This window comes from Acetonema longum DSM 6540, assembly GCF_000219125.1.
Taxonomy (GTDB): Bacteria; Bacillota; Negativicutes; order Sporomusales; family Acetonemataceae; genus Acetonema; species Acetonema longum.
In genome coordinates this window covers 1-53,616 of record NZ_AFGF01000019.1, presented here as the reverse complement: position 1 = coordinate 53,616, position 53,616 = coordinate 1, and the positions used below count along the sequence as shown (strand labels likewise).

At 51.7% G+C, this 53,616-nt stretch carries 65 protein-coding genes and 1 pseudogene; 61 read left to right on the top strand and 5 right to left on the bottom strand.

Annotation, left to right across the window (positions count from 1 at the left end; translation table 11 throughout):
• Positions 1-208: 208 nt before the first annotated feature.
• The 38 genes and pseudogenes from rpsJ to ALO_RS03280 all read left to right on the top strand — a co-directional run bounded on the left by rpsJ (position 209) and on the right by ALO_RS03280 (position 21,144).
• Positions 209-520, top strand: coding sequence for a 30S ribosomal protein S10 (gene rpsJ / locus ALO_RS03465; RefSeq protein WP_004092901.1), 312 nt, complete (start codon positions 209-211; stop codon positions 518-520).
• 14 nt (positions 521-534) lie between these two features.
• Positions 535-1,176: a 50S ribosomal protein L3 gene (rplC, locus tag ALO_RS03460; protein ID WP_004092899.1), complete on the top strand. Its 642-nt coding sequence runs from the start codon at positions 535-537 to the stop codon at positions 1,174-1,176.
• A 32-nt stretch (positions 1,177-1,208) separates the two neighbouring features.
• Positions 1,209-1,835: a 50S ribosomal protein L4 gene (rplD, locus tag ALO_RS03455; RefSeq protein WP_004092897.1), complete on the top strand. Its 627-nt coding sequence runs from the start codon at positions 1,209-1,211 to the stop codon at positions 1,833-1,835.
• Positions 1,835-2,122 carry a 50S ribosomal protein L23 gene (rplW, locus tag ALO_RS03450; protein WP_004092895.1) on the top strand — a complete coding sequence of 96 codons (288 nt, stop codon included), beginning with the start codon at positions 1,835-1,837 and terminating at the stop codon, positions 2,120-2,122. Before rplD ends, rplW begins: the two co-directional genes overlap by 1 nt.
• Before the next feature lie 46 nt (positions 2,123-2,168).
• Positions 2,169-2,993, top strand: a complete 825-nt coding sequence (gene rplB / locus ALO_RS03445; protein WP_004092893.1) for a 50S ribosomal protein L2 — start codon at positions 2,169-2,171, stop codon at positions 2,991-2,993.
• A gap of 37 nt (positions 2,994-3,030) precedes the next feature.
• Positions 3,031-3,315 (top strand): 30S ribosomal protein S19, encoded by a 285-nt coding sequence (rpsS, locus tag ALO_RS03440; protein WP_004092891.1) that lies wholly within the window; start codon positions 3,031-3,033, stop codon positions 3,313-3,315.
• A 52-nt stretch (positions 3,316-3,367) separates the two neighbouring features.
• On the top strand, positions 3,368-3,700 hold the full coding sequence (gene rplV / locus ALO_RS03435; RefSeq protein WP_004092889.1) for a 50S ribosomal protein L22: 333 nt from the start codon (positions 3,368-3,370) through the stop codon (positions 3,698-3,700).
• A 21-nt stretch (positions 3,701-3,721) separates the two neighbouring features.
• A pseudogene (gene rpsC, locus ALO_RS03430) lies at positions 3,722-4,403 on the top strand (30S ribosomal protein S3).
• A complete protein-coding gene (gene rplP / locus ALO_RS03425) occupies positions 4,403-4,852 on the top strand; it encodes a 50S ribosomal protein L16 (protein ID WP_004092887.1) in 450 nt (149 codons plus the stop codon). Before rpsC ends, rplP begins: the two are co-directional and overlap by 1 nt.
• Positions 4,842-5,045 (top strand): 50S ribosomal protein L29, encoded by a 204-nt coding sequence (gene rpmC / locus ALO_RS03420; protein ID WP_004092885.1) that lies wholly within the window; start codon positions 4,842-4,844, stop codon positions 5,043-5,045. Before rplP ends, rpmC begins: the two co-directional genes overlap by 11 nt.
• Before the next feature lie 52 nt (positions 5,046-5,097).
• Complete coding sequence (rpsQ, locus tag ALO_RS03415; protein ID WP_004092883.1) at positions 5,098-5,355, top strand: 30S ribosomal protein S17; 258 nt, start codon at positions 5,098-5,100, stop codon at positions 5,353-5,355.
• A 59-nt stretch (positions 5,356-5,414) separates the two neighbouring features.
• Complete coding sequence (gene rplN, locus ALO_RS03410) at positions 5,415-5,783, top strand: 50S ribosomal protein L14 (protein WP_004092881.1); 369 nt, start codon at positions 5,415-5,417, stop codon at positions 5,781-5,783.
• 87 nt (positions 5,784-5,870) lie between these two features.
• On the top strand, positions 5,871-6,209 hold the full coding sequence (gene rplX, locus ALO_RS03405; protein ID WP_004092879.1) for a 50S ribosomal protein L24: 339 nt from the start codon (positions 5,871-5,873) through the stop codon (positions 6,207-6,209).
• A 22-nt stretch (positions 6,210-6,231) separates the two neighbouring features.
• On the top strand, positions 6,232-6,771 hold the full coding sequence (gene rplE / locus ALO_RS03400; protein ID WP_004092877.1) for a 50S ribosomal protein L5: 540 nt from the start codon (positions 6,232-6,234) through the stop codon (positions 6,769-6,771).
• A gap of 28 nt (positions 6,772-6,799) precedes the next feature.
• Positions 6,800-6,985: a type Z 30S ribosomal protein S14 gene (locus ALO_RS03395; RefSeq protein ID WP_004092876.1), complete on the top strand. Its 186-nt coding sequence runs from the start codon at positions 6,800-6,802 to the stop codon at positions 6,983-6,985.
• 45 nt (positions 6,986-7,030) lie between these two features.
• Positions 7,031-7,429 carry a 30S ribosomal protein S8 gene (gene rpsH, locus ALO_RS03390; protein ID WP_004092875.1) on the top strand — a complete coding sequence of 133 codons (399 nt, stop codon included), beginning with the start codon at positions 7,031-7,033 and terminating at the stop codon, positions 7,427-7,429.
• Positions 7,430-7,485: 56 nt separating this feature from the next.
• Positions 7,486-8,037: a 50S ribosomal protein L6 gene (gene rplF / locus ALO_RS03385; RefSeq protein ID WP_004092874.1), complete on the top strand. Its 552-nt coding sequence runs from the start codon at positions 7,486-7,488 to the stop codon at positions 8,035-8,037.
• A gap of 44 nt (positions 8,038-8,081) precedes the next feature.
• Entirely contained in the window at positions 8,082-8,450 is a 369-nt protein-coding gene (gene rplR / locus ALO_RS03380; protein ID WP_004092873.1) for a 50S ribosomal protein L18, read from the top strand.
• Between the two features lie 28 nt (positions 8,451-8,478).
• Complete coding sequence (gene rpsE, locus ALO_RS03375; protein ID WP_004092871.1) at positions 8,479-8,979, top strand: 30S ribosomal protein S5; 501 nt, start codon at positions 8,479-8,481, stop codon at positions 8,977-8,979.
• Positions 8,980-8,991: 12 nt separating this feature from the next.
• The gene (gene rpmD, locus ALO_RS03370; protein ID WP_004092869.1) at positions 8,992-9,177 is read left to right on the top strand and encodes a 50S ribosomal protein L30; all 186 of its coding nucleotides are present in this window, start codon (positions 8,992-8,994) and stop codon (positions 9,175-9,177) included.
• Between the two features lie 19 nt (positions 9,178-9,196).
• Positions 9,197-9,637: a 50S ribosomal protein L15 gene (gene rplO / locus ALO_RS03365; protein ID WP_004092867.1), complete on the top strand. Its 441-nt coding sequence runs from the start codon at positions 9,197-9,199 to the stop codon at positions 9,635-9,637.
• Positions 9,638-10,894 (top strand): preprotein translocase subunit SecY, encoded by a 1,257-nt coding sequence (secY, locus tag ALO_RS03360; RefSeq protein ID WP_004092865.1) that lies wholly within the window; start codon positions 9,638-9,640, stop codon positions 10,892-10,894. It abuts the gene before it with no gap.
• An 11-nt stretch (positions 10,895-10,905) separates the two neighbouring features.
• On the top strand, positions 10,906-11,559 hold the full coding sequence (locus ALO_RS03355; RefSeq protein ID WP_004092863.1) for an adenylate kinase: 654 nt from the start codon (positions 10,906-10,908) through the stop codon (positions 11,557-11,559).
• Positions 11,556-12,302: a type I methionyl aminopeptidase gene (gene map, locus ALO_RS03350; protein WP_004092861.1), complete on the top strand. Its 747-nt coding sequence runs from the start codon at positions 11,556-11,558 to the stop codon at positions 12,300-12,302. The genes ALO_RS03355 and map overlap by 4 nt, the downstream gene beginning before the upstream one ends.
• Positions 12,303-12,400: 98 nt before the next feature.
• On the top strand, positions 12,401-12,619 hold the full coding sequence (infA, locus tag ALO_RS03345; RefSeq protein ID WP_004092860.1) for a translation initiation factor IF-1: 219 nt from the start codon (positions 12,401-12,403) through the stop codon (positions 12,617-12,619).
• Between the two features lie 55 nt (positions 12,620-12,674).
• Positions 12,675-12,788 (top strand): 50S ribosomal protein L36, encoded by a 114-nt coding sequence (rpmJ, locus tag ALO_RS03340; RefSeq protein ID WP_004092858.1) that lies wholly within the window; start codon positions 12,675-12,677, stop codon positions 12,786-12,788.
• 14 nt (positions 12,789-12,802) lie between these two features.
• Positions 12,803-13,174: a 30S ribosomal protein S13 gene (gene rpsM / locus ALO_RS03335; RefSeq protein ID WP_004092851.1), complete on the top strand. Its 372-nt coding sequence runs from the start codon at positions 12,803-12,805 to the stop codon at positions 13,172-13,174.
• A 33-nt stretch (positions 13,175-13,207) separates the two neighbouring features.
• Complete coding sequence (rpsK, locus tag ALO_RS03330; protein WP_004092849.1) at positions 13,208-13,600, top strand: 30S ribosomal protein S11; 393 nt, start codon at positions 13,208-13,210, stop codon at positions 13,598-13,600.
• Positions 13,601-13,623: 23 nt separating this feature from the next.
• Positions 13,624-14,253 (top strand): 30S ribosomal protein S4, encoded by a 630-nt coding sequence (gene rpsD / locus ALO_RS03325; RefSeq protein ID WP_004092848.1) that lies wholly within the window; start codon positions 13,624-13,626, stop codon positions 14,251-14,253.
• 78 nt (positions 14,254-14,331) lie between these two features.
• Positions 14,332-15,300, top strand: coding sequence for a DNA-directed RNA polymerase subunit alpha (locus ALO_RS03320; RefSeq protein ID WP_004092846.1), 969 nt, complete (start codon positions 14,332-14,334; stop codon positions 15,298-15,300).
• Positions 15,301-15,322: 22 nt separating this feature from the next.
• Positions 15,323-15,661, top strand: a complete 339-nt coding sequence (gene rplQ / locus ALO_RS03315) for a 50S ribosomal protein L17 (protein ID WP_004092845.1) — start codon at positions 15,323-15,325, stop codon at positions 15,659-15,661.
• Between the two features lie 360 nt (positions 15,662-16,021).
• Entirely contained in the window at positions 16,022-16,870 is an 849-nt protein-coding gene (locus tag ALO_RS03310; RefSeq protein ID WP_004092840.1) for an energy-coupling factor transporter ATPase, read from the top strand.
• Entirely contained in the window at positions 16,855-17,721 is an 867-nt protein-coding gene (locus ALO_RS03305; protein ID WP_004092838.1) for an energy-coupling factor transporter ATPase, read from the top strand. The genes ALO_RS03310 and ALO_RS03305 overlap by 16 nt, the downstream gene beginning before the upstream one ends.
• Complete coding sequence (locus ALO_RS03300) at positions 17,711-18,514, top strand: energy-coupling factor transporter transmembrane component T family protein (protein WP_004092837.1); 804 nt, start codon at positions 17,711-17,713, stop codon at positions 18,512-18,514. Before ALO_RS03305 ends, ALO_RS03300 begins: the two co-directional genes overlap by 11 nt.
• Before the next feature lie 7 nt (positions 18,515-18,521).
• Positions 18,522-19,259 (top strand): tRNA pseudouridine(38-40) synthase TruA, encoded by a 738-nt coding sequence (gene truA, locus ALO_RS03295; RefSeq protein ID WP_004092836.1) that lies wholly within the window; start codon positions 18,522-18,524, stop codon positions 19,257-19,259.
• Between the two features lie 164 nt (positions 19,260-19,423).
• Entirely contained in the window at positions 19,424-19,864 is a 441-nt protein-coding gene (gene rplM / locus ALO_RS03290) for a 50S ribosomal protein L13 (protein WP_085944922.1), read from the top strand.
• Positions 19,865-19,887: 23 nt separating this feature from the next.
• A complete protein-coding gene (rpsI, locus tag ALO_RS03285) occupies positions 19,888-20,280 on the top strand; it encodes a 30S ribosomal protein S9 (RefSeq protein WP_004092833.1) in 393 nt (130 codons plus the stop codon).
• Between the two features lie 207 nt (positions 20,281-20,487).
• Positions 20,488-21,144 (top strand): hypothetical protein, encoded by a 657-nt coding sequence (locus ALO_RS03280; RefSeq protein WP_004092832.1) that lies wholly within the window; start codon positions 20,488-20,490, stop codon positions 21,142-21,144.
• Between the two features lie 68 nt (positions 21,145-21,212).
• Here ALO_RS03280 and ALO_RS03275 read toward each other — a convergent pair whose 3' ends face one another.
• On the bottom strand, positions 21,213-21,992 hold the full coding sequence (locus ALO_RS03275) for a transglycosylase domain-containing protein (protein ID WP_004092831.1): 780 nt from the start codon (positions 21,990-21,992) through the stop codon (positions 21,213-21,215).
• Between the two features lie 161 nt (positions 21,993-22,153).
• Here ALO_RS03275 and ALO_RS03270 point away from each other — a divergent pair, with 161 nt between their 5' ends.
• From ALO_RS03270 to ALO_RS03180, 18 genes are all read left to right on the top strand, one after another.
• Positions 22,154-22,876 carry an N-acetylmuramoyl-L-alanine amidase gene (locus tag ALO_RS03270; RefSeq protein ID WP_004092830.1) on the top strand — a complete coding sequence of 241 codons (723 nt, stop codon included), beginning with the start codon at positions 22,154-22,156 and terminating at the stop codon, positions 22,874-22,876.
• Between the two features lie 44 nt (positions 22,877-22,920).
• Positions 22,921-23,772, top strand: coding sequence for an AmmeMemoRadiSam system protein B (amrB, locus tag ALO_RS03265; RefSeq protein ID WP_004092829.1), 852 nt, complete (start codon positions 22,921-22,923; stop codon positions 23,770-23,772).
• A 107-nt stretch (positions 23,773-23,879) separates the two neighbouring features.
• Positions 23,880-24,368, top strand: coding sequence for an AmmeMemoRadiSam system protein A (amrA, locus tag ALO_RS03260; protein ID WP_004092828.1), 489 nt, complete (start codon positions 23,880-23,882; stop codon positions 24,366-24,368).
• Between the two features lie 61 nt (positions 24,369-24,429).
• Positions 24,430-25,368, top strand: a complete 939-nt coding sequence (amrS, locus tag ALO_RS03255) for an AmmeMemoRadiSam system radical SAM enzyme (RefSeq protein ID WP_004092827.1) — start codon at positions 24,430-24,432, stop codon at positions 25,366-25,368.
• Positions 25,369-25,527: 159 nt separating this feature from the next.
• Positions 25,528-26,562 carry an N-acetyl-gamma-glutamyl-phosphate reductase gene (gene argC, locus ALO_RS03250; protein ID WP_004092826.1) on the top strand — a complete coding sequence of 345 codons (1,035 nt, stop codon included), beginning with the start codon at positions 25,528-25,530 and terminating at the stop codon, positions 26,560-26,562.
• Positions 26,563-26,614: 52 nt separating this feature from the next.
• Positions 26,615-27,820, top strand: a complete 1,206-nt coding sequence (gene argJ, locus ALO_RS03245; protein WP_004092825.1) for a bifunctional glutamate N-acetyltransferase/amino-acid acetyltransferase ArgJ — start codon at positions 26,615-26,617, stop codon at positions 27,818-27,820.
• 26 nt (positions 27,821-27,846) lie between these two features.
• Positions 27,847-28,743: an acetylglutamate kinase gene (gene argB / locus ALO_RS03240; RefSeq protein ID WP_004092823.1), complete on the top strand. Its 897-nt coding sequence runs from the start codon at positions 27,847-27,849 to the stop codon at positions 28,741-28,743.
• Between the two features lies 1 nt (position 28,744).
• Positions 28,745-29,935 (top strand): acetylornithine transaminase, encoded by a 1,191-nt coding sequence (locus ALO_RS03235; RefSeq protein WP_004092821.1) that lies wholly within the window; start codon positions 28,745-28,747, stop codon positions 29,933-29,935.
• A gap of 24 nt (positions 29,936-29,959) precedes the next feature.
• Positions 29,960-30,895 carry an ornithine carbamoyltransferase gene (gene argF, locus ALO_RS03230; protein ID WP_004092820.1) on the top strand — a complete coding sequence of 312 codons (936 nt, stop codon included), beginning with the start codon at positions 29,960-29,962 and terminating at the stop codon, positions 30,893-30,895.
• A gap of 16 nt (positions 30,896-30,911) precedes the next feature.
• A complete protein-coding gene (locus ALO_RS03225; RefSeq protein WP_004092819.1) occupies positions 30,912-32,138 on the top strand; it encodes an argininosuccinate synthase in 1,227 nt (408 codons plus the stop codon).
• Positions 32,131-33,534 (top strand): argininosuccinate lyase, encoded by a 1,404-nt coding sequence (gene argH, locus ALO_RS03220; RefSeq protein WP_004092818.1) that lies wholly within the window; start codon positions 32,131-32,133, stop codon positions 33,532-33,534. The genes ALO_RS03225 and argH overlap by 8 nt, the downstream gene beginning before the upstream one ends.
• A gap of 159 nt (positions 33,535-33,693) precedes the next feature.
• On the top strand, positions 33,694-34,767 hold the full coding sequence (locus ALO_RS03215; RefSeq protein WP_004092817.1) for a branched-chain amino acid aminotransferase: 1,074 nt from the start codon (positions 33,694-33,696) through the stop codon (positions 34,765-34,767).
• A 167-nt stretch (positions 34,768-34,934) separates the two neighbouring features.
• The gene (gene cdaA, locus ALO_RS03210) at positions 34,935-35,753 is read left to right on the top strand and encodes a diadenylate cyclase CdaA (protein ID WP_040292629.1); all 819 of its coding nucleotides are present in this window, start codon (positions 34,935-34,937) and stop codon (positions 35,751-35,753) included.
• Positions 35,750-36,688: a CdaR family protein gene (locus tag ALO_RS03205; RefSeq protein ID WP_004092815.1), complete on the top strand. Its 939-nt coding sequence runs from the start codon at positions 35,750-35,752 to the stop codon at positions 36,686-36,688. The genes cdaA and ALO_RS03205 overlap by 4 nt, the downstream gene beginning before the upstream one ends.
• A gap of 155 nt (positions 36,689-36,843) precedes the next feature.
• Positions 36,844-38,451, top strand: coding sequence for an NAD(P)/FAD-dependent oxidoreductase (locus ALO_RS03200; protein WP_004092813.1), 1,608 nt, complete (start codon positions 36,844-36,846; stop codon positions 38,449-38,451).
• Positions 38,452-38,755: 304 nt separating this feature from the next.
• The gene (glmM, locus tag ALO_RS03195; RefSeq protein ID WP_004092812.1) at positions 38,756-40,096 is read left to right on the top strand and encodes a phosphoglucosamine mutase; all 1,341 of its coding nucleotides are present in this window, start codon (positions 38,756-38,758) and stop codon (positions 40,094-40,096) included.
• Positions 40,097-40,609: 513 nt separating this feature from the next.
• Entirely contained in the window at positions 40,610-42,439 is a 1,830-nt protein-coding gene (glmS, locus tag ALO_RS03185; protein WP_004092810.1) for a glutamine--fructose-6-phosphate transaminase (isomerizing), read from the top strand.
• Between the two features lie 282 nt (positions 42,440-42,721).
• Positions 42,722-43,810: a response regulator gene (locus tag ALO_RS03180; protein WP_004092808.1), complete on the top strand. Its 1,089-nt coding sequence runs from the start codon at positions 42,722-42,724 to the stop codon at positions 43,808-43,810.
• Positions 43,811-43,895: 85 nt separating this feature from the next.
• On the opposite strand, the gene ALO_RS03175 is transcribed toward ALO_RS03180, so the two are convergent.
• Both ALO_RS03175 and ALO_RS03170 read right to left on the bottom strand, forming a co-directional pair.
• Entirely contained in the window at positions 43,896-44,519 is a 624-nt protein-coding gene (locus ALO_RS03175) for an HD-GYP domain-containing protein (RefSeq protein ID WP_004092807.1), read from the bottom strand.
• A 272-nt stretch (positions 44,520-44,791) separates the two neighbouring features.
• Positions 44,792-46,201, bottom strand: coding sequence for a lipase family protein (locus ALO_RS03170; protein ID WP_004092806.1), 1,410 nt, complete (start codon positions 46,199-46,201; stop codon positions 44,792-44,794).
• A 154-nt stretch (positions 46,202-46,355) separates the two neighbouring features.
• Between ALO_RS03170 and ALO_RS03165 the strand changes: the two genes are divergently transcribed.
• Complete coding sequence (locus ALO_RS03165) at positions 46,356-46,700, top strand: 2Fe-2S iron-sulfur cluster-binding protein (RefSeq protein WP_004092805.1); 345 nt, start codon at positions 46,356-46,358, stop codon at positions 46,698-46,700.
• Positions 46,701-46,984: 284 nt separating this feature from the next.
• Positions 46,985-48,667, top strand: a complete 1,683-nt coding sequence (locus ALO_RS03155; protein ID WP_004092802.1) for an FAD-binding protein — start codon at positions 46,985-46,987, stop codon at positions 48,665-48,667.
• A gap of 223 nt (positions 48,668-48,890) precedes the next feature.
• Here the strand turns inward: ALO_RS03155 and ALO_RS03150 are convergent, their stop codons facing one another.
• Positions 48,891-49,751 carry a serine hydrolase gene (locus tag ALO_RS03150; protein ID WP_004092800.1) on the bottom strand — a complete coding sequence of 287 codons (861 nt, stop codon included), beginning with the start codon at positions 49,749-49,751 and terminating at the stop codon, positions 48,891-48,893.
• A gap of 169 nt (positions 49,752-49,920) precedes the next feature.
• Here ALO_RS03150 and ALO_RS03145 point away from each other — a divergent pair, with 169 nt between their 5' ends.
• Together ALO_RS03145 and ALO_RS03140 are read left to right on the top strand one after the other, a co-directional pair.
• Positions 49,921-50,643 (top strand): AzlC family ABC transporter permease, encoded by a 723-nt coding sequence (locus tag ALO_RS03145; RefSeq protein WP_004092798.1) that lies wholly within the window; start codon positions 49,921-49,923, stop codon positions 50,641-50,643.
• Entirely contained in the window at positions 50,633-50,947 is a 315-nt protein-coding gene (locus tag ALO_RS03140; RefSeq protein ID WP_004092796.1) for an AzlD domain-containing protein, read from the top strand. Before ALO_RS03145 ends, ALO_RS03140 begins: the two co-directional genes overlap by 11 nt.
• 109 nt (positions 50,948-51,056) lie before the next feature.
• Here the strand turns inward: ALO_RS03140 and ALO_RS03135 are convergent, their stop codons facing one another.
• The gene (locus ALO_RS03135) at positions 51,057-51,794 is read right to left on the bottom strand and encodes a hypothetical protein (protein ID WP_004092795.1); all 738 of its coding nucleotides are present in this window, start codon (positions 51,792-51,794) and stop codon (positions 51,057-51,059) included.
• 217 nt (positions 51,795-52,011) lie between these two features.
• Between ALO_RS03135 and ALO_RS03130 the strand changes: the two genes are divergently transcribed.
• A partial coding sequence (locus tag ALO_RS03130) for a ShlB/FhaC/HecB family hemolysin secretion/activation protein (protein WP_004092794.1) occupies positions 52,012-53,616 on the top strand: 1,605 nt, incomplete at its 3' end.

Here is a 53,616-nt window from a genome sequence, read left to right as displayed (position 1 = left end):
GTTTATAATAAGCTCTTAACTGGGAAGTGAGGGGCGACATGCCCCTTCTTTCCATATGAATTTTAAAAATAAGCTGATAGATAGTGGATGTACAACCCGCGATGACGCGGAAGGTTGCCTGACGGGCCGGTAAGGTCTGACGAAAGGGAAATTTCCGCCGAGTATGTCCGTTCATGAAACTGGGCGATAAGGAGGATAAAGGACTTATATGGCAAAACAACAAAAAATTCGTATTCGCTTAAAAGCATATGATCACAAAGCGCTGGATCAGAGTGCGGTGAGAATTGTCGAAACCGCTAAACGTACTGGCGCTATGGTGTCCGGCCCGATTCCGCTTCCTACGGAAAAAAATATCTTCACCATCCTGCGCTCGCCGCACGTAAATAAAGACTCGCGTGAGCAGTTTGAAATGCGTACGCACAAGCGCCTGATCGACATCATCGAGCCGACGCCGAAAACCGTAGATGCTCTGATGCGTCTGGATCTGCCGGCTGGCGTGGATATTGAAATCAAGCTGTAGAGGAGGTGGCTAGAATGGCTAAAGGTATTTTAGGAAAAAAGCTGGGTATGACGCAAATTTTCACACCGGAAGGTTCCGTGCTTCCTGTCACTGTAATTGAGGCTAACCCCAGCGTCGTACTGCAGACCAAAACGGTTGAGAGTGATGGTTATAACGCAGTGCAGTTAGGGTTCGGCACTGTTAAAGATAAACACGTTACGAAACCCATGAAAGGGCATTTTGCTAAGGCTGGCGTTAAACCGGTCAAGTTTATTCGCGAATTTCGTCTGGCAGATGCGCCGGAATACACTGTCGGTGATTCCGTTAAAGTGGATGTTTTTGCTCAGGGTGACCTGGTAGATGTGACTGGCACCGGTAAAGGCAAAGGATTTGCCGGCGGCATTAAACGTCATAACTTCAGACGCGGACCTATGGGCCACGGTTCCAAATCTCATCGCGAGCCAGGATCGATGGGCCCTCGGATGAGCGGCGGCGGCGGCAAAGTATTCAAGGGGAAAAAATTGCCCGGACGTATGGGCGGTCACAAGGTGACTGTACAGCGGCTCACGGTGGCACGGGTGGATGCAGATCGCAACCTGCTGTTGATCAAAGGCGCTGTCCCTGGCCCCAAAGGTAGTTTCCTCGTGATTAAAAACACCGTAAAACCGGGGAAATAAGCCCCGTTTGGTAGGAAAGGAGGATGCGCTATATGCCAAAAGTAGCAGTATATAATGTCGCCGGGCAAAAAACCGGTGAAATGGAATTAAATGAGAATGTGTTTGGCATTCAATTCAATGAAGCTGTGGTTCATCAGGCATTGGTGATGCAGTTGGCCAGCCGGCGTCAAGGTACGGCAGCCACAAAAACCAGAGCCCAGGTCCGCGGCGGCGGCAAAAAACCCTGGAAGCAAAAAGGCACCGGCCGGGCTCGCGCCGGCAGTATCCGTTCTCCCCTATGGGTCGGCGGTGGTACTGTATTCGGACCTCAGCCCCGGAGCTATTCCTTCCGTATGCCCCGCAAGGTGCGCCGTTTGGCTATTAAATCGGCATTGTCGGCAAAAGTGGCTGAAGGCGAGTTGCTGGTAGTAGACGGGATTGGTTTCGATCAACCCAAAACCAAGCAGGTTATCGATCTGCTGAAAAATTTCAATGCAGCGGATAACAAGGCGCTGATCATCACTGCAGAGGAAAACGAAAACGTGGAAAAATCCTCGCGCAATATCGAAGGGGTTAAGGCCATCACCTCGATGGGACTGAATGTGTTTGATCTCTTGCATCACGATAAGATCCTGATCACGAAAGACGCAGTTACCCGTATAGAGGAGGTGCTGGCGTAATGGAAAATCCGCGCGACGTACTGATTCGGCCTCTGGTTACGGAAAAAACCACCGCAATGATGCAGGACAACAAATATACCTTTGTTGTGCCGCTCAAAGCCAACAAAGTGGAGATCCGCCAGGCGGTTGAACAAGTGTTTAAAGTCAAAGTTTTAAACGTCAACACCATCCGGGTCATGGGCAAAACCAAGCGGATGGGACGGACTCAGGGCAAGCGTTCGGATTATAAAAAGGCCATCGTAAAACTGGCCGAAGGTCAGAGAATTGAATTCTTCGAGGGCGTATAATCCGTTCAGGTAAACCCCAGGCAGACAGATAAAAGGAGGGGCACAAATGGCAGTTAAATCCTTCAAGCCTTATGCTCCAGGCAGACGGTTTATGACAGTGGCCAGTTTTTCGGAAATTACCACTGACAAACCTGAACCTTCATTGGTAGAACGCCTGATTCAGCGGGGCGGCCGTAACAACCAAGGCCGTATGACCGTGAGACATCAGGGCGGCGGGCATAAACGCTTATATAGAGTTATTGATTTCAAACGCAATAAAGACAATGTTCCGGCAAAAGTCGCGACCATTGAATACGATCCTAACCGTTCGGCGCGAATCGCGCTTCTTCATTACGTTGATGGCGAAAAACGCTACATTCTGGCGCCGTTGGGGCTGAATGTAGGCGATACTGTAGTCAGCGGTCCGGATTCTGACATTAAAGTCGGCAACGCGCTTCCGCTTAAAAACATTCCGGTAGGCACCATGGTGCACAACGTGGAAATGAAAATCGGCAAAGGCGGTCAATTGGTTCGTTCGGCTGGCGTCGGCGCCCAACTGATGGCTAAAGAAGGAGATCACGCACTGCTGCGTCTTCCGTCCGGTGAACTGAGAAAAGTCCATGTATTGTGCCGGGCGACTGTCGGTCAGATCGGCAACCTGGAACATGAAAACATCACGATCGGCAAAGCAGGCCGTTCCCGCTGGATGGGCATTCGCCCGGCTAACCGCGGTGTAGTCATGAACCCGGTAGATCATCCGCACGGCGGCGGCGAAGGCCGCTCACCGGTCGGGCGCAAACATCCGGTTACTCCCTGGGGTAAACACGCCATGGGCGCTAAAACCCGTGCGAAAAAGGCTTCTGATAAGCTGATCGTTAAGAGACGTAAATAAGCCGTGAGTAATATATTTTTGAAGGGAGGCCTGCAGGGTGTCCAGATCGATAAAAAAAGGACCATACGTTCATGAAAGCCTGCTCAAAAAGATTGATGCCATGAACGCCAAGAACGAAAAGAAAGTGGTCAAGTCCTGGTCGCGCAGTTCCACCATTCTGCCCGGATTCGTCGGCCACACTATTGCCATTCACGATGGCCGCAAGCATGTGCCTGTGTATGTGACTGAGGATATGGTAGGGCACAAACTGGGTGAATTTGCACCGACCCGTACGTTTAAAGGTCATGGCGGTCATACCGAAAGATCAACTTCTTTGAAGTAATGTGACGGGAAGTACTGAGTATCGGAACAAGAGAGGGGGTTCACACACACGTATGGAAGCTAAAGCAATTGCAAAATATGTACGCATTGCGCCGCGTAAGGTCCGCATCGTTATGGACCTGATCCGTGGCAAAAATGTCGGCGAAGCTTTCGCTATTTTAAAATACACCCCGAAAGTGGCGTCTGAAGTCATCGAAAAAGTGCTCAAATCGGCGGTTGCCAATGCCGAGCACAATTATGACCTGAATGCCGACAACCTGTACGTCTCTGCCGCTTATGTGGATCAGGGACCGACCATGAAACGGATTCATCCGCGTTCACGGGGACAGGCGTTCAAGATTTTAAAGCGCAGCAGTCACGTAACGGTGGTTGTGAAAGAAAGATAATTAGCGAAGGAGGGACAAGAAGTGGGGCAAAAAGTCAATCCGCATGGATTACGAATCGGCGTCATCAAGACCTGGGATGCCAAATGGTACGCTGATAAAGATTATGCAAAGAACCTGCATGAAGATATAAAGATCCGTGAATTTATCAAGAAGAAGCTTTATGCAGCCGGCGTTTCCCGCGTGGAAATCGAGCGGGCAGCCAACCGGTTAAAAGTCGTCATTGCCACCGGCAAGCCGGGTATGGTAATCGGCCGCGGCGGCGCCGGAATCGAAGAACTGAAAAAAAAATCTCAAAGCACTCACTGATAAAGCAGTAGACGTAAACATTTCCGAAGTAAAACAGGCTGAATTAGACGCTACATTGGTGGCTGAGAACATTGCAGCCCAGCTGGAAAAACGTATAGCGTTCCGCCGGGCGATGAAACAGTCTGTATCCCGCACCATGCGCATGGGCGCCAAGGGAATCAAAGTCATGGTAGGCGGTCGTTTAGGCGGTGCAGAAATCGCCCGTACCGAATCCTATCGTGAAGGAAGCATTCCGCTGCACACTTTGAGAGCCGATATCGATTATGGCACGGCGGAAGCTCATACCACCTATGGAGTCATCGGCGTCAAGGTATGGATCTACAAGGGCGAAGTGCTGCCTGTTAAAAAGGTTGCGGCACCCGTCAATGCCGCTGCTTCCGAAGGGAGCGATAAGTAATGTTACTTCCGAAAAGAGTCAAACACCGCAAACAGTTCCGGGGACGCATGACCGGTAAAGCCAATAAAGGTAATACCATTGCCCATGGCCTTTTCGGTCTGGTTGCGCTGGAGCCGGCCTGGATCACGAACCGTCAGATCGAGGCGGCTCGTATTGCCATGACCCGTTTTATCAAGCGGGGTGGTAAAGTATGGATTCAAATATTCCCGGATAAACCTGTTACCGCTAAACCGGCTGAAACCCGTATGGGTAGCGGCAAGGGTTCTCCTGAATACTGGGTAGCGGTGGTTAAGCCCGGACGGGTTATGTTTGAAATGGACGGTGTGCCGGAAGACGTTGCCCGTGAAGCAATGCGTCTGGCAGCCCACAAACTGCCCATCAAGAGCAAGTTTGTCAAAAAGGGTGAAGAGTTTGCCGAGAAAGTGGGGGGTGTAGCAGATGAAGGTTAAAGACGTCCGTGACATGTCTTCCGCTGAGTTGGACCAAAAAGTGGCCGGCTTAAAGGACGAACTGTTTAATCTGCGGTTCCAGCTTGCTACCGGTCAACTGGAAAATCCCATGCGCATTCGGGAAGTAAAGAAAACCATTGCCCGGATCAAAACCGTGCAACGGGAACGGGAACTGAAAGCCCAACAGGCTTAAGAAACGATACAGTTGACTTTGACAACAGCAAGCGGAAGGAGGCTTTTATACGGTGAGCGAAAGAAACGAGCGGAAAACCCGTATCGGTAAAGTCGTCAGCGATAAGATGGATAAGACGGTCGTCGTGGCGGTAGAAAGGCTGGTACAGCATGACCTCTACAAAAAGTCCATCAAAATGACCAGCAAATTCAAGGCTCATGACGAAAATAACCAATGCCAGACCGGTGATACGGTTTTGATTATGGAAACCCGTCCTTTGTCCAAGGATAAACGCTGGAGAATCGTTGAGATTCTGGAAAAAGTGAAGTAAATGGCCATCGGTCATCGATTGTCAGCAATGTCAATGTAGACAAAAAGGAGGGGATAACGATGATCCAACAACAAACTATTCTGAACGTAGCCGATAACACTGGCGCCAAGCAGATCATGTGCATCAGGGTCATGGGCGGTTCCTATCGTAGATATGCCAATATTGGCGATGTGATTGTCGCTTCGGTTAAAGATGCATCACCCGGTGGCGTTGTCAAGAAAGGCGATGTAGTAAAAGCGGTTGTGGTTCGTACCCAAAAGGGTCTGCGCCGCGCCGACGGTTCCTATATCCGGTTTGACGAGAATGCCGCAGTGGTGATTAAAGAAGACAAAAGCCCCCGTGGTACCCGTATATTCGGACCAGTGGCCAGGGAATTGCGCGATAAAGATTTCATGAAAATCATTTCGCTGGCGCCTGAAGTGCTGTAACCGTCAGGAGATTGGGTTCGAGCTAAGTCGGATTGACAGGTCTGAGCCGACAACTCAAGTTGTTGCAAAAGAGGAGGTGTCCCAGAGATGGCGGAAGCTCAAAAAATGCATGTTAAGAAAGGCGATACCGTACTGGTATTGTCAGGAAAAGATAAAGGTAAAAAGGGCAAGATTATCGAATCTCAGCCTACGAAAAGCAAAATCGTGGTAGAGGGCGTCAACAAAGTAAAACGCCATACCAAACCGACCCAGAAAATGCCCCAGGGCGGCATTTTGACCAAGGAAGCGCCGATACATTCTTCCAATGTGATGCTGGTTTGTCCGGCCTGCGACAAACCCACCCGCATCAAAAAGGCCGCTTTGGCCAGCGGTTCTTTGGCCAGGGCCTGCAAAAAGTGCGGCGAGATCATCGATAAGGACAAATAGCGCGGAAAGGAGGTAACTGCCTGTGACCAGGTTAAAAGAAAAATATACGAACGAAGTAACCAAAGGCCTGATGGAGAAATTCGGTTATAAGAACGTCATGGAAATTCCCAAGGTCGAAAAAGTGATCGTCAATATGGGTGTCGGTGAAGCGGTCGGTAATCCCAAAGTGCTGGATGCCGCTGTGAATGACCTGACCTTGATCGTCGGCCAAAAGCCGGTAGTAACCAGAGCCAAGAAATCTATTGCGGCATTTAAAATCCGTCAGGGCATGGCAATCGGAACCAAAGTTACCTTGCGTGGCGGACGGATGTATGAGTTTCTTGATAAACTCATCAATGCTTCGTTACCCCGCGTAAGAGACTTCCGGGGAGTAAGCCCCCGGGCTTTTGACGGCCGGGGCAACTATTCGCTGGGTCTGAAAGAACAGCTGATTTTCCCGGAAATCGAGTATGATAAAGTGGATAAGGTTCGTGGCATGGAGATCATCATTGTGACCACTGCCAAAACCGATGAAGAAGCCAGAGAACTGCTGCGGCTGCTGGGCATGCCCTTCGCCGCTTAGGCTTAGAGAAGGAGGGACAGACAAAAACATGGCCAAAAAGGCATTGATTGAAAAATGGAGCCGTGAACCGAAATATAAGGTACGCCAATACAATAGATGCAAGATTTGTGGCCGCCCGCACGGATATATGCGCAAGTTTGAAATGTGCAGAATTTGTTTCCGGGAATACAGCTACAAAGGTGCTATTCCGGGCGTCACCAAAGCAAGCTGGTAGTCCTCCGGCGGGAGGATACGCGATAACAGGAAGGGGGTACATTCCATGGTAATGACCGATCCGATTGCCGATATGCTGACTCGTATTCGCAATGCCAACTCGGTTTATCATGATAAAGTAGAATTTCCGGCGTCCAAGATTAAGCAGGGAATTGCCCAAATCTTGAAGGACGAAGGCTTTATCAAGGACTTTGAATTTGTTACCGATGATAAGCAGGGTGTGTTGCGAATCAGTTTAAAATATGGCGCCAACCGGGAAAAAGTAATCACGGGCATTAAGCGCATCTCGAAACCCGGCTTACGGGTTTATGCCAAGAAAGATCAGCTGCCGCGGGTTTTAGGCGGACTGGGAATCGCTGTGATCTCCACATCCCAGGGCGTAATGAGCGATAAAACCGCCCGCAAAAGCGGTCTGGGCGGCGAAGTGATCGCCTACGTTTGGTAGTTTTGGGAAATTAGGAAATGCAGCACGAATGAAAAGCCAGGTATAGGAGGTGCAATATGTCGAGAATAGGTAGAGCGCCCATTGCGATTCCTCAAGGCGTCACCGTGAACGTAAAAGACGGAAATCTGGTGACGGTCAAAGGTCCGAAGGGCGAATTGAGCCGCGTTATTCATCATGATATGAAGATTGCTATTGAAGATAACCATATTCTGGTTCAACGTCCGTCCGACGTGAAAGAACACCGATCGCTGCACGGACTGAGCCGCACTTTGATTGCCAACATGGTTGCCGGCGTAACGACAGGGTTTAGCAAAACACTGGAAATTGCCGGGGTAGGCTATAGAGCAGCCAAGTCCGGAACCAAGGTGAATCTGACATTGGGATTCTCCCACCCGGTTGTGGTAGAGCCGCCTAAAGGAATCACGATTGATGTGCCGACTCCCAACAAGATCGTTGTTTCCGGCATTGATAAAGATCAGGTCGGTGAATTGGCCGCTAAGATTCGTGGCTATAGAGAGCCTGAACCCTATAAGGGAAAGGGCATCAAGTATGAGGGAGAACATGTCCGCCGCAAAGTGGGCAAGGCCGGCGGCAAAGGCAAGAAGTAAGCCCGGTCTAGTGCTACAGCGTCATTAAGAAAGGAGTGAATACCTTGCTTAAAAAGGAAAACAAAAACGAATCACGGCAGAAACGGCATAAAAGAGTAAGGGTCACTGTGAAAGGCACTGCTGACAGACCCCGTTTGAATGTGTTCCGCAGCCTGCATCACATTTACGCTCAGATCATCAATGATAAGACCGGCGCTACTCTGGTAGCTGCCAGCACTGTCGATAAAGAACTGACTGCGAGCCTGGAGCACGGCGGTAACATCGCAGCGGCCAAGGTGATCGGCGCCGCTATTGCCAAACGCGCTCTCGCGAAGGGTATTAACCAAGTTGTATTTGACCGGGGCGGTTACATCTATCACGGTCGGGTTGCGGCATTAGCCGAAGCCGCCCGGGAAGCAGGACTCCAATTCTAGCTAATCTGGCAACAAAGGAGGGAAATCAATGCCTAGAATTGACTATTCAAAGTTAGACCTGAAAGAAAAAGTAGTATATATCAACAGGGTTGCCAAGGTTGTAAAAGGGGGGCGCCGTTTCTCTTTCAGCGCCTTGGTAGTAGTCGGTGACGAAAACGGCCATGTGGGCGCTGGACTGGGCAAGGCAGCCGAAGTTCCTGAAGCCATCCGCAAGGGCGTAGAAGACGCCAAGAAGAATCTGATTAACGTTCCTTTGGTAGGTACCACCATTCCCCATCAGGTTATCGGCGAATTTGGCGCCGGCCGCGTACTGTTGAAGCCGGCCTCCGAAGGTACCGGCGTTATTGCCGGCGGCCCGGCCCGTGCAGTACTTGAACTAGCCGGTATTCGCGACATTCTGACGAAATCCTTGGGATCTTCTAACTCCAACAACATGGTTCAGGCTACTTTAGCCGGACTGGAACAACTCAAACGGGCGGAAAAAGTGGCTGAACTGCGCGGTAAAACGGTTCAGGAACTTTTGGGTTAGGGGGATAACACAATGGCAAAAGTCAAAATTACTCTGACCAAGAGCCTGATCGGCCGGCCGGAAATTCAGCGGGCCACCGTAAAAGCCTTGGGACTGGGAAAAACAAATTCATCCGTTGTTCATGAAGCTACCCCGGCGATCCAAGGAATGATCAAAAAGGTAGAACATCTCGTTACTGTTGAAGAAACGCAAGACTAGTTTTCAAGGAGGTGCTAGCATGAAAATCCACGAATTATCTCCGGCGCCCGGCTCGAAACAGTCGCGTACCCGCGTAGGAAGGGGCTTGGGATCTGGTCTTGGCAAAACATCCGGTAGAGGCCATAAAGGTCAGAAGGCTCGCAGCGGCGGTGGCGTACGTCCCGGTTTTGAAGGCGGCCAAAAGCCCCTTTACCTGCGACTGCCGAAACGCGGCTTTAAAAATATTTTTGCCAAAGACTTCGTTGTCATCAATATCAGCGAACTGAACCGCTTCGATAACGGTGCTGTTGTGGATCCCGTCCAATTGGTGGAAGCCGGCGTACTGAAAAATGTGCGCGATGGTGTACGCATTCTGGGCAATGGCGAACTGCAAAAGTCTGTCACTGTAAGAGCCCACGGCTTTACCAAATCGGCAGTCCAGAAGATTGAGGCCGCTGGCGGCAAAGTCGAGGTGATCTAGGTGTTAGGGGCTTTGTCTAATGTATTCAAGATTACTGAACTTAGGCAAAAGGTAGTTTTCACCCTGGCTATGTTCCTGGTGTTCCGGGCAGGCACTCACATTCCGGTACCCGGTGTGAACGCCGCAGTTATAGAGCAGCTTTTCACCACCGGTAATCTCTTTGGGCTAATGGACCTTTTTTCCGGTGGCGCCCTTAGCAAGTTCTCGGTTTTTGCCATGAGCATCACCCCTTACATCAACGCATCCATTATCATGCAACTGTTGACGATCGTGGTGCCGAAGTTTGAACAATGGGCCAAAGAAGGCGAAGAAGGCCGGAAAAAAATCACCCAGCTGACTCGTTACGGCACAGTGCTCTTGGGCTTTATTCAAGCCATTGGCATGGCTTACGGGCTGCGGGTAGCCATTATCAATCCCAGCATCGGATACATTCTACTAATTGCTTTAACACTTACCGCCGGTACTGTGTTCTTGATGTGGTTAGGCGAACAGATTACCGAAAAAGGAATTGGCAACGGCATTTCTCTCATTATCTTCGCCGGTATTGTTTCCCGTCTGCCGGACGGTCTCTATGTCCTGTATCAGTATCTGGCGGCAGGAACCATCCATATTGGAAACTTACTGCTGTTTATTATTATCGCCCTGGCGATGATTGTATTTGTAATTGCGATCCAACAAGGTCAGCGCAAGATCCCGGTGCAGTATGCTAAACGGGTAGTCGGACGCAAAACCTATGGTGGACATTCGACTCATATCCCGCTGAAGATTAATCAGGCAGGGGTTATTCCGATAATCTTTGCGTCATCCGTACTCATGTTTCCGGTAACCATCGCTCAGTTTGTTGATGTTGGCTGGGTAAAAACCATGGCTTCATGGTTTGAGTGGGGTACCCCTCTGCAGACAGTATTGTATGCGTTGATGATCCTTTTCTTCACGTATTTCTATACTGCGGTTACCTTAAACATCCCGGATATGGCAGAGAACATGAAAAAATACGGCGGTTTTATTCCGGGCCTGCGCCCAGGCAAACCGACCGCTGATTATCTAGATCGTGTAATGAGCCGGATTACCTTAGCCGGCGCCGTATTCCTGGCTTTAATTGCCATTCTGCCGAATTTTGTAGCGGCAGTGACCGGTATTAAGGGAGTGTACTTTGGCGGTACGGCTCTCCTGATCGTGGTGGGTGTGGCGCTGGATACCATGAAACAGATAGAGGCGTTAATTCTGATGCGCCACTACCAGGGTTTCATGAAGTAGGAGGCGCTGCTATGCATATTCTTTTGATGGGACCGCCGGGAGCCGGCAAGGGAACCCAGGCGGCGAAGCTGGTAGAAAAGTATCAGATTCCCCATATTTCCACCGGCGACATGTTCCGTGAGGCGGTAAAAGCCCAAACCGAACTGGGCAAGCAAGCCAAGGCATTTATGGATGTGGGGCAATTGGTTCCTGACAGCGTGACCATCGGCATCGTGAAAGAGCGACTGGCTAAACCCGATGCCTCCAAAGGATTCATCCTGGACGGATTCCCCCGTACACTGGAACAGGCCAGAGCCTTGGACGTCACTCTCCATGAATTAGGCATTCACTTAAGCCGGGTCATTAATGTCACCGTACCGGACAGCGAGTTGGTGAAACGGGTTACCGGCCGTCGGATCTGCCGCGGCTGCGGTGCCACCTATCATGTGGAGTATAATCCGGCAGCCCATCCTGACGTTTGCGACAAATGCCAAGGCGAATTGTATCAGCGCAGCGATGACAAGCAAGAAACCGTTCATAACCGGCTGACGGTGTATCATGCACAAACCAAACCGCTGATCGAGTATTACCAAGATAAAGGTCTGTATACCGAAATCAATGGTCTCCAATCCATTGATCGAGTCATGGACGATATTGTCAAAAGCCTGAGAGGCGAATTAGCATGATTATCCTGAAATCCGAGCGAGAAATCAATTATATGCGTGATGCCGGCCGTATCGTGGGCCAAACCCTGGAAAAACTGAAAAAAGCGGTTCGACCGGGTATTACTACGCAGGAACTTGATCAGATCGCGGCAGATTTTATCAAAAGCTGTGGTGCGATCCCGTCATTTAAAGGATATTACGGATTTCCCGGCAATATCTGCACTTCGGTGAATGAGCAAGTTGTCCACGGCATACCAGGATTAAGAAAGCTAAAAAATGGTGATACTGTTAGTATTGACATAGGCGCGGTAATAAATGGGTACCATGGTGATGCCGCTATTACCCTGCCTGTAGGTGAGATCGATTCCGAAGTCCAAAGACTCTTGGACGTAACCGAACAGTCCCTGTACCAGGGCATTGAACAAGCGAGAGCAGGTAACCGGTTGAGCGATATCTCTCACGCAGTTCAAGCCTATGTGGAAAGCAACGGGTTCAGTGTAGTTCGGGATTATGTCGGGCACGGAATTGGCCGGAGCATGCATGAGGACCCCCAGATTCCGAATTACGGAAGTCCTGGGCACGGTCCGAGATTAAAAACCGGTATGGTATTAGCGATTGAACCGATGGTGAACGTGGGAACTTACGCTGTAAAGACGCTGGAGGACGACTGGACTGTAGTCACCACCGACGGCAAGTGTTCGGCTCACTTTGAGCACACCATCGCTATCACCGCGCACGGGCCGGAGATTCTGACGAGAGCTTAAAAAGAATCAGGTCCGGCGTGGTTCGCTAATGAAACCGGAAAACATCATGCACGGCGGGAAGCTGTGCCGTAAAGAGAAACGGATGAGGAGGAGAGAGCGTGTCCAAGGAAGATGTGGTAGAGGTAGAAGGCACGGTAGTCGAAGCGTTACCCAATGCCATGTTCCAGGTCAAATTGGAAAATGGACATATCGTGCTGGCGCATATCTCCGGTAAAATGCGTATGAATTTTATCCGGATTTTGCCGGGCGATAAAGTTACGGTGGAGATTACCCCTTATGACTTAAAACGAGGCCGGATTACGTATCGTTTTAAATAATTGTTTTTCAATTAAAAACACCGACAAATCGGGTAATATGTAAGGAGGCTTCACTATGAAGGTTAGACCATCGGTTAAGCCTATATGCGAAAAATGCAAAGTAATTAAACGCAAGGGCCATGTCATGGTGATTTGTGAAAATCCAAAGCATAAACAAAAACAAGGGTAGGAGGTGTATACCAGATGGCACGTATAGCCGGGGTGGATTTACCACGCGACAAGCGGATCGAAATCGCATTGACATATATTTACGGTCTCGGTTTAACTCTATCTAAAGAAATCCTTGCGAAAACCGGAATCAGCCCTGATACCCGGGTTCGTGATTTGACCGAAGAAGAAGTCGCCAAACTGCGTGAGGCCATTGACAAGAACTACAAAGTGGAAGGCGACCTGAGACGGGAAGAATCCCTGAACATCAAGCGACTGATCGAAATCGGCAGTTATCGCGGCAAACGGCATCGGGCCGGATTGCCGGTGCGGGGACAGAAGACTAAAACCAATGCCCGTACCCGCAAAGGGCCGAAACGGACTGTTGGCGTGAGACGCAAAAAATAAAAGGAATCACAAAGAAAAGGAGGGAAATAACGATTGGTAGCAAAAAGAGTCGTCAGAACTAAACGGAAAGAACGGAAAAATATTGAGTATGGCGTTGCTCATATCCGCTCCACCTTTAACAATACCATCGTGACCATCACCGATTCGCGCGGCAATGCTTTGTCCTGGGCCAGCGCCGGTGGCCTTGGCTTCAGAGGTTCCCGGAAAAGCACCCCTTTCGCGGCCCAGATGGCTGCTGAACAGGCTGCTAAAGCCGCGATGGAACATGGCCTGAAACAAATTGAAGTCTATGTAAAGGGACCGGGCGCCGGCCGTGAGGCGGCTATCCGTTCTTTGCAGGCGGCAGGCCTTGAAGTCAATCTGATTAAGGACGTGACGCCGATTCCCCATAACGGATGCCGTCCGCCCAAACGCAGAAGAGTATAATAAATCGGGAGGTGTCATAGGAGATGGCAAGATATACAGGTCCTGTATGCAGGCAGTGCCGCCGGGAAGGCGCCAAGCTGTACCTGAAAGGCGACAAATGCTATACTGATAAGTGCCCCTTCACCCGCCGCGGCTATGCGCCGGGCCAGCACGGACAAAACAACCGCAGGAAACCGTCTGAATATGGAATTCAGTTAAGAGAAAAGCAAAAAGCCCGCCGCACTTACGGTATTTTAGAGCGTCAATTCCGTACCTACTTTGAAAAGGCTGACCGCCAAAAAGGGATTACCGGTGAAAATCTGCTGGTATTGCTGGAAAGAAGACTGGATAATGTGGTGTACCGTTTAGGCTTAGCCGGCAGCCGCACCCAGGCCAGACAGCTGGTCCGCCACGGGCATTACACCGTGAATGGCAAACGAGTTGACATTCCGTCAGCTCAGGTAAAAGCCGGCGATGTGATCCAGGTAGCGGAAGGCAGCAAATCCTCGCCCATCATCAAAGAAATCGGTGAGGCTCTTGCCCACAAGACCGTTCCGGCTTGGCTTGAACTGTCAGCCGCTGATATGAGCGGCAAAGTTGTACGTTACCCCACTAGGGAAGAAATAGATCTTCCGATCCAGGAGCATCTCATCGTAGAATTGTATTCAAGGTAGTGCCCTCGACAGTGGATGGTTATACAACTCCATGGTATGGCGTAACGTAGCAGTGCGCAAGGAGGAGGGTTTATCCGGATGATGGAAATCGAAAAACCGAAGATCGAGGTCGTGGAAATCAGTGAGAACAATCAGGATGGTACGATATATGGGAAGTTTGTCTGTGAACCGTTAAAACGGGGTTACGGCATTACCCTGGGCAATAGCCTGCGTCGCATCCTGTTGTCCTCTTTGCCGGGAGCAGCCGTTACTTCTATAAAGATTGACGGCGTCCTGCATGAATTTTCTACGATTCCCGGTGTCCGGGAAGACGTTACCGACATTATTTTGAACTTGAAAGAATTGTGCCTCAAAAAGTATATTGACGAGCCGAAACTGATTCGCATTGAGGTAGAAGGTCCGGGAGAAGTAAAGGCTGACATTATTGACGATCCGGAAATCGAGGTTCTCAATCCCGGCAAGCATTTGGCGACCCTGGACGATAATGCCAGCCTTAAGCTGGAATTAACCATCGAATCCGGTTTCGGCTATGTGCTGGCGGATAAAAACAAAAAACCGGATCATGTAATCGGGATTATTCCGATTGACTCTATTTTTTCTCCCATTCTACGGGTAAACTATCAAGTAACAGATACACGCGTCGGTAACGTAACCAATTTTGACAGGCTGACATTAGAAGTTTGGACGAACGGCAGCCTGCGCCCCGATGAAGCTGTGAGCAAAGCAGCCAGGATTCTGATTAGCGAACTGAAGCCCTTCCAGAATATTGCCGGCATTGTTGCCGATGAGGAAACAGCTGACGGCCCTTTTACGGAACCGGTGGAAGACGGCGGCTCCAAGGTGATGGAAATGACCATCGAAGACCTGGAACTGTCCGTGCGGTCTTACAATTGTCTAAAACGCGCCGGCATCAATACGGTTGCCGAACTGAATCAAAAATCCGAAGAGGATATGATGAAAGTGCGCAATTTAGGCCGCAAGTCGCTGGATGAAGTTAAGAAAAAACTGGCGGAACTCGGGTTATCTCTGGCTGAAAACGAGGAATAACGGGAATAAGGAGGGAAGATTTATGGCCTACAGAAAGTTAGGACGTGACTCCAGCGCTCGTAAAGCGCTGTTGCGCAGTATTTTGACTTCCTTCTTCGCCCATGGGCGCATTGAGACAACGGAGGCGAAAGCCAAAGAAACTGCCTCGCTGGCTGATCAGATGATCACACTGGCTAAACGCGGTGATCTCCATGCACGCCGTCAGGTGTTATCTTTTCTCATGGATGAAGAAGTGACTAAAAAGTTATTTGATATCATTGCACCAAAGTACCAGGAGCGTCAAGGCGGCTATACCCGTGTCTTGAAACTGGGACCCCGCCGCGGCGATGCCGCTCCCATGGCTATTCTGGAACTGGTGTAAGTGACTGAATTCCGCCAGGTAACCCGCCTTTTTTCCTTGGAAATAATTTTCCAAGGAAAAATAGGCAGTCGTTGCCTGGTATTTATTTTCATACTGGAATTTTGTTGCAAAGCTCATCTGCTGCTTCGAATCTGAGACCGTTCAGAAAGGTTCAGATGCTAGGTAAGAGCAATGCCTGCGCTGCCATACTGAAGAATTCAGGTGACTTTTCAGCTTATAAGAAAACAGCCGCTACTACCTATCTCCTGAAAAGGGATGTTTTCTGAATGAGCCAGCCCGCAGGAGGCTGAAGTGACGCAGATGAGCCTTTTTCAACGGTCTCACTAAGGAGGACGATGCACTGGGAGGGGATTTACACAAATGTCGTCTGAGGAAACGATCATACACTTAGAGCATGTAACTCATCTGTACACAGACCAAGAAGGCGTGGAAGTCAAAGCCCTGGATGACGTGAATCTGACTGTGAGCCGGGGAGAATTTCTGGCGGTGATCGGCGCTAATGGTTCCGGTAAATCTACCTTGGCCAAGCACCTGAATGCCTTGCTGCTGCCGACCAGCGGCGAGTGCCGGATCTTTGGCCGCAATGCCAAAGATCCCGATCAACTGTGGAACATCAGGCAATCAGTGGGCATGGTGTTCCAGAATCCTGATAATCAAATCGTAGCTGCTATCGTCGAGGAAGATGTAGCCTTTGGTCCGGAAAATCTGGCGGTTCCTTCTGATCAGATCAAAGAGCGGGTAGACCAGGCACTAAAGGCCGTAGGAATGGAATCCTACCGGCAGCATGCGCCGCACTTGCTCTCCGGCGGACAAAAGCAGCGGGTGGCTATCGCCGGCGTCCTGGCTATGCGATCCCAGTGTCTGGTGCTGGACGAGCCCACGGCCATGCTGGACCCCAAGGGCCGGGCCGAAGTTCTGTCCACTGTCCGGAGGCTTAACCGGGAGGAAGGGATTACGGTAGTGTATATCACTCATTTTATGGAAGAAGCTATGTGGGCCGACCGGGTTGTAGTCATGGAAGCGGGCAAAGTAGTGGATCAAGGAACGCCGAAAGCCATTTTCAGCCAGGTCGAACGGCTGAAAGCCATGGGGCTGGACGTTCCAACCGCCTCGGACCTGTCCTATCGTTTGCGCCAGCGAGGCGTCAGCCTGCCGGTAGATATTATCACAGAAGAAGAATTGGCGGTGGCATTATGTCCATCCAACTGAGAGGTGTCTCTTTCACCTACCTGGCGGGCACACCTTTCGAGAAAACCGCCATTAAGGATATTAACCTGGAGATTCGTCAGGGTGAGGTCATAGGCATCATCGGCCATACCGGCTCCGGTAAATCCACACTGGTGCAGCATCTAAACGGCCTGCTGGAACCCACCCGGGGTGAAGTGCTGATCGACGGAGTGAAGCTCGATAAGAGCAAGGAAGCCAAAGTCGCCCGGCGAAAAGTCGGTATGGTGTTTCAGTATCCGGAGCAGCAGTTGTTTGAAGAGACCGTCTATGACGACATTGCCTTTGGCCCCCGCAATCTGGGCCTGGCGGCAGAGGAAACAGACAGGCGGGTAAAACAGGCTATGGAATTCGTCGGCCTGAATTTTTCAGTTTTCTCCGGCCGGTCTCCTTTTCGGCTGAGCGGCGGGCAAATGCGGCGGGTAGCTGTTGCCGGCGTCATTGCCCTGGAGCCGGCCTATCTGGTTTTGGACGAGCCTTCCGCCGGTCTGGACCCCCGGGGCAGAGATGAGATCTTCAATCAGATCATGGACCTGCACCAAGCCGCCGGTATGGCGGTGGTACTGGTATCTCACAATATGGAGGATATCGCCCGGATGGCGGACAGGCTGCTGGTGATGCACCAGGGGACGGTCCTGATTGATGGCCGGCCTGACCAGGTTTTTACCGAACGGCAGGCTGAACTCATCCAGGCCGGCGTCGATGTCCCTAATATCACGACTGTGCTGCGGCGGCTGCGCCGGGCCGGCCTAAATGTGGACGACAGAATCATTACGCCTCCAGAAGCCTGTGAAGCCATTCTCACAGCTTTGGAAGGGAGGCGCCATGCTAAATAATATTACTCTGGGGCAATATTTTCCCGGACAATCGTTTGTGCACCGATTGGACCCTCGCAGCAAAATCATCGGCACCCTGTTATTCATCAGCGCTATTTTCCTGGCGGAAAGCTACGTTTCTTATCTGATTCTGGCCGTGTTCTGCCTGGCTGTTATCGGCATATCCGGCATTCCGCTGAAATTTGTCCTGAAATCCATTCGGCCCTTGTGGCTGATCATTTTGATTACTGTTCTGATTCACTTTTTTACCACTCCTGGCCGGACGGTATTCAGTATTGGGCCGCTGACTGTATCGGATACGGGTCTTGAGCAGGGCATTTTGATGTCAATCAGATTGGTTTTCCTCATCGTGATGTCCTCTCTAATGACCTTTACCACCTCGCCTATTGCCCTGACAGACGGCATCGAACAACTCTTAAAGCCTCTGAAGCGTTTCGGGGTGCCGGCCCATGAGCTGGCCATGATGATGACCATTGCCCTTCGATTTATCCCCACCCTGATCGAGGAAACCGATCGAATCATGAAGGCTCAGATATCCCGGGGTGCTGAATTCGGCTCAGGCAATATTCTGCGCCGGGCTCAAAGCATGATTCCCTTGCTTGTGCCGCTGTTTATCAGTGCTTTCCGCCGGGCCGACGAACTGGCCACAGCTATGGAAGCCCGCTGCTACCGGGGCGGCGATGAGCGGACCCGCATGAAAGAACTTCAGTTTCAATCCATCGATCTGGCTGCCGCCCTGGTGGTTCTCTTGCTGGTGGCTGCAGTGACGGCGCTAAAATGGTTTGTGAGGTAAATTGCCTGTGGAACGGAATATCAGGCTGACGATCAGCTATGACGGGTCAAATTACCACGGGTTTCAGCGGCAGCAAAATGCGCTAACCATCCAGGAGATACTGGAAGAAAGGCTAAGCCGGTTATTTGGCCATCACCTCAAGATCACTGGCGCCGGCAGGACTGATGCAGGTGTGCACGCCTGGGGCCAGGTGGTGAATTTTTTTACAACCGGGACCATTCCGGTAGAACGGATTCCGGCCGCCGCCAATGGTCTCTTGCCCCGTGACATCGTGGTCAAAGCCGCTGCGACCGTGGATGCTGATTTTCATGCCCGCTACAGCGCCAAAAGCAAGATCTATATTTATAAGGTCTATAACCATCTTCTGCCTGATCCCTTTTATCGCAACCTGGCTTGGCATATTAAGGGCAGCCTGGATCTGGCCAAGATGCGGCAAGCCTTGGCCGTTGTGCAGGGGACCCATGATTTTTCCGCTTTCCGGGCTGCCGGAGGGGCGGCGGCAGACCCGGTGCGTACCATGCTGCAAACCGACTGTAGGCAGCAAAGTGGCACCATCGACCTTCTGTTTCACGGGACTGGTTTTCTTTATCATATGGTACGCAATCTGACGGGAACCTTGGTGGAAATCGGGCTGGGAAAAAGACCGCATGAGGATATGGGCCCTATTCTGGCGTCAAAAGACCGTAATCAGGCGGGGATTACCGCACCCCCTCAGGGATTGTATCTCAGTGAAATTTTTTATTAAGGTTTATTCATTAATTCCGCCGGATTTTGCGGATTTCACTTGACATTGACAAGTCAATTTAATACAATACCCTTATGAGATTTTGCCATGAATTCCATTAGCCCCGGAAATCACGGTATATCTATAGCTGATTTTTATATTCATCTTCACAAAGAGGAGGGATACTGATGAAAACGTTTATGGCAAATAAAGCCGACGTGGAACGCAAATGGTATCTGATCGACGCTGAAGGCAAAACCCTAGGTAGAGTTGCCGCGGAAGTCGCCAAGATTCTGCGGGGTAAACATAAACCGATTTTTACGCCGCATGTTGACACTGGCGATCATGTAATTATTATCAACGCCGCTAAAGTACAATTAACCGGGAAAAAATTGGTGCAGAAAACCTATTTCCGCCATTCCGGCTATATAGGCGGCACCAGCTTCATCACTGCCGGAAAGATGCTCAAGGATCGTCCGAAAAGAGTGCTGGAACTGGCCGTCAAAGGCATGCTGCCGAAAAATCCTCTGGGCCATCAGATGTATCGCAAACTGAACGTATACAGTGGTGCCGAGCATCCCCATCAGGCTCAACAACCGGAAAAATTGGAGCTTAGCATACGATAAGATAGCGGAAAGGAGGAACGGATATGGCACAAGTTATGTACTACGGTACAGGACGGAGAAAAACTTCGGTAGCCAGAGTGCGTTTGGTGCCGGGCGAAGGCAAGATTATCGTGAACGACCGTGCACTGGATGAATATTTTGGCTTAAAGACGCTTGAACTGATTGTAAAACAGCCTTTGGCCCTTACTGATACGGTTGGTAAATATGATGTGTTGGCAAAGGTGGAGGGCGGCGGTGTAGCCGGCCAAGCCGGCGCTGTCCGTCACGGCATCTCCCGGGCCCTCTTAAAAGTGGACCTGGAATACCGTCCGGCCCTGAAAAAAGCCGGTCTGTTGACCCGCGACCCGCGTGAAAAGGAACGCCGCAAATACGGCTTGAAAAAAGCACGTAAGGCTTCTCAGTTCTCGAAACGTTAATACCTTCAAAGCAAAGACCCGCACAAACTCAGTGTTTGCGCGGGTCTTTTACGCTTGAGAATATATGAAGACGGCTAAGAATCCGCTTGCCAGTGACGAACTAGTGACAAATCCCAGATAAAACTTGCCTTAGCGGCAGGAGTCCGCCGATTGGAAATCTAATAGTAGACAAACAGAAGACAAAATTAAAATCTGGGGGTCGGCTTTATGAAAAAAATAATAATCCTATGTATGCTTATGATGATGGCAAATGCCGGCGTTTCCCAGGCTGCTCTGAACGATACCCGCGAAACTATTGCCAGGGAATACGGCGAATATCGCATTGTAATTGACCGGGATGATCAGAGGTGGGCCAAGGCCGAATGGGAGTCGAAAGGCTGGCGCTACGCTAAGGCAGCCTCTTATTGGCATATGTTCTGGCGGCAGGGGAATGCCGTGCAAATGACGGTGGCCTATGATGCGGACAAACCGGGCTCTTTTGTCCGGGCGCAACGATACATCATGGAAACTCCGATAAAAATCAAAGACTTCCGCACCTATTTCCCAGAACTGGAACCCTTGATTGCTTCACCGAAAGCCCTTTCTTTCACCAGTGAGAAAAAACCGGGCCGTCATCTGACCGAGGCGAAATCGCCGGTTACCATGGGAGTATTGGTCAAGGAAACTCCCTCTCCCGGCAAACATGGCTGGTATACTCTCCTGTCATTTGCCGTCTATTATGAGGGCCGCTATGTGACCAAACCGGCTATGATTGACGGTGATATCAGTATTAAGGAATTCACGATCGAACGGGTGGCTCGTTCTGACGCCGAAGCCAAGGAGGAAAAAGGCGAATGGAACGAAATCCCTAACTATTTTAAATAAGATATTCCGGAACCATGGACAAAACCCCGAGGCATAACTGCTTCGGGGTTTTGATTTGAAATGATGTTCTACAGATTTTCCGGAATAGGCTGTGAGAAGTGCAGCGGGGTATTTCGGACCATTTCGGCGTCAACGGTATCAATATAGCCGTTGCGGAGCATAGACGCAAGGACCACCGCCTGACGACGCTTAGCGGCATTTAAATCGGTATAGGGCGAATACAGCCCCGGAGCGTTGGGCAGACCGGCCAGCAACGTGGCTTCCGCCAGGGTCAGCTGAGACGGCTCTTTGGCGAAATAAGCCTGGGAAGCCGGACCGATGCCATACGCATCAGCGCCAAAATAAATCGTATTTAGGTACATCTCCAAAATTTCGCTTTTGGAATAGCGCATTTCCAGATTAACTGCCAGCACGAATTCTTCCAGTTTGCGGGACATAGTCCGGTCATGGGATAAAAACAGATTTTTGATTAGTTGCTGCGTAATAGTACTGCCGCCTTCCACCACAGTCCCTATTTGCAGATTCACCAGGGCGGCGCGGAAAATGGCTTCCACGTCGAAGCCGGGATGGTTGTAAAAACGGTTATCCTCTACGGCAATAACCGCCTGCCGCAGACCCAGCGGGATATCTTCCAGTTTTATGTATTCTTCTTTGTTTAATTTGGCATTAATAGCGGTTTTTAAGGCCACCACGCGCAAAATCCGCTGAGTAACACTCGCTGTATGGCTGCCGGCCGGCTCAAACCAATCGGTTTGGGGTTGCAGAACTTTTACAACGTTGCTGTTGGCCCAATAAAATGAAGCGCCAAATACTATGAATACAACCAGGAATAATTTTCCCAGGCGCATGACTTCCCCCCACATATCAAAGTACAAGTGTATGAATTGTGAATTGCGAATGCATGAACTACCAATATTGTAACGTAGAACCTTTATTTTGACCAGTACTAACATAGGCGCTAATTCTCAGGCATAGAATAATAAGGCAAAAAGCAGGCAGGAGGGCGGCTATGAAAGTGTTTGTCATCCAGCCCAGAAAAGCCAAGTGGGTATTTTGGGGGAGTGTGGCGGTATTGGCCTTGCAGGTGTTTACTTTTCCGTTTTTAGCGGGGGATATCGTGGATGTGAGAGAGCTGACGGCACTGAACGGCGCATGCATTGTCATTGATCCGGGTCACGGCGGCTTTGATGCGGGGGCTTCCCGTCAGAAACATATCGAAAAAGAAATAAACCTGGCTATTTCTCTGAAATTGGCTGAGATTGTGTCCAAGGCCGGCGCTCATGTGGTCATGACCCGGGAGTCGGATATTGATTACTATGAAAGAAGCAAGGGTAAAGGCGGCAAGCGCCGGGACATAGAGCGCAGAATCGATATTATCAACGGCGCTCGGGGTAATGTATACATAAGCATTCACGCCAATGCTATTCCCGCTTCCCGCTGGACAGGAGCCCAGGTTTTTTACAATCCCGCATTACCGGAGAGCAAATTCTTGGCAGAGGCCATGCAGGAAGCGCTGAAAGATTTTCCGCCGGGAAATAAGCGACAGGCTAAGCAGGATTTAAATATTCTGTTGTTGAATCGAACAACAATACCCGGGGTGCTGATTGAAACCGGTTATCTCAGCAATCCTCAGGAGGCTAAACATCTGTCGGATCCAAACTATCAGCAGAATATGGCATATCAGATTGCAAAAGGACTGGCGTATTATTTCAGTCGGAATGCGGGAAGATAACGCCGAGTAGACGATGCTTCGCATCACTTAAGGAGTGATAGTGGTTGAAAAAACTGGTAGGGTGTGCCTTATTGCCACATCCCCCTATCATGATCCCGGAAATCGGGGGACATGAACTGAGCAAAATCCAGGCAACCGTAACTGCTGCTGAGCAGGTTGCGCGAATGATTGAAGATAGGTCCCCGGAAACCATCGTCATCATGACTTCCCATGGACCGGTTTTCCGGGATGCGGTCAGCATCAGCCTTTATCCCCGGATGAAGGGCAATTTCGCTGCCTTCGGCCAGCCGGATATTGCCCTTGGCTTTGAAACGGACGGGCTGTTGGTGCGTCATATCCTGCGCAAGGCAGAGCGGCTGGGGATTAATTATATGGAAGTGACCGATGATGTGGCAAAAATGCATCGCTTGCCGCTGGGGTTAGACCATGGAGCGATGGTTCCGCTGTATTATTTACATAAAGCCGGTTTTAAGGGCCAAATCGTTCATTTGTCCATGGGTTTCGTGTCTTATGAAGAAATGTACACATTTGGTAAAGCGGTCCAGGGGGCTATCGGCATCGCCGACCGTCGGACCGCAGTCATTGCCTCTGGGGATTTATCCCACCGTCTATTGCCGGATTCCTCCGCAGGATACAGCCCTCAGGGAGCGGAATTTGATCGTCAGGTTGTGGCTGCTTTGAAAGATGTCAATGTGAAGGCGTTATTGGCGATGGATCCTCAAATGATTGCCGAGGCCGGCGAGTGCGGCCTGCGTCCTATCATTTTCTTGATGGGCGTGCTTGGCGGGTTAGAAGCTAAAGCCAATGTCCTCTCCTATGAGGGGCCTTTCGGGGTAGGCTACTGTGTAACCATGTTCCAGCCGGCTAATGAGATTCCCGAATGCAACTGTAAGTAGAGGACCGTTGAATCTTTTTGAACGGTCCCGGATTCGCGGCTGTAGATAAGTTCTGCACTCATTCTCCAGGGGGTGGGATTATTCTTAAAAGAAGCGTACCGGTTGAATTGGCTGTCAATAGTCTGAACTATTACCTGAAGACGGTAGAAATCATGGGGTTGCCGGCCGACTTGCCGCCGGAATTAAGCGGCAGGGCCGGCGTTTTTGTCTCATTGAAAAAACACGGACAACTCCGGGGGTGTATCGGGACTTTTTTGCCTGTCCAATCCAATATCGCCGCAGAAATTATTCATAACGCTGTAAGCGCCGGTACCAATGATCCCCGCTTCTGGCCGGTTAAGTCCGAAGAAATGGGAGAACTGGCAGTATCGGTTGATGTATTGTCTGAGCCGGAACCAATCAGCAGTCTAGACGACCTGGATCCTCACCGTTATGGAGTGATCGTGGCCCGGGGACAGCGTCGCGGCTTGCTGCTGCCGGATCTGGAAGGGGTCAATACGGTGGAAGGACAGGTAGCTATCGCCAAACAGAAAGCTGGTATCCGGCCAGAGGAACCAGTAGAGTTATACAGGTTTTATGTCATCCGTTATATATGAGGTAAGAAACTATGCAGGCTAAATGGTATCGAGAAATGGATGACAGGCTGATGTGTGAATTGTGTCCTCACCGGTGCCTGATCGGTCCCGGTCAGAGCGGTTTTGCCGGGTAAGGCGCAACCGGGACGGCCAGCTGGTTGCTGAAAATTACGGCGCTTGCACTTTCTGCGCCATGGATCCCATTGAGAAAAAGCCCTTATATCATTTTTATCCCGGCAGCCGGATTTTTTCCATTGGCTCCTGGGGTTGCAACTTTACCTGCCATTTTTGTCAGAACTGGACCATCGCCCAGCAGCAGGCCCCTTCAACCTTCCTGTCGCCAGAAGCGGTGGTGGACGCAGCCCTAAGATATCAGCCGGAAAATATCGGGATCGCCTATACTTATTCCGAGCCAGGGGTATGGTATGAATACCTGCTGGATACCGCGCGCCTGGCGCGTTTGCGGGGCCTTAAAAACGTCATGGTCACTAACGGATTTATTGAGCAGCCACCACTGATCGAACTGCTGCCGAATCTGGACGCCATGAATATTGATGTGAAAGGATTCAGTGAAGGCTTTTACCGCCAAATGTGCGGCGGTTCTCTGGTGGATGTGAAGCGCACCGTAGAGAAAGCCGCAGCCTCTTGCCACACGGAAATTACCACCCTGGTCATAGCGGGGCATAATGATGACCCGTCTGAGATCAGAGAATTAGCCCGGTGGCTGGCTGCCATCAACCCTGATATACCGCTGCATCTGTCTCGCTACTTCCCCGCCTACAAAATGGATCAACCTCCCACAGATATCCGGATATTGCAGAATGCCGGAGAAATTGCCCGGGAACATTTGCGTTATGTCTATCTGGGCAACGTTGGCGGCTATGAGTCTCATACCTGCTGCCCGGAATGCGGTCAGATCGTGCTGGACAGATTTAGGCGTCGCAGCCTGTTGCAGCAAGGAAAAATGTGTCCCCACTGCGGGACAGCAATAGCGATTACAGGAGAGGTGCTGTTTGTGTAACGGCGCCTTTTTTATTTCCTCCCGTTCCGCGATGCTTTGCATAGCTATGTATACAAAAAACTCTTGCATTAATATTCATTAATCATGTATAATTATTACTACCATCCAGAACTTCATAATTCCGAAATGGCACTTATTCTAAATATAGGGGGTATAAACATGAAAATAAGTATTTGCGGCGCAACAGGATATACCGGAGAAGAACTGCTGCGAATCCTGTCCGGGCATCCTCAGGCGGAGATTGTTTATATTACATCCGAAAGTCAGACCGGTACAGGGATTCATGAAATTTATCCCCATCTCACCCGATTGTATGACAGCAAGCTGGCCAGTATGGAAGAGATAGAGAACATCGCTTCTGCCAGTGATGTTATTTTTGCGGCTCTGCCTCATGGGCATGCCATGGAGGCAGGCAAGAAGATCATCGCCCAGGGAGCGAAAGTCATTGATCTGGGGGCGGATTATCGTTTCAGTGACCGAAAAGTTTATGAACAGTGGTACAAGGTCCCTCATACTCATCCTGAGGCCAAGGCGGTATACGGTTTAACCGAATTATACCGGGATCAGGTGAAAACGGCCCGTATCGTCGGCAATCCCGGCTGTTACACTACCGCCACGATCCTGGCTCTGGCACCTTTGGTCAAAAACAAACTGATCGAACTGAGCACGATCATCGTAGACGCTAAATCCGGCATTTCCGGCGCTGGCCGGGGTCTTAATCTAGCCTATCATTTCAGCGAAGCTCAGGAAAGCGTTAAGGCATATAATATCGCCGGCCATCGGCATACGCCGGAAATCGAGCAGGCTCTGAGTGAATTCGCTGGTACGGCAGTGACGATTAGTTTTACGCCGCACCTGATTCCCATGACCCGCGGCATCCTATCCACTTGCTACGCCAGCCTGAAGACCGGTGTCACGCCGGATCAGATCGATGAGGTGTTTGCATCTTCTTATCGCCAGGAATACTTCATCCGTCTCTTAGGCCGGGGAGGTTATCCTGTGACCAAAAATACACGGGGTTCCAACTTCTGCGATATCGGCTGGCATTATGACCACCGCACCGGCCGGGTCATTGTGGTCAGCGCCATTGACAACCTGGTGAAAGGCGCCGCCGGCCAAGCCATTCAGAACATGAATGTCATGTTCGGCATCGAAGAGACGACCGGCCTGACACAAGCGCCTTTATATCTGTAGGATACATTGAACTGCTGAATTCAAACTTAGAAAATGTGGGGGACGAATAACGATGAAAAAAATTACAGGCAGTATTACCACGCCGACGGGATTTCTGGCGTCCGGTGTTAAGGCCGGTCTTAAAAAAAGCGGCAAAGAGGATATAGCCATCATTTATTCTGAAACAGCCGCGGCAACGGCAGCGGTGTTTACCACCAATACCATGGCAGCGGCACCGGTCCTGGTGTCCAGAAATAATATTAAAAAGGGCAATGCCCGGGCGATTGTCATCAATTCCGGCAGCGCCAACGCCGGTACCGGCGATCTGGGGTTGAAAAATGCCGAGGAAATGGTGAAGCTGGCCGCCGGGCATCTGAATCTGCCGACAGACCAAGTCCTGGTGGCTTCCACCGGTGTCATCGGGGTACAGCTGCCGATGGATAAAATTGCGGCTGGCATTGCCCAGGCAAAAGCCGGACTTTCCGTCAACGGCGGCGAAAACGCCATGCTGGGCATCATGACCACGGATACCTTCCGCAAAGTGTCGGTTTACGAACAACAGCTCGGCGGCAAAACCGTCCGGATGGCCGGTATCGCCAAAGGCGCCGGCATGATCCACCCCAATATGGCCACCACTCTGTGCTTCGTTACCACGGATGCCGCGGTAGCTCCGGCCATACTGGATAAAGCCTGGCGGGACGCGATCAATTTGTCCTTTCATATGATCACGGTGGACGGGGACACCAGTACTAACGACATGGCGGCAGTGATGGCCAATGGCGCCGCCGGGAATAAAGTCATTGATCAGGCCAGCGGCCAGGATTATGAACTGTTTTACGACATGTTAAAAGCCGTGTGCACCGACCTGGCGAAGCTAGTGGTTAAGGACGGAGAAGGCGCTACTAAATTTCTCGAAATCACCGTCAGCAGCGCCCCCAGCTTTGCCGCTGCCAAAACTGCAGCTATGGCCATTGCTAAATCGCCGTTGGTGAAAACCGCCTTTTTTGGTCAGGACCCCAACTGGGGCCGGATTCTCTGTGCCGTAGGCTATTCCGGAGCACAAGCCGATCCGGCCAAAACTTCCCTGATGATCGGCGGTGTGCCGGTTGTCAAGGCTGGACTGGATGCCCACCCGGATCATCAGACTCTGAAAAAGGTTATGGCGGAAAAAGAGATCAAAGTGGAAGTCGAGTTAGGATTGGGGAAAGAGCAGGCTACTGTCTGGACCTGTGACTTCTCCTACGGGTATATAAAGATCAATGCCGAGTATCATACTTAAATTAATAGCCAAAGGAGATGAGAGCGATGACAAATGCGGAAAAAGTAGCGGTACTAACCGAGGCCCTGCCGTTTATGAAGCAGTTTTTCGGGAAAACGGTGGTCATTAAATACGGCGGCAATGCCATGATTAATGCCGCGTTAAAGCAAAAAGTAATCGAAGATATTATTCTCATGAAATTTACCGGTATGAAACCGGTGATCGTTCACGGCGGCGGCCCGGAAATTACCGCTATGCTCAAGCAGATAGGCAAACAGTCTGAGTTTGTCAGCGGGTTGCGCGTGACTGACACGGAAACCATGGAAATCGCCGAAATGGTTTTGGTGGGGAAACTCAACACTGAGATTGTAAGCCTCTTAAACCGTAACGGCGTTAAAGCCGTTGGTCTGAACGGCAAGGACGCCAATCTGACCATCGCCAAGAAGCATCTGGCCACCGTATATGAAGGAACCCAGGTGAAAGAAGTGGATATCGGCTATGTGGGTGACGTGATAAAAATCAATCCCGAAATCATTTCAGCCCTGCTGGCCCAGGACTATATCCCGGTCATTGCCCCTACCGGCGTAGGGGAAAACGGCGAAAGCTTCAATATCAACGCCGACTACGTGGCCGGTGAGATTGCCGCCGCTCTCGGCGCGGAAAAGCTTCTATTGCTAACCGATGTCGAGGGCATTTATCGTGACTATAAAGATCAATCCAGCTTCATATCCACCCTGACCTTTGCCGAAGCCACCGGCATGATTGCCAAAGGCTCTATTGAGGGCGGCATGGTGCCGAAAGTAGAGGCTTGCGTCCGGGCTTTGGCCGGCGGCGCCGGCAAAACCCATATCATCGACGGCAGACTGCCCCATTCCCTGCTGTTAGAAGTATTCACCAATGAAGGCATCGGTACTGAGGTAGTAAAGACAAAGGGGGAAAGATAACGTGGAGAAAAGCCGGGTCATCGAACTGGATCAGACCTGCTATATGCCCTTGTTTACCAGGTATCCAATCGTGCTTTCCCATGGCGAAGGCCCCTATGTTTATGACACTGCCGGTAAGAAATACCTTGATTTCCTGGCCGGCATCGCGGTGAACGCCCTGGGGCACGGCCACCCTCGCCTGGTGGAGGCCATTGCCGATCAGGCTAAAAAAATGATCCATTGTTCCAACTTATACTATACCGAAGGTCAGGCTCAACTGGCGCAAAAACTGGTGCAGTTGTCCGGTCTGGATAAGGTGTTTCTTGCCAACAGCGGCGCGGAAGCCAACGAAGGAGCCATCAAACTGGCCCGTAAGTATGCCAAGCGAATTTCCCAGGATAAAGTCCAGATCATCACGGCGGAACACTCCTTTCACGGCCGCACCCTGGCTACTGTGACTGCTACCGCCCAGCCGAAATATCAGCACGGTTACGAGCCTCTGCCCGGCGGTTTCCGTTATGTGCCTTATAACGATATCGATGCTCTGGCAACGGTTATGTCCGAGAAAACGGCGGCCGTCATGCTGGAGGCTATCCAGGGAGAAGGCGGCGTCAATATTCCGGATCAGGGGTATTTAAGCCAGGTACGGGCGCTCTGCGACAAATATCAGGCTCTGCTGATCCTGGACGAAGTTCAGTGCGGCATGGGCCGTACCGGTAAGATGTTTGCCTATCAACATGAGGGTGTTAAACCGGATATTGTGACCATGGCCAAGGGCCTGGGAGGCGGAATGCCCATTGGCGCTGTCCTGGGAACCAACCAGGTGGTTCAGGCTTTTTCGCCCGGGGATCATGGCTCCACTTTCGGCGGCAATCCTTTGGCCTGTGCTGCCGCCATTGCGGTCCTGGCCGTGATGGAGGAAGAGAAGCTGCCGGAGAATGCCCAAAAAATCGGCCAATATATGATGGCTGCCCTGGAAGGCTTAAAGCCAAAATATCCCCAACTGATTCAGACGGTGCGCGGCCAGGGGCTGATGATTGGAGTCAAGCTCCATAAGCCCGGTAAAGACATTGTCAATGCCGCTCTGGACGCCGGCGCCCTGATCAACTGCACCAACGGAGATGTGCTCCGGTTTGTGCCGCCGCTCAATATCCGGGTTCAGCATGTGGATGAATTAATTGCTATCCTGGAAAAAGTATTGACCAAAGCCTAAGGGGTTGAGGAGAGGAGAGTATATATGAGCCTTCACGGCAGAGACTTACTATCAGTGCATGAACTGTCCTATGAGGAAGTGCAGGAAATCTTCCGCCTGACCAAGATAGTAAAGGATAAACAAAAAAATGGCCAGGAGCATCACATACTAAAGGGTAAAACTTTGGGCATGATCTTTCAGAAATCTTCCACCCGTACCAGGGTTTCCTTTGAAGTCGGCATGTGGCAGCTAGGCGGCATGGCGATGTTCCTAAGCGCCAATGACCTGCAGATCGGCCGGGGTGAGCCGGTGAAAGACACGGCTAGGGTCTTATCCCGCTATGTGGACGGAATCATGATCCGTACTTTTTCCCATCAGGAAGTGGAAGAACTGGCTCAGTACGCCTCGGTGCCGGTGATCAACGGCCTGACCGACCTGCTACATCCCTGCCAGGCCCTGACCGACGTTTATACCGCTATCGAGCACAAGGGAGAAGTGAAAGGGAGAAAAATGGCCTATATCGGCGACGGCAACAATATGGCCAATTCCCTGATGTACGTTTGCGCCAAAGTGGGCATGAATATTGCCGTGGCCACCCCCAGTGAATATAAACCCAATGAAAGCGTGGTCAGCGGGGCCAGAGAAGATGCCAGGCTGTTTGGCAGCAGCATCGAGCTGACCAATGATCCCTATGAAGCCGTAAAAGACGCCGATATTGTCTATACCGATGTATGGGCCAGCATGGGCGAAAAAAGCAAATGGCATGTCCGCTGGCAGGCCCTGGCCCGGTTCCAGGTCAATAGCGAACTCCTGGGCGTTGCCAAGCCTGATGCTATCGTCATGCACTGCCTGCCGGCCCACCGGGGCGAGGAAATTACCGATGAAGTCATGGAAAGCAAGCAATCGGTGGTCTTTGACGAAGCCGAAAACCGCTTGCATGTTCAAAAGGCAATTATGGCTCTACTAATGGGCCACCCATAATTAGGAGGAGAATAGAATGAGTAAAAATCAGGACGTTAAAAAAGTAGTGCTGGCCTATTCCGGTGGCCTGGACACTTCGGTCATTATCCCTTGGCTGAAGGAAAACTATAACTGCGAGGTTATCGCCATGTGTGCCGATGTGGGCCAGGGCGATGAACTGAACATCGTGCGGGAAAAAGCCATTAAATCCGGCGCCAGCAAGGTATATATCGAAGACCTGAAACAGGAATTTATTGAGGACTTCATTTGGCCGGTGCTGAAAGCCGGCTCGGTCTATGAAGGCAAATACCTTTTAGGCACTTCCTTTGCCCGGCCGATCATTGCCCGGGCCATGGTGGAAGTGGCCAGGAAAGAAGGGGCTGACGCCATTGCTCACGGCGCTACCGGCAAAGGAAACGACCAGGTCCGGTTCGAACTGACCGTCAAGGCTCTGGCGCCTGATCTCAAGATCATTGCTCCCTGGAGGTTGTGGGACATCCGTTCCCGGGAAGATGCCATTGACTATGCGGAAAAACACAATGTGCCGGTGCCTGTGACCAAAAAGCGCCCCTACAGCATGGACCGTAATATCTGGCATCTGAGCCATGAAGGCGGCGATCTGGAAGATCCCTGGAACGCGCCGAAAGATGATGTGTACATGGTAACCAGCACGCCGGAACAGGCGCCTGACAAGGCGGCCTATATTGAGGTGGGTTTTGAGAAAGGCATCCCGGTCTCGGTCAACGGTGAGAAACTGGGCGCAGTGGCTCTGGTGGATAAGCTTAACGCCATCGGTGCAGCTAATGGCATTGGTATTGCCGACATTGTGGAAAACCGTCTGGTAGGAATGAAATCCCGGGGTGTCTATGAAACACCGGGGGGGGCCATTTTATTCTACGCCCATCGGGAGCTGGAGTATCTCACCCTGGACCGGGCCACCATGCACTATAAGGAGCAGGTAGCCGTCCGTTACAGCGAACTGGTGTATGACGGCATGTGGTACTCGCCGCTGAAGAAAGCCATTGACGCCTTTGTGGATTCCACCCAGGAAAATGTCACAGGCCTGGTCAGACTGAAACTGTACAAAGGCAATATTATGAGCGCCGGCGCCAAATCGCCTTATTCTCTGTATCATGAAGGCTTTGTCACTTTTGGCCGTGACGAAGTGTATAATCAAAAGGATGCGGAAGGATTCATCAACCTGTTTGGCCTGCCGCTGAAAATCCGCGCTCTAATGGAGCAGGGGGCTAAGAAACATGAGTAAGCTGTGGGGCGGTCGCTTTACTAAAGGCACCGATGTGATGGTGGAGGAGTTTACCTCATCCATTGCCTTTGACTGCCGGATGTACCGGGAAGATATCGCCGGCAGCATCGCTCATGCCGCCATGCTGGCCAAATGCGGCATTATCGCCGGCGAAGAGGCCGATCTGATCATCGGCGGTCTGAAAGATATCCTGGCCGATATTGAGGCAGGAAATTTCAGCTTTGAAGTATCCCTGGAAGACATCCACATGAATATCGAAAAACGGCTGACCGAGCGGATCGGCCCGACAGGAGGCAAACTGCATACAGCCCGCAGCCGCAACGATCAAGTGGCCTTGGATACTCATCTCTATCTGAAGCGGGAGATTGGCGCCATCGCCCGCCTCCTGACCGATCTGCAGCAGGCCCTTGCTGAAGTGGCGGACAGGCATCAGGAAATCATTATGCCTGGCTACACTCACCTGCAGCGGGCTCAACCTATCCTGTTTTCTCATCATCTGCTGGCCTATTTCTTTATGCTGCAGCGGGATTTTGCCCGGCTGGAAGGAGTCTGGCAGAGAACAGACATGATGCCTCTGGGTGCCGGAGCTCTGGCCGGCACCACATTCCCGATTGACCGGCATTTTGTGGCCCGGGAGCTGGGCTTCAGCCAACTCTACGAGAACAGTCTGGATGCAGTCAGTGACCGGGACTATATCCTGGAATTCCTGTCGTTTGCCGCTATCCTGATGCTGCACCTAAGCCGTCTGAGCGAGGAAATCATTCTCTGGTCCAGCGCCGAATTCTCCTTTATTGAACTGGATGACGCTCACTGCACCGGCTCCAGCATTATGCCCCAGAAAAAAAATCCCGATGTGGCCGAACTGGTCAGAGGCAAAACTGGCCGGGTGACAGGTCACCTGATGGCTCTCCTGACCGTGGCCAAAGGATTGCCTCTGGCTTATAACAAGGATCTGCAGGAAGACAAAGAAGGCCTGTTTGATACCATTGACACCGTCAAGTTCAGTCTGTCAGTGTACGCCTCCATGCTGCGGGCCATGCGGATCAATGCTGAACGCACCGGTCAGGCGGTGCGGCAGGATTTTTCCAATGCGACTGACATGGCTGACTATCTGGTGAAAAAAGGACTTCCCTTCCGTCAGGCCCATGAAGTAGTGGGCAAATGCGTCCATTACTGCATCGAACAAGGTAAGTACTTGCTGGATCTAACCTTAGATGAATTTCGCCGGTTTTCGCCTCTGTTTGAAGAAGATATTCTGGAAGCTATCCGTGTGGAGACCTGCATCAGCGCCCGCAACTCTTACGGCGGCACATCCTACAGCCAGGTCCGGCGGGCGTTGACCCAAACGACTGCCATTCTCCGGGAACAGGGCAAAAGCTGCGAAAAAATGAAATAGACAACAAAATACAACTGATCGTTTACGACGGACATATTTCGTAAAATTACGCCTCTTCTGCTGGTTGTGCATTGACATGTATACAATAAACAAGATATAATAATCCTAATTTATACTGGCTATAGAAATACTGCGGCAAAGCGAAGAGGAGGTTGTATCGTGACCGATATCAAGGTGAAAACGGTCAGTAAGCCCGGTTCCCTGCCTGATGAGAGCAGGCTGGGGTTCGGAGCTTATTTTACGGACCACATGTTTGTTATGGACTATGAAACCGGTAAGGGCTGGCATGATCCCCGCATTGAACCTTATGAGGAATTTTCGCTCTTTCCAGCGGCCATGGTTCTGCATTACGGCCAGGCAATTTTTGAAGGCATGAAGGCTTTCCGCACGGTAGATAACCGGATCGTCGTGTTCCGTACTAAGGACTATCTGCAGCGGTTTAACCGCTCGGCGGAAATTCTCTGTATCCCCCGGATGGATGCGGATTTGCTGGAACAGGCCCTGTACCAGCTGCTCAAGCAAGAGGCTCACTGGGTGCCTGGCCGGTTGGGAACGTCTTTATACATCCGGCCTTTTGTCATTGCCACCGATCCCTATGTGGGAGTAAAATCCTCCGACACATTTAAACTGTTCATCATTCTCTCGCCGGTGGGGGCTTACTATGCTTCCGGGTTCAATCCGGTAAGCATCAAAGTCGAAGACAAATATGTGCGGGCAATTCACGGCGGCATCGGCGAAGCGAAAACCCCTGCCAACTATGCCGCCAGTCTCCGGGCCCAGGTAGAGGCCAAAGAGGAAGGTTATAGCCAGGTGCTCTGGCTGGATGCAGCGGAACGCAAATATGTGGAAGAAGTCGGCACCATGAACATTTTCTTCAAAATTAATGGCGAATTGGTGACTCCTAAGCTTAACGGCAGTATTCTGAGCGGCATCACCCGCCGTACGGTTATTGAGATATCCAGAGAGTGGGGCGTAAACGTCACAGAACGTCAGATTTCAGTGGATGAGCTGTTCGAGGCTCATGACAGAGGCCAGTTGGAAGAGGTTTTCGGATCCGGTACGGCGGCAGTAATTTCACCGGTAGGCGAGCTTTCCTGGAAAGGCCGTAAAATTGTGATCAATAATAATCAAACCGGTCCATTCAGTCAAAAATTGTTTGATTATGTGGCTGGTCTCCAGTATGGAAATTTGAGCGATCCCCACGGCTGGGTCAACGAAGTCACTAAATTATAAAAAAAATTATCAAACCTCCCATGTGGGAGGCTTTTCTTTACCAATTTTGCTTATACTAAGTGCTGTAATCCGGTGTGAAATTTTTTTTGGAAAAATTCAGAGACAAAAGGTTTTTCCTGTTATTGGACAGAATATGTATTAAGTAAGGATGGTTGAGGTGATTCAGTATGATGTTGCAGATTCGCGGAATTATCGCAACAATGACCCTGCTTGATCTGATTGATATATTTATTGTGGCAGTATTTCTCTACAAAGTGTATGTCACAATTAAAGATACCCGCGCCAATAACCTTCTGAAAGGGTTGGTTGTTTTGCTCATGCTGACTTTGGTCAGCAAGTGGCTCAGCCTGAATGTGATCAACTGGCTGCTGCAAAAAACCATGACAGTGGTGCTTGTGGCTCTGCCAATTGTTTTTCAGCCGGAATTACGGCGCGCTTTAGAACAATTGGGGAAAGGAAATATTTTCCGAAAAAATGTATTCCTGAATGAGCAGGAGGCGGAAACCTTTATTGCGGAGCTGGTTAAGGCCGCGGTTACCTTATCCAAGAATAAAATCGGCGCTTTGATTGTGCTGGAACGGGAAATTGGGTTGAACGACTATATGGAGCAGGGCATTAAAATTGATGGGCAGGTATCCAGTGAGTTTATTATCAATATTTTTATCCCCAATACCCCTCTCCATGACGGAGCAGCCATCATCCGGGGAAACCGGGTTATGGCCGCAGGCTGTCTGCTGCCTCTTACCGACGACGGTACATTGAATAAAGAATTGGGGACCCGGCACCGGGCGGCTATCGGGGTGACAGAACAGACCGACGCACTGGTGGTGGTGGTCAGTGAGGAAACCGGCGTGATCTCTCTGGCGCGAAGCGGCCAGCTTCTGCGCTACCTGGATGGGGAAGGACTGCGTAAAAATCTGACTCCGCTTTTAGTCAGCAAGCAATCCGGCCTGAGTGACTTTTTCCGCTGGAGGTCAGCTTCATGATGGAAAAAATCGGACGAAACAACATTTTCATTAAAATCCTGGCTTTTATCCTGGCTACGATATTGTGGCTGTATGTGATGAATGAACAAAATCCTCCCTTGGAGACATCTCTTACCGTGCCTTTGGAAACGAGAAATCTGGCAGCCAATCTTTTGGTGGTAGACTCGCCTGACGCTATCAAAGTCAAAGTGCGGGGGCCACGCAGTCTGATTGCAGGTCTCCTGCCCCGGGATATCAAGCCTTACGTCGATGTGAAAGACCTGGCGGAAGGAAAGCACTCTCTGAATGTGGCTGTACATTTGCCGCTTAGTTTGGAACTGGTTGAGGTGAATCCGGAGAAAGTAACTTTAAACCTGGATTTGAGCGCACAGAAACAAATGGCGGTGTCACTCAGGCTGACCGGCACGACCGGCCCCGATATCGTAGTGGGTAAGACCGGCATTGATCCGACTCAGGTTGTAGTGTCCGGTGCTAAAACTTTTGTTGATGCGGTGGACCGAGTTGTGGCTACGGTGGATATGACAGGTAAGACGAAGGAGTTTACCGCTGAGGTGCCGGTGGTTTTTTATGCCCGGGACGGGCGGCAGATTGAACGGCTGACCGCCAAGCCGGACCGGGTGAAGGTATCTACGGTGCTGAAGCAGGTTACTGACAAAAAGGTCGTGGAAGTCAAGACCATGATCTATGGTGAATTGCCAGCCGGTGTTACTCTGACCCGGATCAGCGGGGAGCCCAATCAGGTAGAACTGCAAGGCAACCCGGATGTTTTAGCTAAAATAGAATCTATCTATACCGAACCGATCAATATTGGCGGCATCACGCAAAGCATCAAAAAAGAAGTCAGACTGCAACTGACGCGAGAGCAAGACAAAGAAGTGATCGTTGTGCCGGAGAAGATTACGGTGAGCATAGAAGTCGGACCCTCGGCACGCTAGGAGACCGTTGAAAAAGGCCCATCTGCGTTGTCAGTCCTGCGGGCGCGCCCTCGTTCTTCCTAGCATCTGGACCTTTTTGAACGGTCTCAGTTTCTAGGCGGTAGATGCGTTTTGCAAAAAGTTCTAGGAGACCGTTAAAAAAGGAGTTTAAGGTATTGCTGCGGATTACAGATTTTCGGGTGCATATTGATGATGATACGCCGCTTGCGCGTTTGGCCGCCAAGCGGCTAAAAGTGTCCGGGGACGCAATCGGAGAAATTTCCATTGTGCGTAAGGCGCTGGATGCCCGGCGCAAGAATAACATTAGTTTTGTTTACACGCTGGATGTGTCGGTGAGATCAGCCGAGGGACTGATCCTTTCCCGGCTGGCAGGGGATCAGCATGTGGCGGTTGTTTCTCCGCCGGCGGCGGAATCTCTGGAGTATGGCTTAAGGCCGCTGACGCACCGGCCGGTGGTGGTGGGATTCGGCCCGGCCGGTATGATGGCGGCGCTGCTGTTGGCCCGGCACGGCTATAAGCCGCTGGTGCTGGAACGGGGCCGGGATCTGGACCGCCGGGCGCAGGACGTAGCTGAGTTTTGGCGCAGCGGCAGCCTGGATCCTGTTTCCAATGTTCAGTTTGGTGAAGGCGGCGCCGGCACTTTTTCCGACGGCAAGCTGACCACCCGGGTGACCGACCCGCGCATGCAGGAAGCTTTGGCGATACTGGTGGAAGCCGGCGCCCCGCCGGAAATCCGCTATACATATAAGCCCCATATCGGCACTGACAAGCTGAGGACCGTGGTAAAAAACATCCGGCAGCAGATCATTGCCTGCGGCGGAGAAGTCCGCTTTGAGGCTCAGGTCACGGATTTATACTTGCCTGACGGACGATTGGCTGGTATGATGATAAACGGACAGGAAAAGTTTGATTCTGAGATCCTGATTCTGGCCATCGGCCATAGCGCCAGGGATACATACGGGATGCTTTCCCGGCGGGGAATGGCTATGGAAGCCAAAGCTTTCGCTGTGGGGGTGAGAATTGAGCATCCCCAGGATATGATTGATCGGGCTCAGTATGGGCCGTCAGCCGGTCACCCTAAATTGGGCCCGGCAGATTACTCCCTGGTGTATCATGATCAGGCCTCCGGCCGGACGGCCTATTCCTTTTGCATGTGCCCGGGGGGCCAGGTGGTGGCGGCGGCTTCCGAACCGGGGAGAATGGTCACCAACGGCATGAGCCTGCACCAACGAGCCAGTGGCATTGCTAACAGTGCCCTGATCGTCAATGTGGGTCCGGCGGATTTTGGTTCTCATGTCCTGGACGGCATCCATTTTCAACAACACTATGAGCAACTGGCCTTTCAGGCCGGCGGCGGCGACTACTCTGCTCCCGCCCAGAGTGTGGGCGACCTATTGAGCGGCAGGGTGCCCGCTAAACCACAGTATTTGACTCAGCCTACCTATTTGCCGGGGGTGAGACCGGTTGATCTGGGGGTCTGCCTGCCGAGCTATATCTGTCAGACACTGGCCAAGGCCCTGCCTGATTTTGGCCGTAAGATAAAAGGCTTTGATCATCCCCAGGCAGTGATGACCGGAGTGGAGATGCGCTCATCCGCGCCGGTCAGGATCATCCGGAATAAAGACTACCAATCGGTCAACAGCACCGGCGTCTACCCGGTGGGCGAGGGCGCCGGCTATGCCGGCGGCATCATGAGCGCCGCCCTGGACGGGATGAATGCGGCTGCGGCGATTATGGCTAAATACAAACCTTATAATTCATAATTTAAATACTAGGAACTTGTTGTAAAACCAATCTGTTTCCTAAAATCTGGAACCGCTCGAAAAGGTTCAGATGCTAGCTGCGACGAGGACGGGCGTGCGACTGTACATTCGCAGGGTACGTCGATACTGGAAAGATGCGGAGCATCGTGAGATCAGGAGGAAACCAAACACTTTTCGGTGTAGTTACAGCAAATAGACTACTGCATATGAAACCGAAAATTGATGTTTTCTGAATGAGCCTGCCCACAGGAGGCTGAAGTGACGCAGATGAGCCTTTTCAACGGTTTCTCAAGGGGAGAAATATATGGGAAAACTATTTGGGACAGACGGCGTGCGCGGAGTGGCCAACCAGGAACTGACCCCAGAACTGGCCTTTCGCCTGGGCCGGGCTGCGACTTGCCATTTCGGACAGGAATATGAGAATCCGGTTTTGATTATTGGCCGTGACACCCGGATATCGGGACAGATGCTGGAAAGCGCTTTGGCCGCCGGCATTTGCTCGGCCGGCGGGCAGGCCGTGCTGGCTGGAGTGGTTCCCACGCCGGCCGTGGCCTATTTGGCCAAAACTCTGGGCGCTCAGGCCGGGGTGGTGATTTCGGCATCTCACAATCCCTTTCCGGACAACGGGATTAAGTTCTTTGCCGGCAATGGCTATAAACTGCCGGATGAGGTGGAGGAACAACTGGAAAGCCTGGTGCTGGCGCCAACGGATCGCCTGCTCCGCCCCACCGGCGGCAGCGTGGGCACCATCCTGCACCGGCATGACCTCCTGAATCAATACATTGAGTATGCTGCAGGCACAGTGTCCTGCCGCCTGTCCGGATTGAAAGTGCTGGTGGACTGCGCTAATGGCGCTGCCTATGAAGCTGCGCCCCGCATTCTGAAATCCTTGGGAGCGGAAGTGACCGTGCTGTTTGATGATCCGGACGGAGTGAATATCAATGATCACTGCGGCTCGACCCATATGGAACGGCTCCGGCAGGCTGTTGTCGAACAGGGCGCCCACGTAGGCATCGCCCATGACGGCGACGCTGATCGCTGCCTGATAGTAGATGAAACCGGTGAAGCCGTAGACGGTGATCAGATCATGACCATCTGCGCCCTGGAACTTTTGCGGCAAAATAAACTCAAAGATAAAACCCTGGTGGCCACGGTCATGAGTAATATCGGCCTGCACCAGGCCATTAAAAAAGCCGGCGGTTCTGTGGTCACAACCGGCGTAGGCGACCGTTACGTCCTGGAAGCCATGCTGGCTGAAGGATATTCCCTGGGCGGCGAGCAATCGGGTCATATTATTTTCAATGACTACGCCACCACCGGAGACGGCATTATCACGGCCCTGCAGGTCCTGGCGGCCCTGGAACAGTCCGGCAGAAAAATGTCCGAACTGGCCGGTCTGATGACCCGATTCCCGCAGGTCTTAAAAAATATCCGGGTAAAGAGCAAAGAAGGCTGGCAGGAAAATTCGCAAATTGCCGCCGCTATCCGTCAAGGCGAGGCCGAGCTGGGTGAAGAAGGCCGCATCCTGGTCCGTCCTTCCGGCACCGAGCCCTTGATTCGGGTTATGGCCGAAGGTCCGGGTCTGGATCAGCTGAACCGGATTGTGCAGACGATTGCTGATACCATTGAACATCAACTGACATAAGCCGACAAAAAGCAAAGCGGTTGACCGCGTAGCCTAAATCGGCTACAATAAAAACAGTATGTTTGAGGAGCGCGATCTTGCGCTCCTCAACATATATATAACTAGATTAAGGGGGTGAGCTATGGATAGGAGCGGGATCAATGCGGGAAACTGAAAAAAGCGCTGGTGCTTGGGAAAAATCCGTTGCATACTCATCTGCAGCCTGGAATCCGGGACCGTTCAAAAGGGTCCAGATACTAGGCACGACGAGGACGCGCGCGCAGACAGTACATTCCAAAGGGTACGGCAAGCGCGCGCCCGCAGGAGTAACGACGCAGATGGGCTCTTTTCAACGGTCCCCGAGCAGACGAGGGAGAGGTTTATCGAACCGTCAGCGGATGCCTCTCGGCTGGGCGGACGCAGCCGCAAGCAATCGACAAAACCGCAAAGCGATTTGCGGGACAAAACGGATTGCGGCGTCCGAAAACAATGGATAAATGAATAGTGAATAGTAGTAATGGAGGAATGCTCTGTATGTGTGGCATTGTTGGTTATATCGGGCCGAAACCGGCCGCGAAGTTTTTATTAGATGGAATGAGTAAGTTAGAATATAGAGGATATGATTCCGCCGGAATTGCCGTTTATGACGGTAACCGGATCAATGTGGAAAAAAGCGTGGGCCGACTTTCGAGCCTGGAAAAGAAACTGGATGGACGTTTTCCGGCAGGGCACGTTGGCATCGGGCACACCCGCTGGGCTACCCATGGCCGCCCCTCGGACGTGAACGCCCACCCTCATGCCGACTGCAGCGGTAAATTTGTCGTCGTCCACAATGGTATCATTGAAAACTATCTGCATATTAAAGAACAGCTCATAGCCAAGGGTCATAAGTTTGTTTCTGAGACTGACACGGAGGTAGTGGCTCATTTGCTGGAGGAATACTATCAGGGAGATTTTGAAGCAGCTGTCAAAAAGGTGCTGTCTGAAATCGAAGGATCTTATGCCTTGGTGTTTTTGTCGCAACATGACCCGGACAAGATTATCTGCTCCAAACAGGATAACCCCATGGTCATTGGTCTGGGTGACGGGGAGAATTTCATCGCCTCAGACATCCCGGCCATTATTAACCACACCCGTAAAACCTATATCTTAAGTGACGGCGAAGTAGCCGTGGTTACCAATGACTCGGTTTGGGTAACCAACCGCCAGGGAGTGCCGGTGAGCAAGAAAGTGTTCGAAATCAGCTGGACGGCGGAAGCAGCCGAAAAAGGCGGCTACGAGCACTTCATGATCAAGGAAATTTACGAGCAGCCCAAGGCTATCCGGGAAACCATGACCGGACGTCTGTCCAAAGACGACAGTACCGTGCTGTTTGACGAACTGAAATGGACGAAAGAAGAAGCAGCCGCCATTAAAAAAATCGTGATTACTGCTTGCGGTACGGCCTATCACGCCGGTATCGTCGGCAAATATTACCTGGAGCAATTGGCCCGTCTGCCGGTGGAGGTGGATATCGCCTCTGAGTTCCGTTATCGTTCCCCCCTGGTGGATTCCAGCACTCTGGCTATCGTCATCAGCCAATCCGGCGAAACCAGCGATACCCTGGCCGCGTTGAAAGAAGCCAAGCGCCTGGGAGCCCGGACTTTGGCCATCACCAATGTCGTCGGCTCATCCATCGCCCGTGAAGCTGATCAGGTCATCTATACCTGGGCCGGGCCGGAAATAGCGGTTGCCTCTACTAAGGCCTATACCACCCAGTTGGTCAGCTTGTGCCTGTTGGCCCTGTATATTGCCAAACTGCGGGGGGCCATAGACCAGGCAGCCCTGCAGAAGATAATCCGGGGACTGAAAAATCTGCCGGAGCAGGCTCATGAAATACTGGAAGATGTAGAGCCGATCAAAACATTTGCCACCCAATATGGCTTTAATGAGGATGTCTTTTTCATTGGCCGCTCTCTGGACTATGCTGTGGCCCTTGAAGGGTCTCTGAAACTGAAAGAAATCTCCTACATCCACGCTGAAGCCTACGCTGCCGGCGAACTCAAGCACGGCACACTGGCCCTGATCATCGAAGGAGTGCCTGTCATCGCCCTGGCTACTCAGACAGATGTATATGAGAAAACGATCAGCAACATCCAGGAAGTCAAGGCCCGGGATGCCGTAATCATCGGTCTGGGCTTCAAGGGTGACAAAAATCTGCAGAAGTATGTGGATCATGCCATCTTCATTCCGGCCACTGAGAAACATCTGGCCCCCATCCTGGCGGTCATTCCGTTGCAGCTGCTGGCCTACTATGCCGCTGTCACCAGAGGCTGCGACGTGGATAAGCCGAGAAATTTGGCCAAGAGCGTAACAGTAGAATAAAAAAATATAGTTAAAGAACCCCAGAGGCGACTGCGAAAGCATAGCCCCTGGGGTTCTTTACTGCACGAATATTATAAAAGCAGGCAAATTAGCCACATATTTAGTGCGAATTTGCCTATTTTAGGCTTGTTTTTAACTTTTTTTGTTATTTTTTCCCATTAAATATTATTATCTTCAATACGATAAAATTTAGGGATAATTATATTCTCCACGTCCTCAAATCCGAGCCTTTTGAATGATTTCGTTTAAGAGCCCTGCTGCCGACTGGAAAGGAGTTAGGGTATGATTAATTTTACTGTTAAGCTTACTTCGCATGTGCTAATCGCCGACGATAACCGGTTTATGAGAACGGTTTTACGGGATATTCTCAAAGAAGACGGATATGAAATTGTTGAAGCCTGCGATGGTGCGGAAACGATCCGGTTATTCGAGCAGTACCAGCCGGATTTGGTTATTTTAGACATTATTATGCCGGAGATCAATGGCTGTTCGGTCTGCAAGCAGCTGCGCAGCCTGGAAAGCGGCAAGGCTATTCCGATCCTGATGCTCACCGCCCGGGAGGATGAAGAGACCATTAAGACCACCTTTGCCGCCGGCGCTGATGACTATATCACGAAGGATTTCAATCCACTGGTGCTGAGGCATCGGATCAAGCGGCTGCTGGAAGCTGAGCGTGACCGGAAAATGGTGGCGCGTCTGGCCTGGACGGAGCGGTTAAACGTGATTGGTGAAATAGCAGCCGGTATCGGCCATGAGGTACGCAATCCCATGACTACGGTCAGAGGCTTTTTGCAGTTTTTAAGCCGCAAAGAAGAACTGAAAAATCAGTTAGAGTACTTTGACTTGATGATCAAGGAACTGGACCGGGCCAATAACATCATTACGGAATTTCTTCTGCTGGCTAAGGATAAGGCCATGGATTTTCAGAGGGTGCCGTTAAACGAGATCATTCATAAGCTATTTCCGATGTTACAGGCGGATGCTTTTTTAAATTCCTGTCAAATCGTTCTTGCACTGGAAGAAACCCCGCCCATCCTTTTAGATGCTTATAGCATTCGGCAAGTGATTTTAAATATGACCCGAAATGCCATAGAGGCCATGCCCGAGGGAGGCAAGATCATCATCCGCACCGGCGCCGCCGATCAAAAGGTATTCCTGGCCATCGAAGATGAAGGGGCAGGGATTTCACCGGAAATATTGCAGAAAATCGGCAATCCGTTTGTAACCACTAAAGAACACGGATCAGGACTGGGGTTAGCCATTTGCTATCGTATTGCCCAGAGACACGGTGCGGGAATTTCGGTCAGCAGCACAGTCGGACAGGGGACGGTTTTTACTGTGACTTTTAATCCGGCTATATCCCCAAAATAAGAAATCCCCTGCTAGGGGGATTTCTTATTTTGGGGATATAGAATGGAAAAATATTGCTTGCGGCTAAATCCAAAACCAATCTTTCCTAAGCGTGGGATGATACTCTAATGGCAAGGTTACGTGGCGATACGATGGTTCCCAGGATTTGAGGGGCAGCCTGGGCCAGGGCGGTCACCACTATGGGGTCAAATTGTAGGCCGCTATGCCGATGCAATTCGTTCAAGGCTGCGGCAACCGGAATACGGGGCTGGTATGGCCTTCCCGATACCATGACGTCGAAGGCGTCCACCACGGCGCAGATGCGGGCGAAGAGGGGAATCTCATTGCGGCTGATGCCAAAAGGATAGCCGCGGCCATCGATCCGCTCATGATGATAGAGCGCTACCTCCGCCACTTCATTGGGATATCCCGCTTCTTTAAGAATCATATAACCTAGGATCGGATGCTTTTGTACAACCTCATAATCTGTATAGGTTAACTTCCGCTTGGCAGGTTCGATGCTCAGCAGCAGTTTCCCTACATCATGCAGCAGGCATCCAAGCCTGAGCTCGAGGGTGTCCTTAATTCCCAGCCGCCCGGCTACCACAGCTGCCAGTTTGCTGGTATTGGCGGCATGAAGAGCAGTCTGGGGATCTTTGTTGCGGAGTTTGATCTGTAAGCTGCCGAGACACACATCTTTGACCCAGCGGACGGACTCTGAAATCTCCATGTATCCTCCAGTAGGGCTTTTTAATACACTGTATGCAGCAATGTTTTTTCTGGTGCCGCATCAGAATTTAGGACTTTTCGGACAGAGTGTTGGCAGCATTCCTCTCGTTATAACCGAAAAGTCCCTTAAATTCTCTGCGGTTCCGGGATGCGTCGCATCTCTGGGCATCAGAATTTAGGACTTTTCGGCGGAGTGCTGGCAGCATAGCTCTCATTATAACCGAAAAGTCCCTTAAATTCTCCGCGGTTCCGGGATGCGTCGCATCTCTGGGCCTACCAAAGGTATTGCGGCTTGTTCTCCGAACTAAAATTGACTGAGGCTTTGGGAAATGGTATCGGCAGGCGTCTCAGGCTGTCCGGGGAAAGGGTTGACGTCGTCAGACGCTTGGCGTTATGCATCAGGGCTTCCAGGGGGGAGATGTGAAGGGTGTTGTGGGAAAAAAGCGTAAGATTTAAAAGCTGGCCGGTCTTTACGTCATAGATAGTCTGGTGCAGGGTAACATAATAGGCATTGAACTCATCTTTTATAGCATAGCCTGATATTTCCGGCATGATCAAAAATTCGCAGCCTTCTGCCAGGGCTTTTTGCCGCCAGATATTTTCTGATGCAGGACCGGTATCGATCACATATCCGGGCAGAATCTGGCGATATTCATCCCACAGGGTCTGCTGCATATACCAAAACTCTTGCTGCAGGCCGGATGGCAGGCGGTTAGCCACCGGGGCCACGTAGACTCTGGGAGAGGCGCCGATGCGGGAGGGCGCCTGGATGATCCCGGCTTCCAGGGCCTTCTGGCGTTGGCGGTAATAGTTCTTGATCGCCACATCCAGATAAACCTCAAGATGGTGAGACACCCCATTGATGGAGGCAGGTATTTTCCAGGTGATCTCGCGGCCAAACTGACGGTACCGGCCTAGGCTTTGCAGTATGCCGGTAATCGGATCGCCGCGTATAACCACCCGGGTCAGATTTAGACGATACCCGAATTGCCGGGCAAAGGCAGCATTGCCTACAGCCGGGGCGCCAAACGTTATAATCTCGAGCTGTTCCGGTTGCACTCCCATGTCCAGCAGCTTGGTCGCGGTTAGAATGGCGGCGGCGCCGCCCAGACTGTGCCCTGCCAGGTAGAGTTTCCGGTTCCGGTCAGCCAGCAAAAGTTCCTTCAGGCGCTGAGCCAGTGCGGTTGGTTTGCCGGGAGTTTTGCCCATCAGGGCTGTCTGGACAAACTGGTAAAAACCCCGATGCACTTTTGGCCGAGAGTCGGTGATATTCCGGGGGTCGGCATTCTGGACAAGCTCATCTAAAAAGTTTCCTGCAAAATTGATCATGTCGATTCGCAGGTCAACCTTCAGGTTCTTAAAGTTTTCTGTGCCCACGATGGCTAATATATATACTGGCTGGTCAGAGGTTGATTCGTTGCTGGCCAGAAGAAAGCGGGTATCCGCCTTTGCTGATACCTGATCAAAGTATTCGACGGTAAAGCCGCTTTGCTGCAGATAGTTGCAGGCCATGGCTCCGCTGCGGCCGCTGTATACCGCCATACAGGCCCCGGCCGTCAGGTATAAATTCAATGCTTCCTCATAATCCTCTTTTATCCCAGCCTGGACCGTTGCAGGCATAAAACCGCAGAGCAAGTTAAAAGACAGCAGAATATAGATCAGAAACGAAATAAACTTCGACATCAAACTTCGTCCTTTTATCGTTTTACATTTAGTTTAAATATGCTTCGACATTTTCGGAAAAAATCCCTATGAGCAGGATTGACAGCAGGATGATCGGAATGCCGGAACGAAAACAATTAATAAAAAAATTACATGGGGATGCGGAGGATTCCATATGAGTCAGAGAACGCAGACGATTACCGCCAGAGTATTTCGCTGGGAACCTGGCGGGGAGAAAACGGGGGACTTTCAGACAGTCCATATTCCGTCGGAACAGCCTCTGTCAGTGATGGCCCTGCTGGCCAAGATCCATGATCAGGACGGGACATTTGCCTGCCGTACTTCTACCTGTTTTAAAGGGATATGCGGATCATGCATGGTGCGGGTGAACGGCCAGGACGTGATGGGCTGCACCACTTTAATCCAACCCGGTGAAACCGTGGTCATCGAACCTCATTCCCAGTTCCGGGTGATCCGGGATGTGGCAGTGGATTTCGCGCAGCCGGTAGGAGACCGTTGAAAAAGGCCCATCTGCGTCACTTCAGCCTCCTGCGGGCGCGCGCTTGCCGTACCCTCTCGAACGTACTGTCTGCACGCGCGTCCTCGTCGCGCTGTATCAGAATTTGTGACTTTTCGGGGAGATAGGTAGTGGATGATTTCTCATAAGCCGAAAAGTCACCTAAATTCTTCACTAGTACGGCAACGCAGGCGTTGCTTTTACCTTGCATCTGAACCTTTTTGAACGGTCTCCGATTCGAGGCTGCAGATAAGTTTTGCAACAGATTCTAGGGGGAAATAAAAAGTATGAAGATAACGGAACAGATGCAAACAGACGTGCTGGTAATCGGGGCGGGCGGCGGCGGTTTGCGGGCCGCGTTGGCGGCAGCCGAAGCCGGGTCCCAAGTATTGTTGGTCAACAAGGGACCGGTGGCCCGGTCCGGCATTACCCTGACCGCTGCCGGCGGCATGCAGGCGCCTTTTGCCGCCGGAGACGATCCGGAACGGTATTTCACCGATACGATAGAGAATGGCTACTATTTGGCCGATCAGAATCTGGTCAAAGTTCTGGCTGAGGATGCCTGTGCCCGGGCCTTGGATGCCGAACGCTTCGGCGCCAGATTAGTTCGTGATACAGCGGGAGATTTGCAGTGTAAACAATTTCCCGGGCAATCCAAACCCCGCAACCTGTTCTTTAAAGGCGGCGGAGTGGGACTGGCGGCGGCTCTGGCCAGGGCCTGCCGCAATCATGATAGGATCACTGTCGTGGATGACTTTTATGTTTCCGGCTTGCTGAAAAGCCAGGACTTGCCCGGTGCAGCCGCCGGAGCGCTGGGCCTGGATCTGCGCCGGGGTGGTCTGACTCAGATTAATGCCAAAGCAGTGGTCGTAGCGACCGGCGGTTTCCAGTGGTTATGGGCGGTAAACGACTGCCCTGCCGACGCCACCGGCGATGGGCTGGTCCAAGCCTACCGGCTGGGGGCTGAGCTGGTGGATATGGAAATGGTTTTGTTTTATCCTACGGTGATTGTCTGGCCTGAATCAGTTAAAGGAGCCTTTGTTCATTATGAGTTTTTGAGTCCGGAGATGCTGGACGGCAATGTGTATGACAAAAACGGGCAGCCGATTTTGCCCAAACCGCTGCCGGTGAGAGATACGGCCATGCGTCTGATGGCAGGGGCAATTGCCGACGGCCGGGGTACAGACAGAGGCGGGGTGCTGTGGTCGGTAGCCGACTCTCCCAAAGGAACTGATGCCATCCGAAAGATGCTGAACCTGGCTCAGTATAACTATATACGGGCCCATGGCCTGGAGCCGGCCACCGATCAGGTGGAAACAGCCCCCGGCGCTCATTACCTGATGGGAGGCATCCATATTGACGAAACCTGCCGGACATCAGTCCCCGGCCTGTTTGCGGCGGCTGAGTGCGCCGGCAACTTTGACGGGGCAAACAGGCTGGCCGGCAATGGCATTACCGCTACTCAAGTGTTCGGGGCAAGAGCCGGCCTGACGGCTCATGCCTGGGCGGCTGCCAACGGACCGATGGCAGTGGATACGGCCGTGCAGGAACAGGAAACGGCCAGAGTGGCTGCTAAAGTTTCAACCAGGCCCTGCCAGGAGACATCACTGGTTCCGTTGCGGGACAAACTCCGGGCTGCCACGCAAACCTACGCCGGCGTCAACCGGAATGCCGACGGTTTGCTCCGTCTGGTGACCGCCGCCCGGGAAGTGCAGCTGGCGGCCTCTGAGATACAGGTGGCGGATCAGGCTGTGTTTAACCAGCAATTAGTGGACTTACTGCAGCTGGAGACCCTGTGCGAAGCGGCCGGTCTGGTGGCTGGCAGCGCCCTCCTGCGCCAGGAATCCCGCGGACATCACTACCGTACCGATTTTCCCCAACAGAACGACGTTTTCTGGCGGCAGCATACCCTGGCCTACAAGCTGGAAACAGGGCCCAGGTTTACGGTGAAACCGGTAGTAAAGCTGTAATGTATCTGATCGCATAAAAAAAATGATCCCGCAGGTTGATTTTCGTGCGGGGTCATTTTGTGGAAAAGTCTATTAGAAACCTATCTTCAGCCTCGAACCTGGGACCGTTCAAAAAGGTTCAGATGCTAGGCGCGACGAGGACGGGCGTGAGACTGTACGTTCGCAGGATACGTCGAACGTCCGCCCGCAGGAGCAACAACGCAGATGGGCTTTCAACGGGCCCCTATTGACTGCGCAGCTCTTGATATAACTTGGCCGACACTTCGGCGATAAAATTGCTGGCGTACTCCTCTGAACGCTTGGTTTTGGTGTACACACTGATCAGGATCTGGTCTTTGCCATCGTCCACAATGCCCACATCACATAAGATGCCGGGCAGGGAGCCGACTTTATGCATAACTTTGCTGCGGGACATAAAGCGGGGAATTTCTTCTTTAAAGATGGTTTGGGCCAGCTCTTCCTTTAAAATAACCGATTTCTGCTTGCCCAGGTATTGCTCCTGATAGATGGTTTCAAAGACTTTAGCCATCTCGTACGGGGTTGTCACGCTGTGGTAGCCAAATTGCCGCCAAGCCTCCTTGCTGTGGATCCGCGTTTTGGTCAGGCCTAAATCTAAGAGCACCTGAGTCAAAGCCCGGGGCTTACGTTTTTCCAGCTCATCCAGCAGTTGATAAAACGCCGGATTATCACTGACGGTCATCATCTTTTTGATTTGTTCGTCATATTCCCGCTTGTCGGCCTTATCGACTTCATCGTACAGGTATTTGTACACGGCCAGGGCGACCACCAGTTTGTGAGTGGAAGCAGTGGGAAAGATGTCGTGCTCATGATTGGCAACGGCCTGTCCGGTTTTCAGGTTTTTGGCATAAATGCCGCTTTTTCCATTGAATATTTGTACCTGCCGGTAGATCCGTTCGACGCGGATCGGTTGTTTGGCCTGCTGTCCGGCATTTTGCCCTGATTCCGCCGCATTCGGCTGACGGGGGGCGGGCAGGGGCCGGCGTTGCGGCGCCTGACAGGCACTAAGGACAAACCATGACAATAACCATAGCGCCAGGATGTACACAAGGGTTTTTCGCGTCATATTTCACATCCCTTTAGTACGTAGTAATTTGATAAATGTAGTGTAACCGATTGGCGCCAGGATTATTTTGGCCAGATTGCAGTTCTGGCCGGCTGGGCGGAATTTACTCTCACAGTCCTTACGGTTATAATAGAAATAATATGCAGTGGAGGGGAGGTATAAGATCAATATGAATCAAACGGCGTCAATAGCGTCTGTCACCAGTTTGTCCGCCGAATATTGGCAGGGCGTGAGAGATGGATTACCGGTGGTTTTGGGAGTGGCGCCTTTTGGTTTGATCTGTGGCGTCATGGGTCTGACCGCCGGTCTGACCGGGATAGAAACTTTACTGATGTCACTACTGGTATTTGCCGGAGCATCCCAGTTTATCGGCATTGCTATGATCGGCGGGGGAGCGGCCTGGGGCATCATTATCTTTACCACTCTGCTGGTGAACCTGCGCCATCTGCTAATGGGCGCATCCCTGGCAAAATATCTGCTGCCTCTGTCCAAAACCTGGCAGTCTGTCCTGTCTTTCATCCTGACGGATGAATCCTACGCCTTAGTTCAGGACCGGATCGCCAAAGCCGGCTACAGCCCCTGGTATCAATTGGGGGTCAGCTCAGTTCTGTATGCGGCATGGGCTGTAGCCACAGTCGCGGGGGTTTTGGCCGGACAGTATATTCCCGATCCTCTTGCCTGGGGATTGGATTTCGCCATGCCGGCTACCTTTTTAGGCATGCTGGTGCCCCGGCTGGCTGACCGCAACAGTCTGATCGTTTTTCTGGCGGCGGCAGCGGCAGCGGTGGCTGGGGTGTTGTATCTGCCCGGCAAATGGTATATTATTCTGACCTGCCTGGTTGCCGGTGTCACCGGTGGGCTGCTGACAGGAGGGGAACAGGATGCGGACTGAGATGATGGCGCTTATTCTGGGTATGGCAGCCGTAACCTATCTCACCCGGATCGGCAGTCTGGCGCTCTTGCGGTTCACCGGTCTGCCTTCCTGGTTTGAACGCTGGTTTCGTTATATGCCGGTGGGCGTTCTGACGGCCTTAATTATTCCCTCTATTTTGCTGCCTCAGGGCCAGCTGGACATAACCCTGCACAATGATTATCTGATCGCCGGCATTGTTGCCTCCCTGGTAGCCTATAAACACTGCGGCGCGGCAGCGACCATGGCGGCAGGAATGGCTGTTATGCTCGCTTTGCGCTTTTAGAGGACCGGCACCGTTAAAAACCGTTCTGTCACAGGGGTTGCCCTGATGGCGGAACGGTTTTTTGCGCCCCGTTAGTCTGCCAATAATGAGTGGGATGCTTGGTCTGCCTTTACAGCCGCCAAGTCACCCCAAACCCCATCCCGCCAGTTTCAGCCTCTATCTTTGCATCTTCCAACCGTAGCCCCTTCACCGTCAACTTACGGTAATCCAGATTGAAGTCCATATCCCGTGTCACCCTGTACGAAATTCCTACACCCCAACTCGCAACATCCTTTCCAACCCCCAGCGAAGCATACCCCGTCAACTTAGACGCCAGCGGCATAGAGCCGATCACCCCAAACTGGGCTGTCGTTTTCGTCCTCGTGCTCATCGTCTCACTCAGATATACATCATCCTGCGAATCAAACGGATCACGATAGGTAAACGCAGAAGGAAACCAAGCCTTAGCACTCACACTACCGGCAAACAAGGAATAATACTGGTTCCACCGATACAGCAAACTCACCTCATCCGTCTTCAGCCGCATCCGCCCCGTAAATGACTCATAGACCGGATTAATCATCTCGCCATCTGCTGTTTCTGAAAAAAATAAATCCTGCGACTTCGCATTCAACCCCCGATACTGCAGAGCCCACCGTCCGCCCAACCCCAGCGTAGCTCCAAAATCCAGCCCCGAGCGAGCGCCATACGTATTATGAGTTCCCCCCGCATGATCCGACTCATTCTCCACCGTCCGCAGCGACACATCCAAAGCCAGACTCCCCGGCGAATAATCCGTCAGCGGCGCCGCCCAGACCGTACAGGCGAGAAACCCCCATATCATGCATAAAACAATGACTGATCTCATAGTTCCTCCTAATCAATCACGAGTTTTCACAGCAACTATCTATAAAAAAATAGTAGAGTTTACCGACAAACCAGAATAAATCCAATTGACAAAAATGGAAAAATGAACTACTTTAAAAGTAAATAATGTAATAATATCCAGTTTTACATATACAGTATACCGGAACTTTTGTCAACCGAGAAGACGTAATTTTCAATTTCACAAGGAGACCGCCATCATGCGAACCTCGCTCTTGTCAATCGGCCTACGCATCAGCCTTTTTCTGTTTTTATTCCTATTCCTGACTATCCAGCTAGCCTGGGCCCAGACCTCCAACCTCAACGACCAGCAAGAACGCCTCCAGCGGGACCGGCAGGAAGCGGCAGAGCGCAAACAGCGCGAACAGCGAACCGACGTCTTTCTGCAGGAAAAAACCGTTCAAGAACAAGACACCAGTCTGCCCACAGAACCCATCATGCTTTTCATCCACACCATTCGGCTGGAAGGCGGCTCTGCCGAAAAATTCCCCTGGATCTCAGACTTTTTCGCTCCGTACCAAAACCGCTCCATGGGCAAACAAGGGATCCAGCTCATTGTCAAACGCCTGACCAACGCCCTCATTGACCGGGGGTACATCACCACCCGCGTCACTATTCCGGCCCAGGACCTTTCCGACGGCACCCTGCGCCTGACCCTCATCCCCGGCACCATCGGCAGCATCCGCTTCGCCGACCCGTCCTACGCAGGCAACTGGCATACTGCCTTTCCCACCGGTCCCGGCCGGATCCTAAACCTGCGGGACCTGGAACAAGGACTCGAACAAATGAAACGGGTCCCCAGCCAAGAAATCGACATGCAACTGGTCCCCGGCCAACAACCGGGCCAGAGCGATATCCTCCTATTCGCCAAAGAAACCAAACCCTGGAACCTTCTTTATACCCTGGACGACTCCGGCAGCCCCGCCACCGGCAAACTCCAATCCTCCGCCACCTTCAGCTACAACAACCTCTGGCGCCTCAACGACCTCTTTCATATAGCTGTCAACCACGATGCCGAAGACGACGGAGCCCGGCGCGGCACCAAAGGAAGCAGTCTCCAATACTCCGTACCCTACGGCAACTCCACCGTCAGCCTCTCCCTCAGCGAAAACCGCTATCATCAAACCGTAGCCGGCACCACCGAAACCTTTGTCTCCTCCGGCAAAAGCGAAAACCTGGAACTCAAACTCTCCCAGCTTTTAACCCGCGACCAAACCAGCAAGACCCACCTGGAACTGCGCACCATACGCTCACGGAGCCGAAACTATATCGACGATCAGGAAATCCAAGTCCAACGCAAAAAAACCTCCGCCCTGGAATGGGGCATCAGCCACAGCGACACCGGCGGCCCCGTCTCCTTCGACCTGAAAATCGCCAACAAACGAGGCGTTCCCTGGTTTGGCGCCCAAGAACCGCTCGCATCCACCGCCTCTGACGACCCCAATCCCCGCTACAGCCTCTGGACCATTCACAGCCAAATCGCCGCCCCCATCCAGATCCACGAGCACCGCAGCCGCTACAGCCTCACCTTCTACGGGCAAACCACCAGCGACTACCTCTACGGCTCCGAACACATCTCCATAGGCAACCGCTACACCGTTCGCGGCTTTGACGGCGAACAAACCCTGGCCGCCGAATGCGGCTGGTACATCCAAAACGAACTCGCCATCCCCCTCAAAGCCGGCCCCGAGCTCTACCTCGGCCTCGACTACGGACAAGTCCAGGGCCCGGCCAGCCAATACCTGGCCGGAACCACCCTGGCCGGCAGTGTAGTCGGCCTGCGCGGCCCAGCCTGGGGAGCCCAA

Bases quoted from the DNA above. Each gene is read 5' to 3' on its own strand.
- map (WP_004092861.1), top strand. From the start codon at position 11,556: ATGATTATCCTGAAATCCGAGCGAGAAATCAATTATATGCGTGATGCC.
- ALO_RS03355 (WP_004092863.1), top strand. From the start codon at position 10,906: ATGCATATTCTTTTGATGGGACCGCCGGGAGCCGGCAAGGGAACCCAG.
- glmM (WP_004092812.1), top strand. From the start codon at position 38,756: ATGGGAAAACTATTTGGGACAGACGGCGTGCGCGGAGTGGCCAACCAG.
- rplN (WP_004092881.1), top strand. From the start codon at position 5,415: ATGATCCAACAACAAACTATTCTGAACGTAGCCGATAACACTGGCGCC.
- rpsM (WP_004092851.1), top strand. From the start codon at position 12,803: ATGGCACGTATAGCCGGGGTGGATTTACCACGCGACAAGCGGATCGAA.
- ALO_RS03305 (WP_004092838.1), top strand. From the start codon at position 16,855: ATGTCCATCCAACTGAGAGGTGTCTCTTTCACCTACCTGGCGGGCACA.
- rpsJ (WP_004092901.1), top strand. From the start codon at position 209: ATGGCAAAACAACAAAAAATTCGTATTCGCTTAAAAGCATATGATCAC.
- ALO_RS03140 (WP_004092796.1), top strand. From the start codon at position 50,633: ATGCGGACTGAGATGATGGCGCTTATTCTGGGTATGGCAGCCGTAACC.
- rplD (WP_004092897.1), top strand. From the start codon at position 1,209: ATGCCAAAAGTAGCAGTATATAATGTCGCCGGGCAAAAAACCGGTGAA.
- ALO_RS03165 (WP_004092805.1), top strand. From the start codon at position 46,356: ATGAGTCAGAGAACGCAGACGATTACCGCCAGAGTATTTCGCTGGGAA.
- rpmC (WP_004092885.1), top strand. From the start codon at position 4,842: ATGAAGGTTAAAGACGTCCGTGACATGTCTTCCGCTGAGTTGGACCAA.
- rplV (WP_004092889.1), top strand. From the start codon at position 3,368: ATGGAAGCTAAAGCAATTGCAAAATATGTACGCATTGCGCCGCGTAAG.
- rplO (WP_004092867.1), top strand. From the start codon at position 9,197: ATGAAAATCCACGAATTATCTCCGGCGCCCGGCTCGAAACAGTCGCGT.
- glmS (WP_004092810.1), top strand. From the start codon at position 40,610: ATGTGTGGCATTGTTGGTTATATCGGGCCGAAACCGGCCGCGAAGTTT.
- argF (WP_004092820.1), top strand. From the start codon at position 29,960: ATGAGCCTTCACGGCAGAGACTTACTATCAGTGCATGAACTGTCCTAT.
- ALO_RS03270 (WP_004092830.1), top strand. From the start codon at position 22,154: ATGAAAGTGTTTGTCATCCAGCCCAGAAAAGCCAAGTGGGTATTTTGG.
- rpmD (WP_004092869.1), top strand. From the start codon at position 8,992: ATGGCAAAAGTCAAAATTACTCTGACCAAGAGCCTGATCGGCCGGCCG.
- ALO_RS03170 (WP_004092806.1), bottom strand. From the start codon at position 46,201: ATGTCGAAGTTTATTTCGTTTCTGATCTATATTCTGCTGTCTTTTAAC.
- ALO_RS03150 (WP_004092800.1), bottom strand. From the start codon at position 49,751: ATGACGCGAAAAACCCTTGTGTACATCCTGGCGCTATGGTTATTGTCA.
- rplX (WP_004092879.1), top strand. From the start codon at position 5,871: ATGGCGGAAGCTCAAAAAATGCATGTTAAGAAAGGCGATACCGTACTG.
- ALO_RS03155 (WP_004092802.1), top strand. From the start codon at position 46,985: ATGAAGATAACGGAACAGATGCAAACAGACGTGCTGGTAATCGGGGCG.
- ALO_RS03205 (WP_004092815.1), top strand. From the start codon at position 35,750: ATGATGGAAAAAATCGGACGAAACAACATTTTCATTAAAATCCTGGCT.
- cdaA (WP_040292629.1), top strand. From the start codon at position 34,935: ATGATGTTGCAGATTCGCGGAATTATCGCAACAATGACCCTGCTTGAT.
- ALO_RS03135 (WP_004092795.1), bottom strand. From the start codon at position 51,794: ATGAGATCAGTCATTGTTTTATGCATGATATGGGGGTTTCTCGCCTGT.
- rplC (WP_004092899.1), top strand. From the start codon at position 535: ATGGCTAAAGGTATTTTAGGAAAAAAGCTGGGTATGACGCAAATTTTC.
- ALO_RS03145 (WP_004092798.1), top strand. From the start codon at position 49,921: ATGAATCAAACGGCGTCAATAGCGTCTGTCACCAGTTTGTCCGCCGAA.
- argB (WP_004092823.1), top strand. From the start codon at position 27,847: ATGACAAATGCGGAAAAAGTAGCGGTACTAACCGAGGCCCTGCCGTTT.
- argJ (WP_004092825.1), top strand. From the start codon at position 26,615: ATGAAAAAAATTACAGGCAGTATTACCACGCCGACGGGATTTCTGGCG.
- rpsI (WP_004092833.1), top strand. From the start codon at position 19,888: ATGGCACAAGTTATGTACTACGGTACAGGACGGAGAAAAACTTCGGTA.
- rpsD (WP_004092848.1), top strand. From the start codon at position 13,624: ATGGCAAGATATACAGGTCCTGTATGCAGGCAGTGCCGCCGGGAAGGC.
- argH (WP_004092818.1), top strand. From the start codon at position 32,131: ATGAGTAAGCTGTGGGGCGGTCGCTTTACTAAAGGCACCGATGTGATG.
- rpsH (WP_004092875.1), top strand. From the start codon at position 7,031: ATGGTAATGACCGATCCGATTGCCGATATGCTGACTCGTATTCGCAAT.
- ALO_RS03275 (WP_004092831.1), bottom strand. From the start codon at position 21,992: ATGCGCCTGGGAAAATTATTCCTGGTTGTATTCATAGTATTTGGCGCT.
- ALO_RS03300 (WP_004092837.1), top strand. From the start codon at position 17,711: ATGCTAAATAATATTACTCTGGGGCAATATTTTCCCGGACAATCGTTT.
- rplQ (WP_004092845.1), top strand. From the start codon at position 15,323: ATGGCCTACAGAAAGTTAGGACGTGACTCCAGCGCTCGTAAAGCGCTG.
- ALO_RS03180 (WP_004092808.1), top strand. From the start codon at position 42,722: ATGATTAATTTTACTGTTAAGCTTACTTCGCATGTGCTAATCGCCGAC.
- ALO_RS03225 (WP_004092819.1), top strand. From the start codon at position 30,912: ATGAGTAAAAATCAGGACGTTAAAAAAGTAGTGCTGGCCTATTCCGGT.
- ALO_RS03320 (WP_004092846.1), top strand. From the start codon at position 14,332: ATGATGGAAATCGAAAAACCGAAGATCGAGGTCGTGGAAATCAGTGAG.
- rplF (WP_004092874.1), top strand. From the start codon at position 7,486: ATGTCGAGAATAGGTAGAGCGCCCATTGCGATTCCTCAAGGCGTCACC.
- ALO_RS03175 (WP_004092807.1), bottom strand. From the start codon at position 44,519: ATGGAGATTTCAGAGTCCGTCCGCTGGGTCAAAGATGTGTGTCTCGGC.
- ALO_RS03280 (WP_004092832.1), top strand. From the start codon at position 20,488: ATGAAAAAAATAATAATCCTATGTATGCTTATGATGATGGCAAATGCC.
- ALO_RS03310 (WP_004092840.1), top strand. From the start codon at position 16,022: ATGTCGTCTGAGGAAACGATCATACACTTAGAGCATGTAACTCATCTG.
- rplW (WP_004092895.1), top strand. From the start codon at position 1,835: ATGGAAAATCCGCGCGACGTACTGATTCGGCCTCTGGTTACGGAAAAA.
- rplP (WP_004092887.1), top strand. From the start codon at position 4,403: ATGTTACTTCCGAAAAGAGTCAAACACCGCAAACAGTTCCGGGGACGC.
- rpmJ (WP_004092858.1), top strand. From the start codon at position 12,675: ATGAAGGTTAGACCATCGGTTAAGCCTATATGCGAAAAATGCAAAGTA.
- rpsE (WP_004092871.1), top strand. From the start codon at position 8,479: ATGCCTAGAATTGACTATTCAAAGTTAGACCTGAAAGAAAAAGTAGTA.
- argC (WP_004092826.1), top strand. From the start codon at position 25,528: ATGAAAATAAGTATTTGCGGCGCAACAGGATATACCGGAGAAGAACTG.
- ALO_RS03395 (WP_004092876.1), top strand. From the start codon at position 6,800: ATGGCCAAAAAGGCATTGATTGAAAAATGGAGCCGTGAACCGAAATAT.
- rplB (WP_004092893.1), top strand. From the start codon at position 2,169: ATGGCAGTTAAATCCTTCAAGCCTTATGCTCCAGGCAGACGGTTTATG.